Below are 56,034 nucleotides of genomic sequence, written 5' to 3' on the forward strand. Positions count from 1 at the left end.
CTCGAAGACCGCGCGGAAGCATTCTTGCTACGTTTTGGCTCTCCAGAAAACATCCTTGTGGTCGACGCGACTAAGTTCGACTTTGCCGGTGTTGATGAGATGTTTCGTGGCGCGCTGGCACCCTTAGTGTTCTTCGATACGCTGTGGCGTTTTGCTTACCGTCTGGCGGACCTGCGTAAACATGAGATGATGGAAGCGCGGCGCTATATGAAAAAGCTCAATGACTATTGAGGAGAGCCGAATGCGCTTTGCCGATGCCGAAACGGTTCACCATAATTTGGACTACACTTATTTGATGGATGCCTTGCAAGCGGCTCATAGAGATGCACCGCCCACAGCAGAGCATATGGTCTGCGACGAGCCTGGGGAGGAGAAAATCTCTTTGTGACGCTGGTGGGGTGGAGGCGCGCCGGAGGTATTGCAGTTAAAATGGTCGGGGTGTTTCCGGAAAACCTGTCCCTTGAGCCGCCACAAGCTTCTGTTCAGGGGCTTGTAGCATTGTTTGATCCTTTCACAGGTGCCCCACAGCTGGTGGCTGATGGGGAAGCGATGACCTTCCGCAAGACTGCAGCTGATTCCGGTTTGGGCGCGCGGCTTTTGTCACGTGAAGACAGTGAGACATTGCTTGTGGTGGGGGCAGGGGGCTCGCGCCACGTTGTGAAAGCGCATCTTGCTGCACGTCCTCGCTGCGGAAAATCCGGGTCTGGAACCGAACCCAAGAGCGCGCGGAAGCGCTGATAGAACAGCTTAATATGCCAGATTTGGATCTGAGGGTGGCGCATGATTTAGACAGCGCTGTGTCAGATGCTGATATCATCTCTTGTGTGACTATGGCTCAAGAGCCTCTGGTGAAGGGCGAGCTTTTGAAGCCCGGTACGCATCTTGATCTTGTTGGCGCCTATCGACCCGACATGCGGGAAGCCAATGATGCTGCCATGGCGAGAGGCACTCTCTTTGTCGATTGTCGCGATGGGATGAAAGGGTGGTGAGCTTTCCCGGCCTGTAGATGGAGGCGTGATCACTTGGGAGGATATCAAAGCTGATCTCTACGAATTGGTTCAAGGTCACCACCCTGGTCGGCAAACTGAAGAAGAGATCACCGTGTTCAAGAATGTCGGTGGGGGCACCTTGACCTGTTTACCGCGATCGCTTTGAAGCACCGCTTAGAGTGAGATGTAGACAATGCGTGTGCATGTCCGTCAACTTAGATTAGCTAGACGGTATCGTTTGCGAGCAAGGATTATATGAAGGCCCGAAAAGTCACCATAGTTGAGGTCGCGAAAGGGGCGGGCGTCAGCACTGCAACAGCTAGTCGTGTGCTCGGCAAGTATGGCTATGCCGGGGGGACCAAAGAACGGGTGCTTGCTGTTGCGACGAAGCTTGGCTACCAGCCAAACAAAATCGCCCGGGGCTGATCACAGGTCGGACCCGGACAATTGGGGTCATTGCGGGTGACATTTCTAGCCCCTTTTATGCTGCTGTCCTGCGCGGAATTTCGGATGTCGTGGAAGGCCATGGTCTTGGTATGTTGATCACCAACAGCGACGAGACGCTTGATCGTGAAGTTGCAGCGACCAAACTGCTTCGAGAAAATCAGGTCGATGGGCTGATCGTTTCGCCCTGTGACGTTGCTGACTCCCCGCATCTGCGTGAAGCCGTGAAAGCAGGTATGCCAATGGCTCTGATCGACCGAAAGGTAAGGGGACTGCTCGTAGACACAGTGGCCGTGGAAAACGTTCAAAGTTCGCGAGATGCTGTAAGGCGTCTTTTGATGGCAGGCCATCGCCGGGTGGGAATTATCGCAGAATTAGCAACCGATGAAACCCGGCTGAAGGACTTCTTAGCAGCTGCTAAAAATCAGCCTCCCGAGGGGCTGCAGCTGCTCTCTACGAGCTGGCAGCGCCTCGCAGGATATTTAGAGGCGCATCGCGCATTTGGGTTGGAGGTTGACCCTAACTTAATCTTGGCAGTGAATGGGCACTCTGCGCTCGCGGCACAAAACGCAGCGTTGGTGGCATTAACTAAAAACCCGCGGCCGACTGCATTGTTTTGTGCAGATGGCTTGATGTCGGTGGGGACTATGGCCACGATTTCCGCCAAAGGGCTTCAGGTTCCAAGTGACCTTTCGATGATTTGCTTCGATGATCTCGACTGGATGACATTTGTTGGTCCTGGCATTGATGCGATCGCGCAGCCAAGGCGCAGGCTTGGACGAGCAGCGGCGCGTCTTTTGCTCGCGCGAATTGGTGAGGCACAAGGTGCGCCGCGCGACATTCGGCTTTCGCCTCGGATGATCGAACGGGGATCACTAAGGTCAATTCGCTAAATGATGTCGTAGTGTTGATTGTCACTGATAACCCCGGGAGCGCGGACGAAAAGTTGGGATTTTTTGGAGATAGTCCATGTATCGCTACGAAGAGCGAATGCGCGCGGTTAAGCTTTAGGGATGAATGTCGGCGACTTTAGCTATTCCGCGGATGGCCTTTTGGAAACGATCTTTACAAAGACGGTACTGTTTAAATGCGGCTTGTGCCGCCCATGAAAGGGTTTGGTCGGCACCTGCCTCACGCCCGTCAGGCGGTCATTTCGAGCGTGTAGTCATTCCAAAGGTCGAAAGCAAAGGATCCGGCTTGGCGGTACGATGTGGCTAAGAGACGATAGCGGCGGGCACGAAAGATTGTGCTGATCTGGTCAAGAGCCGCCAGAAATCTCTGCTCCTGCCTAGGTGACTTAAACCGCCCCATAAGTTTCTCTCGCTTTCGGGTCGATCGATGCGATCCTCCCATCGGGTTGTTAAAGCGCTTGTGCGCGCGATGCTCCGCGTCTGTTGCCAGATCACAGATCGGTTAGAAATAGCTGCGCAATTTGTCCGTGATCACGGCACGAGGTTCACCGAACCGGGCGATTAGCCTTGCAAGGAAACGCCTTGTAGCTTTGGCATTCCGCTGTGGCCGAACGAGAATATCAAGCACGCTGCCGTTCACGCCGACAGCGCGCCAGAGCCAGTATTTTCTGGCGATGACCGTGACCTCGGAGAGAACCATGACTCCGGACGGACATATCGCACCCCCCTTGACATGGCATCGTCAACTTATCGGATCTTGCTGAAAAGGAGCCACACCGCCCTGGTCAAGCGGCCATCAACACATATGTGATGTCGTCCCAAATGCTGTGAGCATCTGAGCGAGATTGTCGATAGGCAGGGGCGGACAGTTTGTGGCGGCGAGGGCGAAATACGGTTTGGACCTGATCGTGGACAGACAAAAAGAGCTGTGCTTGGCCGGGCGATTTGAAGCGGGCCATAATCTTTTCTCGGCGCCGCGTCGGTCGATGTGAGCCTTCTGATCTGTTGTTTAAGCCCTTATGCCTGCGGTGGTCGATGCTAGGCGCGAGGTTTTTCAAAGCCGCACTATAGCTGCCGAGCTTGTCCGTGATCACAACGCGCGGTCGCCCATATTGCTTGAATAGCTTGCGGAAAAAGCGTTTCGCTGCGCGCGTGTTACGCCGAGATTGAACCAGAATATCAAGAGCGTCACCATTGCTGTCGATCGCCCGCCAAAGCCAGAATTTGCGCCCGCGGACAGGAATGACCACTTCATCAAGGTGCCATTTATCAGACGGCGCAGGCCGATCCCGCCGGATGGACGCGGCATACTTTGTACCAAATTTGCCAACCCACTTCCGGATCGTCTCATAGCTCACGATGATGCCGCGCGCCGCAAGTAGATCCTCGACATCGCGCAGGCTCAAGGAAAACCGAAAATAAGACCAAACCGCATATGCAATGATCTCAGGCGGGAAACGGTGGCCTTTGAAGGCACCGGAATGTTTGGCTTTTGTCATGTCGGTCGGTACGATTTCAGGTCACGCCCCGCAAGTTGACGATGCCTTCCGCTGACCTGCTCCCCGATGAGTCGGCTAATTTAGGTTAGCTCTGTTCAGGTTTTGGCCCTCTTCTGACCGGTTAGCATATTCTGCTGGCGTCAGGCTAGCGAGGCTTGTGTGTGGGCGGTTATGGTTGAAGTCGGTGCGCCATGCCGCGATCAACTGGCGGGCATGGCGGAGATTGTCGAACCGCTCGTTCATAACCCGCCAAGTTCAGCCGCGAAACGGGCGCAGACCGATACGGCCAATAGGCTCTGACAGCCATGGATGGTGCATGCAAGGTCGCGGGCGTGGCTCGTATAGCTGATACAGTCATGAACCACGAGATCGGGTGCATGTCCGGCCATCTCGCGCGCTGCTGCGGCGATAGTGTTGTCGTCTGCGTCCGGCGCCAGAGCCACGGTAACGCATTCTCGACCCGGCCGCTCCCAGCGATTGCGGCATTCCGCGGCCTGCGCGGCCATCGGAATGAAAACGCCGAGCCGTCCTTTTCCTGGCAGGCAGCCATCGACCGCCCCGGCCATTAGGTCCGAGGCAAAATGCACGCCCGGCGTCGCCAATGTGGGGAACTTGCCGGTGCAGCAAACCACCGAGACCGCGGCGCCGATCTCGTTTAAGTCGGCAAGGCGCTGTGCCATGCCTTCGGTGACAGCGGCCTTGCTGATCAAGACCGACCGACCGTCGGGCAGCGTGGTGTAAAGCGTATCCGCGTCCCCAATCGGAGGGACGGCAGCGATGCCTGCCTCGTTCAGATGGTCCAGCGCACCCATGACGCACAGCTTGGCCCGATCGCCGATCACCTGAGCGAACTGCGCCTGCAGGTCGGGGCGCGGCGACTGCCCTATTACCAGCAAGCCGACCAGCGAGCGAGTCATGCCGACACCGTGCCTTTCAGTGCGGCGGCATCTCCGACGACCCTCACCCGGGTGCGGATCGCCCGGCCTGGCAGGTAGGAAAGCGGCAGGTCCTCGACCTCGATTACCTTGATCGATCCTTGTCGGCCCCGGCCTCGATCGCCGCGGCAATTGCATCGGCGCGCGCGGCGGCAATAGCATCGTCCCGCTCCATGTCGCGATAGATGCGATCGGTTTCGCCCGAAATCTGCGCCATCGCGGCACCGACCGCATTTGCGACGCCGTTGTGCTCGACATGCACGACCTTCGATATGCCGGGCATGGTTTCGGGAATTAACATCGCACCGCCCCCGGCGGCCAGCAGTGGAATCTCGGTGGCGTCTGTCTTCATCCGGTCAACCGCCTCGGCGATCCGGTCGTGCATCACCGCCAATGCCCTGCTGACGAAATCTGCGGACAAGCCTGCGACGCGCGACTTGTCACCGATGTCGATCAGCCCCGCCGCGACGGCGATGTCGGTCGCGGTCACCTGCTCGCCGCCAAAGACCAGTGCCTCTTGCCCCAGCCGGTAGCCGACCGATTCCGGGCCCACGCTCAGCGGATCTCGCGTCACCTTTGTGCCACCGCCAAGTGCGACGGACAGAAGATCCGGCATTCGGAACAGCGTACGCACGCCGCCGACCTCGACCACGTTGTTCGCTTCGCGCGGGAAGCCGTTAACGAGGCAACCGACATCCGCGGTCGTGCCACCTACGTCGCAGACCACCGCGTCCTCAATCCCCGCCAACAACGCTGCGCCGCGCATCGAGTTAGTGGGACCGGACGCAAATGAGAACACAGGATATTCGCGCGCCGCGTCGGCTTTAACCACGGTGCCGTCGTTCTGGGTGATGAACAGCTGCGCCTCGATCCCGCTGTCTCTAACCGCATCGACAAAGGCGCGGGTCGTCTCGCGAGCCAGCCCGATCAACGACGCGTTCATCAAAGCTACGTTCTCGCGTTCCAGCAGGCCGATCCGGCCAAGTGTCGAGGACATGGTGACATGTACATCGGGCGCCTCGTTCCTGACGATTTCGGCGGCGCGTTCCTCGCATTCCGCGGTCAGCGGCGAGAATGTAGCTGAGATTGCGACCGCCGGAATGCCATCCGCAGCGATCTTGCGTGCGGCCTCGGCGACGGCGCGTTCATTCATTGGCACGAGCGGGCGGCCATCGTATTCGTGCCCGCCCTCGACCAAATAGACACCGCCATTGACCTTGGCGGCCAGATCGCGCGGCCAATCGCAGAATGGCACTAGGCTGGCCGAAGCCGGCAGCGCTATGCGGATCGCTGCGGCGCGGCCTGATTGCGCCGCTCGACGACCGCATTGGTGAAATGGGTCGTCCCAATCATTACGGCGATGGTGTCCTGCGCCGCATCGCCCGCCTGCGCCAGCAGGTCGTTCAGCGCGGTGCGTACGCCCGATGTCACATCGGCGGTGGTGAACGTCTTAACCGATGCCAGCACCCGGTCGCCATCCAGAAGGGCCGCATCCGTGTTCGTGCCGCCGACATCGATACCGATACGCTTCATGTCCATGACTCCTCAAAAACCGATTTGAAATCCAGATCGAACCCAAAGGCTCGAGGACCGACAGCCGCAATTCCCTGGTCGGTTAGGAACACGGCAGGTGCCGGCAGAGCCAGCACGCTGACCCGCTGGCCAAAGCGCAGGACATCGGTGCCGATCCCCTCCCCTGAAACGCTGTCGAGCAGACAGATCAGATCAGGTGTCATCACCACCGGTTCGCCATTCAGATAGGCGACCGAAAACTCATTCTGGAAATGCACGACCATCTCGTGACCTGCGAAATCGTGCAGTCCCTCGATCACCGCCTTGCCGCGCAGGAACCCTTCGGTGGCGCGCCTATCGACATCGACGACCTTTCCCTGGAACATCCTCTTGCCGCTGGCAGCCGACAGAACCGCCTCGATCGGGTCGGTATGGGCGGCACGGGCCTCAATCACCCTGCTGCCAAGTGCGATGGCGTTTGACACGGAATATAGAACTCCGTGCTGCTTAATCTCGGCTCCGGTGCGGGGCGCCTTGCAAGTAGCGGCGACCGATCCGATTTCGGTGCAGGCCTTACGGCTGATCCGCTCCATCCAGCGCCAGGATGCGGCGCGCGGGATTATGATTTCGTTATCTCGGATATCGGCCATCGTCAGCGGATAGCAACGCAGGCCCGCCACCGCCACCGACGTCATCTGCGCCTCCGGATAGGCGCGGCCCATGGTGTCGGCATCAACGACTGGATAGCCCGTCAGCGCCGCTATCTGCATTGGATGCATGCCGTTGCCGCCGCCAATCTCGAGCGACATAATCGCGTCGAATTTGCGGCCCATGTGCTCTTCCATCATTCGCACGGGTTTCAGCGCGAATTCCGGGTCTGCCAGCCGTTCCTGCCCGACCAGAGGGGCGCCCATGTTCGACACGACGGCGATCACCGCGTCATCGTTCAACGTCATCGGATCGATCAACGTGACCTCGCGGCCCGCCTCGTAGAGGATACGCATGTTCAGCAGCTTGTGATACGGATCGCCGCCGCCGCCGGTGCCGAGGATCCAGGCACCGACTGCAAGCGCCTCGATGTCATCGGCTGACAGAATCCGGCTTGTCTGGCTGGGTGCCCTTTGGGTCTGAGTGGTCATCACGTGTCCTTTCGCACCGGGCCGCCCCGCGCGGACGCGCAAGGAGGTGCCGGCCTTCGGTTGGCCTTTGGCACTGATTACCTTCGTCCACCGGGTGGTTCGCAAATAGCAATTGCGTATGGATCCTATGCGCCGCGCCTATCCCGCAGTCCGGTCGCGACGACGGATCGGGCTGGGATGCCATCGCAGGCATCGAATCCACCCCGCAAGCCTAAATTTCCCGGCACGCGCATAGTTTTCACAAATGTCCGCTATCAGGAATCACTCTTTTCCTCTGCTCCCGCATCTGAATTGATGGAAAGGCACAAAGCCTGTCCGTCAGAAGGATGGAGGCATTGCCACCGCCCGTTCCGGGCGGGGCGACAGCGGGGAGATGAACTATGAAATTCTGGAAGATAACTTCGGCACTGGCCCTATCGCTCGGAGTCGCATTGAGCGCCCCGGCCGGGGCTGTGGAGAAACGCGATGGCAAGTTCTGGATGGTTCTCGGCGGCCGCCAGCCTGTATCGCACGTAGATCCGGGTCAGGCCTATGACTACGCCGTCCGGATGATGACCCAGGCGTTGTATGACGGCCTGGTCAAGTACTCGGGCGACCCGCCGAAGGTGGAACCGTGGCTTGCGACTGACTGGACCACGTCCGATGATGGGCTTGTCTGGACCTTCAACCTCGCCCCAGAGGCGAGGTTCAACAACGGTGATCCGGTAACGGCAGATGCGGTCGTCTACTCCTACCAGAGGGTGCTTAAGTTGAACGAAGGCGCTGCCTGGATGCTGTCTGACGTGCTAAGCGCGGAAAACATCAAGGCCTTGGACGAACATACCGTCGAATTCACGCTGGACCGGCCTTATGCCCCGTTCCTGTCCTTTCTGCCATGGTGGTTTATCGTCAACCCGGCCGAGGTCGAGACGCATGTGACTGATGAAGATTACGGCAAGGCATGGCTTTCGGAAAATGCGGCTGGCTCCGGTCCTTACACGCTCGAGAAATTCGACCAAGGAACGGCCTACTGGCTCAAGCGGAACCCCAACTACTGGAAGGGCTTTCCCTATGATGACGAAAAAATGGGCGGGGTTATCTATCGGCTGATCCGCGAAACCTCGTCGCAGCGCGCGGCGCTGCTTTCGGGCGAGGCGGACATGGTGACCGACCTGACGCCGGAAGAGCTCGATATCGTCGGCCAGCGGCCCGACATCAATGTGTCATCAACTCCTGCGCTGACGTCCTTTGGGATCAAGATGAATACCCAAGGGCAATACATGTCGGACATCAATCTGCGCAAGGCCGTCGCCTACGCGTTTGACTACGAAACGTTCGTGCAGGTTTATAACGGTAACGCGACGCTGCAGACATCGGCATTCACCGACGCGATCAAGGGCAAGGTCGAGATCGATATGCCGCGCAAGGATATGGAAAAGGCCCGCGAATACCTGTCGAAATCGCAGTGGCCGGATGGTGGGATCACGCTGGAATACGTTTATGTCCAGGGTCTGGAACAACAGCGCCAGATGGGGCTCGCCCTACTGAACAGCCTGCGCGAGCTGAACATCGAGCTCGAGATGACACCGCTGACTTGGCCGAATATGGTTGCACGCGCGGCTGACGCGGGCGAAAGCCCTGATCTGATGAGTATTTTCACCACGCCGGTGTCGACCGACCCGGATGCGGTCGCGGTCCAGTATCATCCGTCCTCGCAGGGCAAATACTATGGCTCGCACTTCCTTGAGGACGACGAACTGATCGAGATGATCGAAAAAGCCCGCAAACTGTCCGATTGGGACGAACGCGCGCCGATCTATGCAGAGATCCAGCAACGGATTGTGGACCTGCAGCCGGAGATTTTCGGTATGATGCGTCAGCGCATGTTCGCCTACAAAACCTACGTCAAGGGATACGAGGACAGCCCAATCCGCATGACCAGCGAGGTGGATATCTACCCTCTCTATATCCAACCCTGACCCTTTCGGGGTGGGCAGAAAGGGCGCTGCTGAGTCGGCGGCGCCCTTAATCACACGACAACCGGTAGTGCCAATGCAACGATTGATCCTTAAACGACTAGGCCTGATGGTAGTCATGCTTCTGGGGCTGGCGGTTATTACGTTTACCGTCGCGAACATCGCGCCGGGCGATCCAGCGCGGCTGGCCGCGGGGCCTGATGCGTCACCGGATATGGTCGAGAAAATCCGCGTCGAGCGCGGTTTTGACCGCGCATTGCCGGTGCGCTTCGGGCTTTATCTTGGGCAACTCGCACAGGGCGATCTGGGCACATCCGTCTATACCGGACGTCCGGTTGCGCAGGATATCGCTGTATTCCTGCCCGCAACGATCGAACTGGTCCTCTTCTCGATTTTGATCGCCGTGGTCCTTGGTGTGCCATTTGGTGTGCTAGCAGCGGTTTGGCAGAACCGCCTGCCCGACCACGCAATACGGTTCCTTTCCGTTTCGGGTGTCGCCCTGCCGATGTTCTGGCTTGGGCTGATGCTGCAATGGTATCTATCGCTCGAACTGGGGTTGTTCCCGCTTGGCGGGCGGCTCGGAATCTTCGACGATGTGCCGACTACGATTACCGGAATGATATCGATCGACGCGCTACTAGTCGGCGATCCGGCGACTGCCGGAACGGCGCTGATGCACATGGTCCTACCTGCGACCGCGCTCAGCTTTCCGGCGTTGGCAGCGATTATCCGGGTCAATCGCGCCGAGATGCTGGAGGTGTTGGGCCGCGACTACGTTGTGAATGCCCGGGCGCAAGGCATTGGGCCGTTCCGGATCATCGCGATCTATGCATTGAAAAACGCCATCCTGCCGACGCTGGCGATGATCGGGCTGCGGTTCGGATGGATGCTGGGTGGCACCGTGCTGGTCGAAAGCGTGTTCGACTTTCCGGGCATCGGGCTCTATGCCGCCAAGGCCGCCATTTCTTCCGATTTCGAGCCGATCATGGCCGTGACACTGATCCTCGGTGCCGCATTCATGCTGACCAACCTGCTGATCGATCTGATGTACGCGTTGCTCGATCCGCGCGTACGCAACCAGATATGAGGAGACGGCAATGACCGATGCATCGTTAGAATCCGGCCCCGTGGCGATCCGTGAGCCAATGCGTTTCCGCGAGACACGCCGGGCGATCCGCACCTATTCGAGAAGCTTCTCCTCGATGCTGGGCCTCGTGATCGTGATCGTTTTCCTATTCATTGCCGCCTTCGGGCCATGGCTTGCGCCCTATCCGCAGGACGCCTACGGCGCGGTCGATTTCGGGGCCAAGTTGCTACCGCCTTCAGCCGAACACTTGTTTGGCACCGACCAGGTGGGGTCCGACATCCTGTCGCGGGTGCTGATCGGCGCACGCACCACATTGCAGATCGGTGTAACTGTGACTGGTATCGCCATCCTGATCGGTGTGCCGCTCGGGCTGATCGCGGGAATGACGAGCGGCTGGATATCTGAAGGGATCATGCGGGTCACCGACATCTTCCTGTCCATTCCAGGGCTGATCCTCGCCATTGCCATCGTCGGTGCGCTCGGTCCGGGGATCATCAACGCGATGATCGCGCTGTCGCTGGTCTGGTGGCCGGGTTACGTGCGCCTCGTTCAAGCCAAGACACTCAGTCAGCGCAACGAAACCTACGTGGATGCCGCCCGCGCACTTGGAGCGGGCCCATTGCGGGTCGTGTTCGTGCATGTTCTGCCGAATTGCCTGTCACCGATCATCGTCAAGGCGTCGATGGATATGGGCATGGCAATCCTCGGAGCTGCATCACTCGGGTTCCTCGGTCTTGGCGCGCAGCCGCCCTATCCCGAATGGGGCGCTATGATCTCGACCGGGCGGGCCTATCTGCCGGACTGGTGGTGGGCCACATTCTTTCCAGGGCTAGCGATCTATTTGACGGTGCTGGGGTTCAACCTGATGGGCGACGGGTTGCGCGACGTCTTCGACCCACGACAGAGGTAAGCAGAGCATGACCGACCATCCGCTTCTCGACATCCGCGATTTCTCGCTGGTCTTCGACACATTCGACGGCACCTACCATGCCATCGACGGTGTGAACCTGTCACTGCAGCGGGGAGAGGCGCTAGGCCTCGTCGGCGAAACCGGCTGCGGCAAATCGGTACTAACACGCGCCGCCTTCGGCCTGGTCCCGTCGCCGCCCGCACGCATTACTGGCGGATCCGTGCAACTTCAGGGGCGTGAGCTTCTGGGCCTGTCGGATCGCGCTCTGCGACAGGTGCGCGGGCGTGAGGTAGCGATGATCTTTCAGGATCCGATGACCTATCTCAATCCGGTGTTTCGGGTCGGTACGCAACTGGTAGACGCGATCCGCGCACAGTCGGGCGGGCAGACTAAACGTGACGAGGCAAAAGCGATCGCGCTAGACATGCTGGAAAAGGTCCAACTGCCGAACCCCAATCGCCAATTCGCCGCCTATCCGCACGAATTGTCAGGCGGAATGCGCCAGCGGGTGCTGATCGCGATGGCGCTGGCGGCGAAACCGAAATTGTTGATCGCCGACGAACCCACGACCGCGCTAGACGTGACAATTCAGGCGCAGATACTCGATCTGATGGCGGAACTCGTCGCCGATATGGGACTGACAATGATCATGATCTCGCATGACCTGGGGGTCGTCGCTCAGGTCTGTTCTCGAATCGCTGTCATGTATGCTGGCAAGATCGTTGAGGATGCGCCGGTCGCGCGAATATTCGATGCACCAGCACATCCATATACCAAAGGCCTGCTGGCCGCCCTTCCGCATCCGTTCCGCCGGCAGGACCGATTGGAATCGATCCCCGGCACCCTCCCGGACCTCCTGCACCCACCGGCGGGCTGCCTGTTTGCAGCGCGATGCCCACATGCGGCACCGATCTGCGCCAAGCCTGTGCCGATGCGCGAAATCGACTATTCTCACCGGGTCGCCTGCACCCTCTACGACCCTGCCCGCGAGAAGGACCGCGCCGATGCTTGAGCCGATCACGACCCGCCCGCCCGACGGCCCCGCGATGCTGTCGATCCGCGATCTGGACGTTCATTTCCCGCTGGCCAACGGGCAACTCGTGCGCGCCGTTGAACAGCTTTCGCTGACCCTGCGCGCAGGCGAGACTGTGGGGCTTGTCGGCGAAAGCGGATCGGGAAAGACGACCGTGGGCAAGACCGCACTGCGGCTGGTTAAACCGACCGCCGGGCACATCGAGATCGGCGGAATGGACGTGATTGACGTCTCGGCCCGCGACCTAAGGAAACTTCGGCAAAAGGCGCAGATCATCTTTCAGGATCCGCATTCGTCGCTGAATCCGCGTATGACCATCCGCCGCGCTGTGTCCGAGGGGCTAATCCTAAACACCGACCTACGGGGTCGTACCCTGCGCGACCGAGTGTCGGAAACGTTAACTTCTCTCGGCCTGCCGGCGCAGTTTCATGATCGCTATCCACACGAATTGTCGGGCGGGCAGAAACAACGCGTCTGCATCGCCCGCGCACTGGTGCTAGATCCGGATCTTCTGGTGCTGGACGAACCGACATCGGCGCTGGATGTGTCGGTACAAGCGCAGATCCTTGGCATCCTCAAAGATCTGCGCGACACCCGGCCGTCGCTGACCCAGCTTTTCATCTCGCACAATCTGGCCGTGATCCGGTTCCTGTGCGAAAGGGTCGCGGTGATGTATCTGGGTCGCATCGTCGAGGAAGGACCGGTTGAGCAGGTGTTCGACGCGCCCGCTCACCCCTATACCCGTGCTCTGCTGTCAGCCGTGCCGGTGCCCGAAGCGGTCAAGCGACCTGATCGGATGCGCCTGAGCGGCGACATCCCCAGCCCTACTAATGTTCCGAAGGGCTGTGCCTTTCACACTCGTTGCCCGATCGCGGAAAAGGGGTTGTGCGACACGACGCCGCCGCCCGCCCTGACACCCGGGCCCGGGCGCATGGCACTTTGCCACTTCGCCGACAGAACGACGGAGCAAACATGAGTTTCCCCTTGATCGGCTGGCGCTGCAGCTCGACTGGAACCTGTTGCTGACATTCATGGTCATCGTCCAAGAACGATCGATCACCGGCGCTGCGCAGCGGTTGAACGTGTCGCAGCCTTCGGTGTCGTCAGCTCTGCGCCGGCTGGAGGAACGGCTGGACCAGCGGCTGATTGACCGTGGAGGCGGACAGGCATTCCGCGTAACCCGGGCGGGCGAGGCCGTCTATCGTGAAGTGCTGGAAATTTACGGCGGCGTCGTTCGGCTGAACGATCTGACTGCCGATGGTGGCAGAGCGCTGTCGGGAACGGTGGTGGTACACCGGTCTTCGCATTTGGAAATGGACGACATAACCCCCTGCTGGAAGAGTTTCGCCGCCAGCATCCCGACGTGACGCTATTGCTTCGCTCTACCCCCTGTCACGAGGTAGCACAGGCGTTGCAGCAGCGCGCGTCGTCAGTTGGGTTCTGCACGCGCGTGGATCCGACGATTCACCGGTTGCGCGCACAACCGCTGAAGCCGCTGGAATTCGGTGTCTATTGCGGCCCCGAACACCCGCTTTTCCGCCAGAAGGAGATCGACCCCGCGATTCTCGCTGCATCGGATGTGGTCGGCTATGAAGAGGACCGAATGGCGGGCGCGCTCTCCACGCTGACGGTATGGCGGGTGCGCCACGGGATCGGCGACCGCTTCATCGCTGCCGCCACCGGTATCGTCGACCTATCGGAACTAATCGAAAGCGGCACCGCCATCGGTTGCATGGCCCGGGGACACGCGATCCGCTATGGTGCGAGACTCTGGCAGATCCCGGTGCCGGTGTCGCCGCCGCTGGTGGACGTATTTTCGTTGGTGGATACGGAGCGGCACATGACCCCGGTGGAATATGAACTGCTGAAATTCCTCGAAACAGCCGGAATGGTGACGCTTCCGACACGCCGTTCTGATATCTGAGGCGGAGCTTATATCAGTCGCCCTGTATCAGCGCGGGTCTGGCGCTGTGCATGCTTCTGTCCGTGATCTGCGTATTGCACTCATATGATGCGGTTGGCTTTGGCTCGGGAAAGCCCATCTCCGTTGCGGCTTCAGGTTCAAGTTAGGATTTCTGTCGGCTTTTCCCTAACCACGTCCCTTCAGGGGCGCCTTCCTTGCGGAAGGATTGGTGTTCCTTGGCTGTCAGGCAGTTCTAAACTCTGTGCCGTCCATCCACTTCCGATGCATGATGACGGCCAATTTCCTCGCGAGGGCGATTTTGGCGCGCTTTGCGCCACGTCGAGCGGCAACGCGCATCACCCATGCCTTGAGCGGGATCCACCGGTTGGTTCTCACCAGCATCACATGCGCCGCTTCATAAAGCGCAGCCCGCACACTGGCATCGCCAGCCTTGGTGATCGACGTGACGCGATCCGTTTCGCCGGATTGATATCGTCGTGGCGTCAGGCCAAAATGGCTCGTCCGCATCCGGCGCGAGTAGCAACAGCTTTCCTTGTTCGGCCTGTCGGCGCCACGCCGATAGCTGGTTCGGAAGAATGCCATATCGCTCTGCGACAGCGTTCACCGTTGCACCTACCTCAAGCGTGTCCGCCACCGCCTGCGCCTTCGCGGTGTCCGACTATCGGCGGTGACCCGACGCATAAATCTCAACTCCCAGTGATTGGAGAAACGAATTTGTAGCGCACTTTGCGAAACGCACTACCCATCATAAGATGGGCTCGTTCTCGCAGCTCGGATCACACCCTACAACGCGCCCCTGGGCCACCGCTGACACATGTTCTCCGGCATGCAGCGCCTGACGGTGGGGTACGCTTCATTAGTAAACTTCTTCATAGGCGACACAGCGGGTGGCGGTGTCTTTACCCTCAATGCGGCTAGCTCGCCGCGTTTGTGGGCGGTATAGACAGCGGCGAAGTCGGCCGGGAACCATCCCCGCACGGTTGCATTGTCTTCAGATCTTTGCAGAGCTTCAGTCAGGGTTTCAGGCAGCCGTATATAGCCGCGCTCTGCTAAGGCATCGGCGGAGAGGGTGGACAGGTCTTCTTCTGTGACCTGCGGCGCGGGCAGGGCATCTTCGATGCCCTGCGCCCCGGCATGGATGATCGCCGCGAGGGCAAGATGCGGTGAGGCGGTGGCATCGGCGGCGCGGTATTCGAAGTTATATTGCCGCGCGACGCTGGAGCTGTCCTGCGCCGTCACCGGACAAATCCGCACTGAGGCTTCGCGGTCACGGAAGCCCAGGTTGTTGTAGGCGGCGGACCAACGGTGCGGCGTCAGCCGCAGGTAGGACACGTCCGAGGGCGCTGTCAGTGCGATGATGCTGTCGAGGTATTTTAGCACCCCAGCGATGAATGCGCCGGTAGCCTGCGACATTCCAGCGACGCCCTGGGCGTCATAGGTGGCCGGCTCGCCGGCGTCGTCGAGAAAGCTCAGATGGATGTGCACGCCGTTGCCAACGCCCGCAGGATTGCGGATCGGGGTGAAAGTCACATCTTCGCCCAACCGTTGTGCGGTCATCCGCGTGACTTCGCGCAGAATAACGGCCTGATCGGCGGAGCGGTGGTCCTGCGCCGGATCATTGGTAACTTCGAACTGGTTGGCACCGTATTCTTTCATGAAGGTGTCGGCCCCCAGTCCGCTTTGACCGAGCGCGGCCATTAGCGTTTCGCCGAAAACCCGGCGTTCGGAGAACACCGAATGGCCAAAGGCACCGCCGGGTTGATCGCCGCTCGTCTTGAACTGGAATTCGTGCTCAAACGCGGAGACGAGCCTGAGGCCGCTCGCATCTTTGAGCCTTTTTAGCGCGGTCTTGAGCAAAGAGCGCGTACAGAAATCCCAGGGCTTGCGGTCGAGATCCGTGATGTCGCCCAGCATGATCCGCTCAACCGGGCCGCCGTCTTCGAAATCAAGCTCGACGCCGGCCTCTTCGTCGGGGATCAGCAACAGATCGCCTAGCGAGCCGAAGGGGCTTTCCGCGATAGTATCGAAACAGGTGATCATCACGTTGGTCGGGGTCCAGCCGACGCCTCGTTTGGCGCGTTTGGCAAGGTCTGCCAATGGGAACGCCTTGCCGCGAGTTTTGCCGGCCAGGTCTGAGGTGGCGGCGAAAATCAGGGGGTCTTAATCATCTTTGATAACTCCAAAATCCAACCGGAAGGAATCCCATTCCTCGATCCGGCTTTTCGTGAGGTCCCAGTTGTCGCCCGCGATGCGCGTCAACAGGGCCTCGAGCAGTGCCAGGGCACCGGTGTAGCTGTCCCACAGGGTGCTGACGTCAATTGAGGCGGCGAGGACTTCGCTGGCCTGTGCTGAAATCGGTGAGAGCCATTCATCGGTCATCAACACGATCTGAATATTGCGTGCCTGAGTAGCCTTAAACGTCAGCGCGGCCAGATTGTGCTGGTAACGCCGGAAGTCGATCACGAAGAGCACGTCTTTAGCGCGCATTCGCAACAAGTATTCCGGCCAAACGTCGGGATCGGGAGGCAGATGGAACACCTTGGCGCGGATCTGGCGTAAGTGGCGCGAGAGATATTGCGCTAGCGGGTCGCTCATCCGTCCGCCGATCACAAAGATGCTGCGTTTCTCGTCTGCCAGCAATGCGGCAATGCGTGCGAACTGAGCTTCGGACACTGCTTTGTTTGCGCTTTTTACAAGGGTGCAAACCCGCTCGAGAAAATTTTCTAAAAACGCACCTTCAATCGGGGCGCTAGACGCCTGTAGGTCAACAGGGGAGCGCTGGCCCTGTTTCAGCTCGCCGATCAGATGGCGCTGGAAATCTTGATAGCCGTGAAATCCCAGCTTGCTGACAAAACGTGAGATCGTGGGCGGCGAGGTGTTGGTGGCGCGAGCGAGTTCCTGGATTGGTTCCAACCCGGCAAACGGATAGTCAAGCAAGAGTGCGGTCGAAAGCTTGCGCTCAGTCGCGGTTAGATCGCCCGACAATTTCTCTATGCGTTCGCGAACTTGCATCGACTCTCCTTTTTCAGAGAAGGAAGCATTTATGAAAAGGTCTTGTCAAGGATGGTAATATCGTTGACTTTGAAAAAATTCGGTCACTATGCTGGCCGAAATTGAACTGCGAGATTCGATATGATCACTGCACCACGCAAGCATATATTTGCCTCAGTTCTGGGGATTGTCGTGCTTGTTATCGCGGCAACTCTGATCGCGTCGTCGATTGGCGCGGCGAGTGAGCGGATGCTGACCGTATTCTACATTGCGCTGATTGCGGTTGCCGGCATGGGGGTCTACAGCGGCAATTCCGGCATCCTCAGTTTCGGGCATCTCTCGTTCATGGCGATCGGAGCCTACGCGGCCTCTTTGCTGACGCTTCCGACGCAACTTAAGATCGCGACGCTGCCGAAATTGCCTACCTGGCTCGCGACAACGGAGGTGGGGATTTTCTCTGCGACGATCGTCGCGATCTTGCTGACATGCGTGGTGGCGGCGGTCGTCGGTCTGGCGATCGGCAAGTTAGAAGGGTCGGCTGCGGTGATCGCGACGCTGGGGCTTTTGATCATCGTGCATGGGGTCGCCATTGGCTGGCGCGATGTCACCCGCGGATCGCAAACGTTCTTTGGCATCCCCGCAGTCACCACGCTTTGGGTCGCGGCTGGGGGCGTGGTGCTGGCGTTGATCGTAGCGCGGCTGTATCGCGATTCAGTGTCGGGACTGCGGCTACGGGCCGGACGGGAAAACGCCATTGCTGCCAGTGCGGTAGGAATTCGGATCCGGCGCGAGCGGCTGTTTGCCTTTGTGCTGAGTGCGGCCCTCATGGCCTTATCAGGCGCTTTGCTCGCGCATTTTCTGGGTGCGATCAGCCCCAAGAAATTCTATTTCACCGATACCTTCCTGTTGCTGGCGATGCTGATTGTCGGCGGCATGACGACCGTTACTGGGGCAATAACCGGTGCAGTGGCGATCACGCTGGTGACCGAGGTTCTTCGCCGGTTCGAGAGTGGGTTCTCCTTGGCCGGGCTTGAGGTTCCAGCGGTCTTTGGCACCACTCAGATTGGCATCGGCCTGATCATTCTTTTCGCGATGTTCCGCAAGCCTGACGGTTTGGCGGGCCTGAAGGAATGGGAGGAACGGCTGTTCCCACACCGCCCTATGCCTGAGGAAGAATCCAAGATTGCAAAGAACGCGAGCACCGAACCGTTGGTGGCCAAGGGCATGACCATGCAGTTCGGCGGGCTCACGGCGGTGAATAATGTGGATATAACGCTGACTCCCGGCGAGATTACCGGGCTGATCGGGCCGAACGGATCGGGCAAGACGACGCTGATGAACATGCTGTCAGGAGTGCTGGTGCCGACCAAGGGTGAGGTTCACCTTGGCTCTGAGGCGCTGACCGGGCTTGCGTCGCAAGACATCGCCGATCATGGCATCGCGCGGACCTTCCAGAATATCCGACTGTTCGAAACCTTGAGTGTGTTCCAGAACGTGCTGGTGGCGGCACTGTCGACACGTGGCGGGCACAACGCCGAGGCCCGCACACGCGCCGCGCTGGAACGGATGGGCGTGACCCGCCATGCGAACGCAGATGCGGGTACGCTGTCTTATGGCGATCAGCGACGGGTCGAGATTGCCCGCGCGCTGGCTTGTGAGCCGTCGTTGCTGTTTCTGGATGAGCCGGCGGCGGGGATGAACCGCGATGAAACCGATGACTTGATGGAAACCCTGCGCGGTCTGACCCGTGATCTCAGGCTGGGGATCTTGCTGGTCGATCACGATCTGAAACTAATCAACCAGCTTTGCGACCGGTTGGTGGTGCTGAACGAAGGGCACAAGATCGCCGAAGGGACCCCGGCAGAGATTCAGAACGATCCGGCCGTAATTGAGGCCTATCTCGGCCCAAAACAAGAAGACAACGGCAACCAACTGGAGGAAGTTCAATGAAAAAGACAATACTTGCATCAACCTTAGTGGCGGCGGCCCTTGCCGGACCGACCTTTGCTGAAACCCTGAAGATTGGGCTGGCAACCGCTCAGACTGGCGGATTGGCGGGCTATGACGGGCCGGTGATCGAGGGCGTGCATATTGCTGTGGACGAGATCAACGCCGAAGGCGGGATCAACGGCAACATCAAGATCGAACTGGTAGAGAAAGACGTGCGCTCGGATGCAGCGCAGACCGCCATCGCAGTGCAGGAACTGGCCGACGAGGGCGTGTCAGTGATCGTGCTGCCGTGTGACGCCGACCCGGCGCTGGCCTCGATTGGGACAGTGACTTCAGCGCAGATTCCAGCGATTTCGACCTGTGCTTCTTCGCCCACCCTGCCGATGATCGGCGGCGGCTTCATGTTTGCCAACTTCCCCGGCGACAACGTGCAAGCCACGGTGTCCGCCGAATGGGCGCGCGAGCAGGGCCATGAGACAGCCTATATTATCTATTCGCCAGACAGCCAGTATACCACCATGCCGCTATACTTCAGCGACGTGTTCGAGGCTTTGGGCGGCGAGGTTCTCGGCCAGGACACCCATTCCATCGGTCAGCAGGATTTTTCGGCGATTGCGACCCGGATCGCGGCGCTTGATCCGCAGCCCGATGTCATCATGACCTCATCTTACGAGCCCGACTTTCCGTCGATGCTCAAGGCACTGCGCGCGGCGGGCGTAACCAGTCAGATGATCGGTTCGGACGGCATCGACAGCCCGACGACCTTTTCGTTGGGCGATGTCGGCGAGGGGGTGGTGTTCACCACTGCCGGACATGCAACCGAGGGCAACCCGCTGGCTGAGTTTAACGCCAAATATGAGGCCGCGACCGGCAGCCCGTCGGAAACCGTGTTCAATGCCGTGGGCTATGATCTGGTGATCGTGGTCGCCGAGGCGGTCAAGGCGGCGGGGACAACCGATCCGATTGCCATCCGCGATGCCCTGGCCGAGCTGGAGAACGTGCGCGGCGCGACCAGTCTGATCACCTACAAAGGCACCAACGGCATGCCAGTGCGCGAGGTGACTCTGATCCGTGTCACCGATGGTGAACGTGAGCTTGTGGGCCAGCCGAGCCCGACCGCTGAGCTGATTCCAGCACCGCGGATGCAATAAGGGTCAATGGCCATGACATCGCTTCTATCTGTCCAGTCCCTTGCGGTCAGCTACGGCCCGATTGAAGCGGTGCGGGGGATCGACTTTGAGATCAAGGAAGGCGAGATCGTGGCCTTCCTTGGCGCCAACGGTGCGGGCAAATCCTCGACCTTGAATGCACTGGTGGGGCTGGTGCCCGTGGCCAGCGGCGCGGTTTATTTCAAGGGCAAAGACATCACCGATTGGGCGCCGGAATTGCTAGCGCCGGCGGGAATGACGCTGTCGCCTGAGGGGCGGCGGGTGTTTGGCTCCTTAAGCGTAGCGGAAAATTTGCGGATGGGGGCCTTTGCGATCACCGACAAGGCGGCGGTCAAGTCCGCATGGGATCGGGTCTACGACCTTTTTCCAATTCTGCACGAACGCCGCGACCAGTTCGCGGGTACCCTGTCGGGAGGGCAGCAACAGATGCTCGCCGTGGGGCGGGCGCTGATGAGTAATCCCAAACTGTTGTTGCTGGACGAGCCCTCGCTGGGGCTCGCGCCGAAGATCATCGGGCAGGTGTTCGAGCTGATAGAACGGCTGCGCGGGCAGGGCGTCACGCTCGCGGTGGTCGAACAGAACGTCGCAATGGCGCTTGAAGTGGCTGACCGCGGCTATGTCTTTGCCAATGGCCAGATCGTGGCCGCGGGCAGTGCCGCCGATCTGGCGCAGTCCGACACCTTAAAATCTGCCTATCTGGGAGGCGAATGATGGACTTGCTTTTGCAACAGACGGTCAATGCCTTCGCCTTGGGCGGCACCTATGCGCTGCTGGCGTTGGGGCTCGCGGTGGTCTTTTCGATCATGGGGCTGATTAACTTTGCCCACGGTGAATTGATGACGATTTCCGGCTATACGCTGATGTATTGTGGCATTGCCGGTGTATCGTTCCTGCTGGCTGTGCCGTTGGCGATTGCGGTGGCGATGATCGCCGCAGTGTTGATGGAGCGGATCGCCTTCCGCCCCGTTCGCAACAGTTCCGGCGCGACGATGCTGGTGACCAGCTTCGCGGTTTCGATGATCTTGCAAGTGCTGTTCCAGAACCTGATCTCGACCCGGTCGCAACCGGTGATCTTGCCGCAGGTGCTTTCGGATTCCATCACCCTTGGTGGGTTGGTGATCGGGGTGAACAAGATTGCGGCGATCGTGGCGACGATCGTGATGCTGATCTTTCTCGATATATTCATGAAGCGGCAAAAGACCGGCATCGCGATGCGGGCCGCGGCCGAGGATTTCAACGTTGCGCGGCTGATGGGCATCCGCGCCAATACGGTGATCGCGGGCGCCTTTGCCCTGTCGGGGCTGCTGGCCGGGGTGGCGGCGGTGCTTTGGGTTTCACAGCGATCTTCTGTGGCACCGCATATGGGCTTCCTGCCGGTGGTAAAAGCCTTTATCGCCGCGATCCTTGGCGGGCTCGGCAGCCTTCGTGGGGCTGTGGCAGGAGGGTTCTTGTTGGGGTTCATCGAGATCTATCTGGCCGCCTTCCTGCCGCCGGCGATGCAGGAATTCCGCGACCCCATTGGGCTGAGCATCGTCGTGCTTGTCCTGCTGTTCAGGCCTAACGGATTGATCCCGGCGGCTTCCCTTAAAAGTGTAAAGGTTTGACGATGACGCTGGACACGACACGGCCCCTGCTGGGGGCGGATGATCCCGCCCCGGTCACGGTGCTCAATCCCGATAGCAACCATCCGGTGCTGCTGGTGTGCGAACATGCCGGACGAGCGGTGCCGCAGGCGCTGAACGGGCTTGGTATGAAGGCGGACGACCGCGACAGTCACGTGGGCTGGGATATCGGTGCCGAAGCGGTGACACGGCTGATGGCCGAGACGCTCAACGCGCCGGCGGTGCTGCAATCCTACAGCCGCTTGGTGATCGACTGTAACCGCCCGCCCGAGGCCCCCGATGCGATCCCGGAAAGCAACCATGGGGTGTCGGTGCCGGGCAACCGTGCACTCGACAACGCAGCCCGCGTCGCTCGGGTGCGGGAGATTTTTGAGCCTTTCCAGGAAAAGGTTGCGGAATACCTGCGTCAGCCGTCGCGCCGGATGGTGCTGGCAATCCACAGTTTCACCCCGACATTGGGCAAGACCTCGCGTCCTTGGGAAATTGGTTTTCTGTTCCGACACGAGACCCATGCCTCGACCCATTTGGCGCGATTGGTTCAAGAGGCGCGACCCGAGTTAACCATCGGCATGAATGAGCCCTATCAGATTGACGACGAGTCCGACTGGTTCGTGCCCCAGCACGGCGAGGCCAGCGGTCTGCCGCATTCGCTAATTGAAATTCGCAATGACCAGATCAGGGATTCCCAAGGCCGGGCGGCTTGGGCAGAGACCCTAAGCACAGCCATTAACCGCTATCTCAAGGAAGTCTAACATGACGTTGACACGCAATGTTCCCCTCGTTCCGGCGCAATCGGCGCTTTTGTACGTGGATGTCCAGAATTTTTCGGCTCATCGAGACGGTGCTGAATTCGACGGCCTGACTGAGGAAGAATTTCAAGCCAAGCACGGCTGGCTGTTTGAACAGCTCGAAGAGGTGATTCCGCGGATGCAGGCGCTGCAAAAGGCCTTCCGCGAAAAGCAGATCGAAGTGATGTACACCACGATCGAAAGCCTGACGCTGGACGGGCGCGACCGCAGCCTTGATTACAAGATCACCGGCTTCAACGTGGCCAAGGGCTCATGGGATGGCAAAGTGATCGATCAGATTGCGCCGGGCGAGGACGAGATTGTGTTCCCGAAATCCTCCTCCTCTGTCTTTGTTTCGACCCATATCGACTATGTGCTGCGCAATCTGGGTGTAAAGCAACTGGTGATCTGCGGGTTGCTGACGGATCAATGCGTTGAAGGTGCGATCCGCGATGCCTGTGATCTGGGCTATCTGGTAACCCAAGTGACCGATGCCTGCGCCACCGAAAGCCAGGCCCGACAGGATAATTCGATTTCTACCATTAAGGGGTACTGCCGCCAGGTGGCCACGCAAGAACTACTCGAAGAGTTGAAGGCCCTATGACCGACGTCGCCCTGATCGCGCGGGATGGGGCCGCATTGTCGGCATTGCAAAAACTTCGGTTTTTTCCGCTGGCTGTCACGGGCGGTTCGGGCTGCACCCTGATTGAGGAGGGCGGCCGCGAGCTGCTTGATCTGTCGGCGTCCTGGGGGCTGTAAGTCTTGGTCATAGTCATCCGGCCCTGCGCGCGGCCGTGGATGGTGCGCTGTCGGATCAAGCGGGTGCGTCGATCCTGTCGGGAACCAACGAACCGGCGGTGGCGCTGGCTGAACGGCTATTGCAGCTGACCCCGGGGGCGGGGGAGCGACGGGTCTGGCTGGGGCATTCTGGCAGCGATGCCAATGAAACCGTGGCACGGGTGGTGCCGGCAGCAACCGGGCGGACGCGGATGATGGCGTTTTCCGGCGCCTACCACGGCGGAACGCAAGGCTCGATGGCGGTTTCCGGACATACCGCGCAAGAGGGGTCGCGAAATCAGGTGGCCTGACATTGGTGCCTTACCCCGATCCATTTCGGCCCCTTGAGGGTGATGCCAGCGGCGCCGCGTTGCTGGCGCATATCGAACATTTGCTTACCACCACTTGCCCCGGAGAGGACGTGGGTTGTTTCTTTATTGAACCGATACAGGCCGACGGCGGGTTGATCGTGCCGCCTCCAACTTTCCTGAAGCGTCTGGCAGAAATCTGCGAGCGCTACGGCATCCTGACCGTCTGCGACGAGGTCAAAGTTGGGCTGGCGCGAACCGGCAGGCTGCATTGTTTCGAGCATGAGGATTTTATGCCCGACATCGTGGTTCTGGGAAAAGGGCTGGGCGGCGGGCTGCCAATCTCGGCAGTGATCGGGCCGGCCGAAATTATGGATCACACAACAGCGTTTTCAATGCAGACGCTCCATGGCAATCCCGTCTGCGCTACAGCGGCGCTGGCGGTTTTATCCGCGATTGAAGATAACGGTCTTGCGGCTCGGGCGCAAAGCGTGGGCGATGTTCTGATGGCCGAGATCGCCAGCGCGACGGCGCATCTGCCGCAGGTTGGCGATATCCGGGGCCGCGGCTTGGCCATCGGCGTTGAGCTGATAGCTGCGGATAGCAACGCGGTTGATGCGGACTTGGCCCGAAAGACTGTGTTCCGGGCTTGGCAACTGGATGCGGTGTTCTACTACGTCGGGATGCATTCGAACGTGCTGGAACTGACGCCCCCTTTGATCTTGAGCGAGGCTGAGGCCAAGCGCGGCGCAGCGATCTTGGCGCAGGCGGTCGAAGACGCGTTGGCAGGACGGGTGAGCGATGCTGAAGTTGTTAGGTTCGCTGGCTGGTAACAACACAAACTTTGGCTTCCGTCGATTCGGTCGCCAAAAAATGCAGGCGCATCGGGTGGGCAAGAATCCACTTGGAAAACCGTCAAGAATGCAGCGTTTGCGACTGTGCTGAGGTGAGCTGGATGCAAGTGGCGGTATCCAAGGTTAGATGCATTGTACGTTTATCTTTCACTAAGCCATTTTATTGCAAGATTACCTTTCGTATGATTCTTATTTGGCCCGCCATTCGAGAAGGCGTGATCACCTTGAACCGCCCCTAATTCGAGGTTTTCATTGGATGCCGTCGCGTCATGGGAAAATTCCGCGAGGAGAGCGCCCTGGATGAAACAGCGCGCCAATCCATTCCCTATACGCATCAGAAAAATTATCATGCCCATTCATATCCTACTCATGCTTTGCCCGTGAAGACGCGGAGAGTGTGCGCTTCTTGACTGTCTCAGGTGTCACAAGGTCATAAACTGCCTGAGACTTCATATTTTTGTGCCTATAGTTATCATGCTGTGACAGCGTTAGGTTCACCATGATCTTAGGACGTTAAGAGGAGGGCGCCGATGACTAGAGATCAGTTGATTGAGATGGCGAAGCGCGTGCTGAAATCTGAAGATCGTGCACAAGAATGGCTGTCACGCCAGCATCCGTTATTGAACATGCATGCACCCCAAGATCTGCTGAGCAGCCATTTTGGTCGTGATCGCGTAGAGCATCTTCTGGTGAGGATTGAGGCCGGTTTTGCTGTCTGAGGTATCGGCTCCGCTATTTGGCAACCTAACATGTGTATGCGCCAAATGCCCTTGAAGGGCTGCTGTCGCGTAGCCCTTAATTGGGCTCTGCCTCAATCTGTGTGGCGGAACGGTAGCATTCTCGCCCGCAACAATTCTGGACCGGCTCGACCGTACATGGCGCGTTTGAGCGTCTTCAGGCGATTGATCTGACCTTCTGCTTGGCCGTTGCTCCATGGCATCTCGATGGCGTTTTTGACTGCATCGAAGTCCCGGTTCAATGTGCGGGCAAAGCGCACGATGGGCGCCAGATCGGTTTCGATCGCGTTGTCGATCCATGCTGGGAGCGGGTCTGCTTGGCGGCTGCGCAGGATACCGTTGAACCGCATGGCGAGACTTCGCATCGTTGCGAAGGCGGGAGAACCGGCCTTGAGCGCGTCGACTTTCCGCGCTTGATCCGGGGTGAGCTTTCCGCGGGGTTTGATGCACAGCGCGGCTGCGATGACCGGGGAAATCGCGTGCCCCGTTTCCGGGTCCCGGACTGGCTTAAGGATTTCGTGCTCTACCTTGGAGTCGCTCCCTTGCTGTTCTGCTTTTCGCCAGCCCGCCAACAGACGCTGCAAATGCGACTGACTCCCCTCGTAACCGCGCTCTCGGATCAGACGGAACAGGGCGCTGCCAGTTCGAATGCCCTCCTTCCAGCTTTGGCTCAGGAACTCTTCAAAGTACCACGGCGATGTCGGCTTCAAAGCGGCCCGCCTGCGGTCCGGTGGTGTCTCGAACTGCAGCCATTTCGCGATGCTGCGACGCGGGAACCCTGTTCGCCGCCCGATCTCGCTGCATGAAAGCCCCTGATTTCGGAGCGCATGAATGGTGGCGAAAATCTCTTCCCGAGACGTCCTATGCGCCAGGCGTGACTTCAGAAGGCTGCCGGCTGCGGTGATGTTGTCGGCGTCGGACAGCAGCGCCCTGCCGGTCGCACGGCCGTGAAGGTTCATTTGCTCCTCGATGGCCTGCCGCAGGTTTTGTACGATATGGAACCGGTCAGCGACCTGCTTCGCCTGCGGTGCCCCTTGCCGTGCTGCCTGGGCGTAGAGACCGCAGCGATCTCTGCTGATCACTTCCACCTCGGGGTGTCGCTTCAGCCAGTTGGTGCAGCTGACGACATCTCGATCCTCAAGAATGTCGATCACCACGCGACGCTCCAGATCCACAATGATCGTGCCGTAGGTTTGCGATTTCCGCCAACTCCAGTCGTCGATCCCGATGACTGTCGGCGACTCGCCACTGTCTTGGGCACGGTTCTTCAGCTGCCTAAGCACCGTGTCATCGCTGACTCCAAGGCCCAAACGATGCAACAACCGCTCGGCTGGCCGTCCGCCGCTCGCATGCCCAAGATGGGTGACAATCTCCCCGACACGCGAAGTACGACGTGCAAATGGACGCGCAATCGAGGCGATTTGGTCTGAGAATGTCCGGCGTGGGCAAGCGGGTGCCTGACATCGCCAACGGCAAATTGCGAGATCAACCGTTACCTCGTCTCCATGCGCGGGATAATCCTGCAGCCGCCGACGCCGCCAGCCGTGACGTCGGCGTGAATGCAATCCACAGTCTGGGCAAATGCCGTTGGGAGCCAAGACGCCAGATACAATCCACCCGCCTCTTTCACTTCGCTCAACGCTTTGAACGGCAACATCGCTCCCGGGCGACCAGTGCTTCTTCGAACTCACAACTATACCTCCTGAATTTTCCAGTTTCAGGATAGTTGCGCCACACAAAGTGAGGCAGAACCGATTAAAGGGCAACGCGACAGCTGCGCTCTTGAGCCCCTGTTTTTATATATTTCTAACCAAACTCTTATATCTTCAAGCTTCATTCCGAACCGACGACCTCGCAAGATCAGCTTGAACCGCGCGATCTGTTTGCGATCATAACTTCGTTCACGCCCTTGTAGCGTGGGTTTGAGAAGTTCGAGATATTCGTAATACCGCAGGGTTCGGGGGTGACGTCGAATTTCCCGACCATCTCTTTGAAGGTGAGCGTTTCGTCATCGGACTTGTTCATGGCGTCACTCCGTTCTGATATATGGTCGTGTTAGCGTCTCGTCGTCTAATCCTAACGTGAACTGGCGAATAACCCTTTGCTGGTTTTTCGATATGCGGACGGCGAATCCCCTGAAACCCGCCGGAAAAATCGCGACAGGCTGGCAGTTTCCGAAAAACCGAGGCGATCTGCAACTTCAGCCAGCGGTAACTCGGATGTATCAAGAAGCTCCCGTGCGCGGCGCAAGCGCACGCTATCGATAATCTGGCGATAGCTCATCGACTGACTGGCAAGTTTTCGATGTAAAGAGCGTTCTGACAAATGAAGCGTTTCGGCCACTTCCGGCGCATTGGGAAAAACGCCGCGCACCTGCATCAACACCTGATAAACCGAATTTGCTGTTCCGGTATGCTTGGGGCCGGTTTCAAGCATATTCTCGCACAAAACACGATAGTTTACCGCAAGAAGGGCATTCGCCAGCGGCAGTTTCAGCGCGCCTGTTCCAGGATGAAAGTGAATGCAACTGCGCGGTGCGCGATACACGATTTCGGTTTGCCAGCGCGCTTCTAGGTTCATCCAGCCTTTCGGGCGGTCCAACGGGCATTCGATCAGACGGATGGGCAGGTTTTCTTGACGCAGGTCCCGGAAGAAGGTCGGGCCGGACCCAAGCAGCCGTTCATGAACAAAATCCAGAAGATCGGGCGGTACATACTGGTCGTCGGCAACAAACCCTGTTGCAAAACCTTCATCGTCCTCTGTGATGTCATATGCCAGCAGTGCGTATCCCAGCCCCTGCATTTGCGTGAAAACCCTCAGCCCCGCTGTCACATTCTCTGAAACTAGCGTGGCAAGCCCGATAGGGCCATACGAGATCAGGCTGTAACGCAGACCGGTGACAAAAGCGACACCTTCAATATGCGCTGTACTCCGGCAAAAGGCACGCAGGAATGTGAGTTCCTGAATACCGTCCAGCGTGCCCCATGGATCCGAGAGAAGGCTGAGCTGCAAACCTGCTTCTTTGAGCAATGGGTCAGGATCAATGCCGTGTTCGATCAGCACGTCACACATGAACTGGATGCTATGTTTGGGAAGACGCAGGTTTTGGAGCAAGCCCACCTTCATGACGATGACCTCAAAATTCTACTGATGGGTAAATAATATCGATTTGGCAGAAAATGTCAAATTTGTGGCGTTTTCGGACATTCCCTGCCAGTCCTAACCCTGCGATGCTTGATGCAAGAGATGGGGGAGGGTTAGGGACACGGTCGCGATCAGATGCACTTTTGCGCCATTTGCAAATCCATGATTTGTTACCGCCCGATTGCTGATCCGACGTATGATAAAACCCGCCAAACTTGCTGATAGTATTCTGCTTTTCCGGGAACGATTTATCCCGGGCAGCGCATCATTCGCCTTGCAGGAGAAACTTCTTGGGGCGTGAAACCGGGAGGAAAACTATGAAACGTCGGAATTTTCTACGCAGCGCCGGGGCGCTAACTTTGGCCAGTACCTTGCCTGCGCCAATGGTTCTGCGGGCCGCAACGCCCGAAGATTATCACATTGCGGGCATTCTGTCTTTCTCGGGCGCATACGGCTTGATCGGCAATGACATGCGCAAAGGCGCGGAACTTGCCGTGGCCATGCGGGGTGGCGAATTGTTGGGCAAAAAAGTCCGCTTCAGCTGGGAAGACGATGAAACCAAACCCCAGCCCGCCGTACAAAAAGCAAGCCGGCTGTTGGCGGAAGGCACGCAATTGATGTTTGGCGCGGTCAGCTCAGCGTCGACTCTGGCACTGCAAAGCCTGTCCACACAGCGCAAGGTGCCGCATCTGGTCACGATTTCCGCAGACGACAGCATTACCAAGATGGACGGTGCGCGTTACTCATTCCGTACGTCCAACACGTTGGCCATGGAAATGAACATGTGTGTTGAATTCGTAAAGAAACGCGGGATCAAGAGAGTATACGCGGTCACGGCTGATTATCAGGCCACGCGCAGCGCCTTTGACGACTTTGCCGCAAAAGCAAAAGCCGCCGGTGTCGAGATCGTCGGGAATGACTTTGCCCCGCTTGGCAACCGCGACTTTTCGGTCATCATCGACAAGATGGCGCGTTCGGACGCCGATGGTATTCTGGTTGTGGCAACGGGCAATGACGGCGTCACCTTCTGCAAGCAGGCAGGTCAGGTTGGGATGGGTCAGAACAAAGTGCTGTTCGGCCCCGTGCTTCAGGATGAAATCTTTGCAGCCGCGACAGGCGAGGCCGCATTGGGCGTGAACTCCGGCGTGCGTTATCACTTCTCGCTCGACAATCCGGCAAACGCCGAATTCGTGACGGCCTACCGTGACGCAAACGGTGACTACCCTTCGGCCTTCGCGGGCGAGGCATTTGACGGTCTTCGCTGGTGGATGGATGTCATCGAAGCGACTGACAGCTGGGATGTGGAAACCTGGGTCGATGCATTTGAAACATCGGTCTATGAAAATTCGGTCGAAGGGCGCAAGGAAATGCGCGCTTGTGACCATCAGGCCAAACAGGTCGGTCTTTGGGGTGAAGTTGTGAAGGGCGAGGCACCATTGCCGGACCTCACCATGAAAATCACCGAAGAGTTTTCGGCAAATAGCCTGTTTAGCGACTGTTAATCGATCCTCCCTGAACTGGGCGGCGCTGTTCCCTCGCGACATGCGTCGCCCGCTTTTTTGGGGTGAAACTGAGGAACCCTGAATATGTCCATTATCGTGATCGGGCTGAGTCTCAGCTTTCTGCTGTTTCTGCTGGCAGCGGGCTTGACCCTTATTTTTGGCATGTTGGGGGTGATCAACTTTGCCCATGGCGCGCTTTATATGCTTGGCGCGTTTGTCGGGTATCAAATTGTTCATATGACCGGATCGTTCTGGTTGGGACTGCTGTTTGCGCCGCTGATCGTCGCCTGTGTTGGTGCGCTGATCGAAATTTTGGCGCTGAAACAGGTCTATGACCGCGACCACATTTTTCAGCTTTTACTCACTTTCGGATTCATTCTGGTCATCGACGACGCGACAAAGATGATCTGGGGATTTGACTATAAGCAAGTGCCGACACCAGAAATCTTCATGGCACCGATTTCCATGTTTGGCAGTCAAATACCGTCATACCGGCTTTTTGTAATCGGTTTTGGTGCAGCGGTTTCTCTGGCACTGTTCTTGCTGCTGGACCGTAGCAAATGGGGCATGATTATTCGCGCCGCCAGTTCCGATCCGGAAATGGCTCAGACACTCGGTGTAAATGTAAACCAGGTTCGCACCGGCGTCTTTGCGCTTGGTGCGTATCTTGCGGCTCTTGGTGGCGTGGTTAGCGCACCGTTGGTGCCGATCGAACTGGGCATGGGATTCAGCGTTATCATCGACTGTTTTGTCGTGGTGATCATCGGCGGGCTTGGGAACATTCGCGGCGCAATCCTTGCGTCGTTGCTGTTGGGCATGACGCGGGCGGCCGGATATACCTACGCAACTGAATGGGTCGAACTACTTACCTTTGCCCTGTTGATCGGAACGCTGATGTTCCGGCCTGCGGGCTTGTTTAGCACAAAGGGGCGTTCGGCATGACACGCAGGATTATCGGTCAGGCCCTGATGGGCATTATTATCGCAGTTATGATTATCGTTCCGTTTTTTGTGCAGGATGAGCAATGGGTGAACCTTGTCAGCCTGATCCTGATCTGGGCCTTGTTCGCAATCGGCTTTGATCTGGTCTTCGGGGTGACAGGTATGCTGTCATTCGGCCATGCGGCGTTGTTCGGGGCAGGGGGTTATGCGCTCACAATCCTCACCCTCAGCTATGGCGTCGGTTTTATACCGGGCCTTTTTGCAGCGGCGATTGTCGGAGCGGTGCTGGCTTACCTGATGGGGCTTTTTGCGCTTCGGGTTTCGGGGCTTTTTTTGCACTGCTGACACTGGCCCTGGCGCAGATGATGTACATCCTTGCGTCCAACAAGCTGCGCGCAATCACCGGCGGATTGGACGGTATTCCAGGCGTGCCGCGGCCTGACTTGTTCGGGATCAATTTCTACGACAACCACAACTATTATGGGTTTATCGTGGCGGTTTTCCTGATCGGACTGGCGCTGATGGCATTGCTGCGTGGGTCGCCATTCGGGCGGGCATTGCGCGCGGTACAGGCGAACGACGTGCGCGCCGCGCAACTCGGATACAACGTCCATAGCTTGCGCCAATCGGCGTTTATCGTTTCGGGTGCGTATGCAGGTGTTGCAGGAGCCCTGCTGGCATCGTTGATCTTCTACATCTCTCCGCAAATGCTGCATTGGTCCACATCGGGCGACGTTTTGATCATGACCGTGCTGGGCGGCAAAGGCACATTGCTAGGTCCGATTCTTGGCGTGGCCTTGTTTGAATTACTGAAAGAAGAACTGAGCCAAATCACCCAATATTGGTACGGCATCCTTGGTCTGGTGTTCATTTTTGCCACCATCTTCCTACGCAACGGTATTGCCGGAATGTTCCAAGGTGATCAGGACGAAGGAGACATGCAATGACTGCCGGATCATTGAGTTGCAACGATATTCAGGTCTCCTTCAGCGGGTTGAAAGCTGTCAACGGTGTGACGTTCGACTTCCAGCCGGGTCAGCTTTACGGGATTATCGGACCTAACGGTGCGGGCAAGACCACGTTGATGAATGCGCTTTCGGGTCATGCCAAGCTAAGCGGTGGTCAAGTGATGCTGGACGGGCGCGATGTAACGGGCCTGTCGGTGCATAAACGGACCCGCATCGGTCTGGGCCGCAGTTTCCAGATCACCAAGATCTTCGCCGGCATGTCGGTGCTTGAGAACCTTCAACTTGCTGCTTTTGCGCATCTGTACAGGTTGCAGCCCTTCTGGCTTCCGGCGGGCCGCTTTCCTGCAGTCAGGGAACGGGCCGAAAGCGTTCTCGAAGAGATCGGCCTGACGGTGATGGCGCACCGCCCCGCCGAAACCTTGTCTCACGGCGATCAACGCGCATTGGAAGTCGGGCTGGCATTGCTGAGCAACCCATCGGTCCTGTTGCTCGATGAACCATTGGCCGGTGTTGGACATGACCAGATCGGGCCTGCGATGGAGCTGATAAAACGGATCGTCAAGGGCCGCACCGTGCTGCTGATCGAACACAACATGGACGTTGTAATGCGGGTCTCCAGTGCTTTGGTCGTGATGGTTCAAGGGCAAATTCTGGCGTCTGGCAGCCCTGAAGAAATCCGCGCAAACGCCGAGGTGCGAGCGGCTTATCTGGGAGAAGAGGAATGAAGCTGCTTGCGTTGGAAAGCTGCAATGTCACTTATGGCAAGGCGCAGGCGTTGCATAGCGTGTCGATCGAAGTCGCACAGGGCGAAGTTGTTTCGCTGATCGGGCGCAATGGCGCAGGCAAAAGCACCATTCTCAAGACGATCATCGGTTTAAAGCAACCGGTTTCAGGGCGCAGAGTCTGGAAAGGGGACGACGTTACCGCGCGACTCCCGAACCAACTGGGCCGTCTGGGCATTGGGTATGTCCCCGAAGACAGGCGCATTTTTGACAATCTGACAGTGCATGAAAACCTGCGCATCGCAACCGTCATGGGACGCACTGGCGCATGGACCGAAACCCGGATTTTTGAAATGTTTCCGGTGCTGCTTGATCGCGCGTCACAGGCGGGAAACACGCTTTCGGGCGGCGAACAGCAAATGCTGGCGATTTCGCGCGCGCTTTTGACTAATCCGGAACTGTTGCTGCTGGACGAACCGACTGAAGGCCTTGCCCCGCTGATCGTTGATGAATTGGTCGATTCGATGCGGCGGATCAACGAAGAAGGTATGACGCTTTTGCTGGTTGAACAGAACCTGCGCGTGCCGATGAAATTGGCCCATCGACAGTACGTTGTCGACAACGGGACCGTCCAGTGGAGCGGCACGACAGCAGATTTGCTGGCCAACCGCGAAGAGATCGAAAAGCTCATCAGTGTATGAGTTCAGACTGGCAAGGCGGGAAAATCCCGGAAACCAAGATAGGAAACCGTTATGCGTGTGATCGATTTCTTCGACAGGGGTGTCGCAATCAACCCTAACGTGATCGCTTTGGAAGATGCTAAAATCGGCCGGAGTTACGGCGAAGTTCAGGAACGCACATATCGTTTCGCCAATGCCATCACTGCCGAAGGGTACGGACGCGACAAGATGGCCGGCGTTTACAGCCCCAACTGCGTGAGCGGCCTTGAAGTTATGCTGGGCTTGTTTCGTGCCGGCACGATCTGGGTTCCCGTCAATGCCAAGAACGGCGTAGAAGAAAACGCGTATATCCTGGATCATAATGATGTGGAGATTCTGTTTTATCACAGCGATCTTGCACCGGCGCTGGAACAATTGCGTGAACTTTGCCCAAAGATACAAAAATTCATCTGTCTGGATAAACAAGACGGCGCGGCACCATGGCTGGAAGACTGGATGGCCGCGGCCCCTTCAACCGATCCCGATGTGCCGCTTGGCCCTGATGATCTTGTCGGAATTTTATCCTCTGGTGGGACAACGGGGCGGCCCAAGGGGATCATGCTGACGCAGTTGAACTGGACCACGCTAATCGCGAACTATTATGCCAGTTTTGATGCCGGACCTGACCCTGTGCATTTGCTGATCACGCCTATGACCCACGCGTCAGGGGTGCTTGCCATTGCGTTGATGGCCGCTGGTGCGCGCAGCGTCATCCTGCCGGGATTTGATGCCGCCAACGTTCTAGACACAATTGAAAGCGAGGGAGTGACCCATCTGTTCCTGCCGCCGACCGCCGTTTACATGCTGTTGTCGCAACCGGAAGTTGCGCAACGTAGCTTTCCGTCATTGCGGTTCTTTCTTTATGCCGCCGCACCTATGGCCATTGACAAGCTGCGCCAATGCCTGAAGATTTTTGGGCCGGTCATGGCGCAGTGTTTCGGACAAGCAGAATCGCCGATGTTCTGCGCGCTGCTGACGGCAGAGGATCACAATGTTATCGGAGATCCGGCCCGCGAACACCGGCTTGCAAGTTGCGGCAGGCCCGCACTTTTGACACCGATGGCGATCATGGATGATGACGGTAACATTATGCCGCGTGGTGAGCATGGTGAAATTGTTGTGCGCGGAAATCTGGTGATGAAGGGGTATTACAAAAACCCCGAAGCAACCGCAGAGGTTTCCCAGTTCGGTTGGCACCATACCGGCGACATCGGGTATCTGGATGACGAGGGTTACCTTTATATCGTGGACCGCAAGAAAGACATGATCATTTCGGGCGGCTTCAACGTTTATCCCTCGGAAGTCGAGCAGGTGATCTGGTCGCATCCTGCCGTGCAGGATTGCGCGGTGATCGGTGTGCCTGACGAAAAATGGGGTGAAGCGATCAAGGCGGTGATCGAACTCAAACCCGATGCAACGGTGGAACCCGAAGCAATCATTGCATTGTGCAAGGAAAACCTTGGCAGCGTAAAGGCCCCCAAAACGGTTGACTTCTGGGATGAACTGCCGCGCAGCCCCGTTGGGAAAGTGCGCAAAAAGGACATCAGGGATACGTTCTGGCAGGGGCAAGCGCGCAGAATTTAGGGAGCAGAATTATGAACATCGCGTACATTTTGACACAGTCCGCGCGCGCCTATTGCGATCGACCTGCCGTCTGCTTGGGGTTGTCGACGTTCAGCACCTACACCCAATTACAGGACCGCAGCGCGGCGTGGCCGCTGCGCTGAAACAGCGCAATCTGGTAAAAGGTGACCGTGTTCTGATCTTCATGGGCAACCGGCCCGAATATATCGAGATCCTGTTTGCCATCTGGACTGCCGGATGTGTTGCCGTTCCGTTGAATGCCAAACTGCACCCTAACGAAGTGACCTATATCCATGCTAACTGTGATGCCGCACTTGCCTTTACCGACCGGCCGGAAGACGTCGAAGGGTTTTCAGCAGTCATTGCGGTCGGTGGACCGGAATATAATGCGGCGTTACAAGCGTCAGCGGATTTGCAGCCTGCACACGCTGCGCAAACCGATCCAGCATGGATTTTTTATACCAGCGGCACGACGGGCCGCCCGAAAGGGGCGATACTGACCCACCGCAACCTCTGGACCATGACCACGAGTTTTCTGGCCGATATGTGTCCGGTTACGGAAATGTCGGCGGCGCTGCATCCGGCACCGCTGTCTCATGCGGCAGGGCTGTTTATGCTACCGTTTGCGCAGCGGGGCGCGGCGAATGTTGTGCCGCAAAGCGGTGGATTCGATCCGCATGAAATCGTGACGTTGCTGCATGAATATCCCCATTCATCTTTTTTTGTCGCACCCACGATGCTGACGCGTCTGACGGCCTGTCCTGCGCTTGACACGGCGGCCATCGAAAACCTTGATCTGTTGTTCTGCGGCGGTGCGCCGATTTATGTCGCAGACCTGCGCCGGGCGATGGCGCTGTTGGGCAACCGCATCTGGATCGGATACGGACAAGGCGAGGCACCATGTACGATCACTTATCTACCACCGCATATATTGAGCTGGGAAATTCCGGATAGTTGGCTGGGATCCGTCGGCATTCCACGCACCGGCGTCACGGTCTGTGTGGTGGATGAAACAGGCACACAATGCCCCCCAGATGTCGCGGGCGAAGTGATCGTCAGTGGCGATGTGGTGATGGCGGGATACTGGGGCAATGAAACGGCAACGGCGTCAGCCTTGCGGGACGGCTGGCTCCATACCGGCGACATTGGCAGCGTGGACGCCCACGGTTTCCTGACGCTCAAGGACCGGTCCAAGGACGTGATCATTTCTGGCGGGTCAAATATTTATCCGCGCGAGGTCGAAGAGGTGCTGCTGCGTCATTCCGGCGTGGTCGAAACTAATGTTGTTGGCCGCGAGGAGGCCGAATGGGGCGAGGAAGTCATCGCGTTTGTCGTGGCAGAGCCGGGCGTGACCGCACAGGCGCTGGACCGTTTTTGTCTGGATAACATAGCGCGGTTCAAGCGACCCAAGGCCTATTGCTTTGTTCTCGAACTGCCCAAAAGCAGCTACGGCAAAATACTTAAGACAGAGTTGCGCCAGATGCTGACCGACCCCGATACACAATTCGAAAAACCATAAAAAAGGAGACCCAAAATGACTGCCATTATTGCCGGTGTCGGCATGATCCCTTTTGCAAAACCGGGCGCATCGGCACCTTACGACGAGATGGGCGAGGTGGCGATCCGTCTTGCACTGGATGACGCCGGTATCGCGTTCGAAGACGTGCAACAGGCCTATGCCAGCTATGTTTACGGCGACAGCACAAGCGGGCAGCGTGTGATTTACCGCGTGGGCATGACGGGCATCCCGATTATCAACGTGAACAACAATTGTTCGAGCGGTTCAACAGCGCTTTTCCTCGCACGGCAGGCTGTCGAAAGCGGTGTGGCAGAATGTGTGCTGGCGGTGGGTTTTGAACAGATGGCCCCCGGTGCGTTGGGTGTTGTCTTTCCCGATCGCCCGTCACCGCTGGCGGAATTTGATGCCGCCACGGACCGGCTGATAGGGGACGTCGATCTGCCGATGACGCTTCGGTATTTCGGCGGTGCGGGCAAGGCGCATATGGAACGATTTGGTACGAAGATGGAGACATTCGCCAAAATTCGGGCCAAGGCTAGCCGCCATGCCGCGAACAACCCACTCTCGGTTTTCCGCAAGGAGATGACCACGCAGGATGTAATGGGTGCGCAGGTGATCTGGCCCGGTGTAATGACACGGCCAATGGCTTGTCCGCCCACCTGCGGCGCTGCGGCGGCGCTTGTGGTGTCCAAAGGGTTCGCTGAAAAAATGGGCCTTGATACAACTGTACAAATCCGCGCGCAGGCAATGACAACGGATAAACTGCTGGACCCTGAAACCGGCGACATGATCGAAGTGGTTGGCGCCAGGCTGAGCCGTGATGCCGCGCGCATGGTCTATGAAAAGGCGGGCGTGGGTCCTGACGATATCGACGTGATCGAATTGCATGACTGTTTCGCGCAGAACGAATTGATTTCCTACGAGGCCCTGGGGCTATGTGCCGAAAGTGATGGCGAAAAGTTGGTCGATGATGGCGACAACACCTTTGGCGGGAAATACGTCACGAACCCGTCTGGTGGTCTGCTGTCAAAGGGGCATCCACTGGGTGCTACGGGGCTGGCACAGTGTTTTGAGTTGACCAACCAACTGCGTGGAAAGGCAGAGAACCGGCAGGTCGATAATGCGCGGCTTGCCCTCCAGCATAACGTTGGGCTGGGCAGTGCGGCGGTTGTTACACTTTATGAAAGGATTACAGCATGACAAAACCACCAATGAGAGATCGTGACGATTTCGGCGTGGCACTTGTCACCGGTGCAGGTTCTGGCATCGGACAGGGGATTGCTTTGCGGCTGGCGGAGTTGGGCGCGAGGGTTGTTGTCACTGATATTGCCGAAACAGGCATAGCCGATACGGTCAAGCAGATCGAAGCGGCAGGTGGTACAGCGCTTGGGCAAAAGCTTGATGTGTCGGATCCGGCATCGGTGAATGCGGCATTTGACGAGACGGAACGCTGGGACAAATGCGTGGATGTGCTGGTGAACAATGCGGGTATCGTCGGGATTAATCCGTTCCTCGATTTTCCTTTGGAAGACTGGAACCGCGTTATGGCTATCAACCTGACAGGCAGCATGTTGTGCGCGCAACTTGCTGCGCGTGAAATGGTTCGTCAGCGATATGGCAGGATCATCAATATCACGTCGGTCAGCGGCATCCGCGCAGGGGTCGGGCGCACGGCTTACGGCACGTCCAAGGCGGCCTTGGTGGGGCTGACACGCCAGATTGCGCTTGAAGTTGCGGCGCATGGCGTCACGGCAAACGCGATTGCACCGGGCGCCATTACAACTCCGCTCACCGAAAGCACCTATACCGAAGAAACGGTTGCGCGCCTGTTGCCGATGATTCCGGCGGGTTACATGGCCGACCCTGCGGATATCGCGGCGGCAGTTGCCTATCTGGGCTCGCCTGATGCGCGATATGTGAACGGTGAAACACTGGTCGTTGATGGTGGATATGTCTGTGGCGGCATGATGCAGACTGGCTCGCTGGATCTGGGCACAAAAAGTTCGTCCTGAACACAAGGTGTCGCGCGGCGAGGCATTTTTTCATGTCGCGCGCATCATCGGGGAACGCACTATCTTGATGTCGCCGGATTGCTGATTCTCCGATCAAATCGGACGGGAGAAACCGACAACCTACAAGCCTATGTAACCTAACGTAAATTAGTTCTTGATTTGATTATATATTTTTGATTACTTATTGGTAAGTAAATAGAAAGACGCACGCATGACTCAAGCGAATGTACTGGTCGAATACCGTGGTCCGGTTGCGTGGCTGACGTTGAACAGGGCCAACAGTCTTAATGCACTTTCTGTCGACCTCATTGGGGAACTGCGCGCCGCGATAAGAGAGATCGCTGTGGCAAAACAGGTGCGCGCAATTGTGCTGACGGCTGCGGGGCGTGCGTTTTGCGCCGGTGCCAATCTGAAGGAAGTCCTCGCTGGTCTGGATGATGCCGATACGCAAAAGGGTGATTTTCTTGACGCTATCGGCGCGACGTTTCAAGCGCTGCGTGATTTGCCGAAACCGGTGATCGGCGGGCTGAATGGCATTACCGTTGCGGGCGGGCTGGAACTCGCGATGTGTTGCGATGTGCTGATTGCGGGCGAGAGCGCCAGAATTGGCGATGCTCATTCGAATTTTGGTGTGTTCCCTGGCGCAGGCGGCGCTGCTGTCTTGCCGTGCCGGATCGGACTCGCAAACGCGAAATACCTCTTGTTTTCGGGCCAAAGTCTACCAGCGCGCGAATTGATGCGCATGGGGCTGGTGCAGGAAGTGGTTGGTGATGACGCGCTTGAAGCGCGGCTGCACGAGTTCAGCCAGTTGCTGGCGACCAAAAGCCCGCTGGTCCTGTCGCAGATGAAGCGGGTAGCCAATGCATCCATCGAAATGACGCAGGTGGAGGCGCTGAAACAGGAACTTGCCGTGCTGCGCGAACATCTGAAATCCAACGATGCGGCCGAAGGACTTGCCGCATTCGGTGAAAAACGAAAGCCGGTTTTCACCGGCACATGAGCGGAGATTGAAATGACAAAAATTTACATTGCCGGGGTCGCGATGACCAAAATGGGACGCCTCGACGGGGCAACGGTAAAGTCGCTGACCTGCGAGGCTGTCGATGGCGCGATGGCGGACGCCGGCATTGGCAAGGATGACATTCAGGCTGCCTACTACGCGAACACAACACAGCGACATCTTGAGGCGCAGTTGATGATCCCGGGCCAGATCACCCTGCGCGAGATGGGATTTGAGGGCATCCCGATGGTAAACGTCGAAAATGCATGTGCCAGCGGGTCAACCGCGTTGAACCTTGCGGCTCAATTTCTCAAAGCAGGCGAGGGTGACGTGGCTTTGGCCGTTGGGGCCGAAAAAATGTGGACAGGTGACAAAGCTAAGATGTTCAGCTTTTTCGATGGCGCGTGGGATGTGTCCACCGTTGAGGAAAATACCGAAAAACTGATGGCGCTGGGCAAAGGCATCGACGTGCCGAATGACACCACTTCGGACAAGCCGTTTTCAGTCTTTATGGCGATTTACGGAGCGTTCGGGCTGGCGCATATGCGCACGTTCGGCACGACCCAAAAACAGATTGCTGCGATTGCAGCAAAGAACCACATGCATTCGGTTGAAAATGAAAAGGCGCAATTCCGCGCGCCTTATACCGTTGACGAAATATTAAGCGCACCACCGATCACTTATCCTTTGACCCTGCCAATGTGCGCCCCGATGAGCGATGGCGGTGCCGCTGCGGTTCTGATGACCGAGGCCGGATTGAAAAAGTTCGGGATCAGCCGGGATCGTGCCATCGAAGTGCGCGCCAGCGTGATCCAGACCGGATCAAACCGCGCGCCGGAGGATTATGAGAACCACCTGACCGCGATTGCGGCACGGCGGGCATATGAAATCGCCGGTATCGGTCCCCAAGACGTATCAGTTGCCGAAGTGCATGACGCAACAGCGGTGGGTGAGTTGATCCAGATCGAAAACCTTGGGCTGTTCCCATTTGGCGAAGGGGGTGCTGCATCCGAGCGCGGTGACACCTCCATCGGCGGGCGGGTGCCGGTGAACCCGTCGGGCGGGCTGGAATGCAAAGGCCACCCGATTGGCGCGACTGGGTTGGGCCAGGTTTACGAACTGGTATCGCAACTGCGCGGTGAATGTGGACCTAGACAGGTCGAAGGTGCGCGGATCGCCATCGCGGAAAATGGCGGCGGTTTGATCGGTATCGAAGAGGCCGTGGCCTCCATCCTTATTCTCGGGCGCTAGGAGCGAAAGATGTTCAAAACCGAAGAGCAGATAATGGCTTGCGATTCCTTGCGCCGGTTTCTGGATGACCAGATCGAACCGGAATACCTGAAGGTTAAGGATGCGCCGTTCGAAAAAGAAGTCATTCAGGGTTTCATGACGCGACTTGCCGAGTTCGGTCTGACATCGGCCCCGCATCCCGAAGAAGCGGGCGGTATGGGGCTGGATTGGACCACCCACCTGATGCTGTTCGAAGAGGTTGGTGTTACGGCAATAGATATCGCGCTGCCCATTCTGATCAACGTGGTGGCAGGTGAGATTCTGCTGAAGCTCGGGTCTGATGAGATTCGCAAAAAATATATCGGTCCGTTGCTTGCCGGTGAAATTACCGCGTCGATGGGCATATCGGAACCAAATGTCGGGTCCGATGTGGCCGCTGTCAAAACCCGAGCGCGGCGGGACGGCGATGACTGGGTGATCAATGGCGAAAAGACCTGGATCACCAATGGTCGCTTTTCGGATTTCCTGATATGCACCTGCGCCACCGATGAGGGCCTGACCCATATTCTAGTGGATCGCAAAGAGCATGGCTATGAAACCCGCGACATCAAAAAAATGGGTCTGAACGCACAATCCACGGCACAGATCTTTCTTGATGACGTGCGTGTGCCGATTGCAAACACGATAGGCGAGGTCGGCCGCGGCTTGCAGCAAACGCTTGTGGTGTTTGAACGGGCGCGCGTTCACATGGCCATGTGGGGAATCTCCCTGGCACGGCGCGCGTTGGAAGAGTCGATCAGATATGCGCAGGAACGCAACCAGCACGGCAAGCAGATAGCGGGTCACCAGCTCATCGCAGACAAGATCGCCGTAATGGCCACAGAGATTGATGCTGCGCGGCTTTTGACCCTCCGTGCCGCTGGCATGATCGACCGCGGCGAACGCTGCGACAAGGAATGTGCCATGGCCAAATGGTACGGCACGGAAATCGCAGTGAACGCAACGCGCCAAGCAGTGCAGATCCACGGTGGCAATGGTGTCACCACCGATTTTATCGTCGAACGGCTGGCGCGCGAGGCCATTATCGGGCCGATCCCGGACGGGACTACAGAAATACAAAAATTGCTGATCGCACGGACGCTTACCGGCGTGCAGGCATTCAAATAGGAGCGGTCATGGAAATCGAAGGCAAGACAATCATCGTCACCGGCGGGGCATCGGGTCTTGGCGCGGCGACGGCGAAATATCTGCGAGCACGCGGTGCCAAGATTGGTATTTTCGATATGTCGCAGGGCGCTGGCGATGCGCTGGTCAAGGAACTGGGTGCTTCAAACGCAATGTTCTGCAACGTCGATGTGACCGACGATGAAGGCGTGGACGCGGCAGTTGACGCCGTGGTTTCAAAATTCGGTGCGCTGCATGGGTGCATCAACTGCGCCGGGGTCGTCAGCCCGATGAAAGTGATCGACCGTGACGGCAAGGCCGCGTCGCTCGACACATTCCGCCGCACGGTTGATATCAATCTTGTAGGCACATTCAACGTAATGAGCAAAGCTGTTCAGCGGATGTTGTTGAATGAACCCGAAAACGGCGAAGAGCGCGGTGTTGTTGTCAACGTCTCCTCTGGTGCTGCGATGGAAGGGCAAATCGGCCAGCCGGCTTATTCGTCGTCAAAGGCGGGGGTGATGGGCCTTAACCTGCCTGCCGCGCGCGAACTGGGTGCCAAGGGCATTCGCGTCAACGCGATTGCACCCGGCCTGTTCGGCACGCCGATGGTCATGTCGCTGCCCGACAACGTGATCGCAAACCTCGAAGCCTCTGTCGAAGCGCCCAAGCGTGTCGGCCGGATGGAAGAATTCGCTCATTGCTGTGCCTTTCTGATCGAGAATTCATATATGAACGGCGAAACCGTGCGGCTTGATGCTGCCACGCGCCTGCAGGCGAGATAGGGCGATGCTGCAACGCTCAGGTCCCCTCAAAGGTGTACGCATTGTTGAAATGGCAGGTCTTGGCCCTGCGCCGTTTGCTGCGATGCATCTGGCTGATCTGGGCGCTGAAGTGGTGCGCATCGCGCGGCCCGGTCAGAAATTTCCGTTGCCGATTGATGCGAAATACAATCTGTTCAACCGCTCGCGCCGCAGCCTGACACTTGACCTGACAAAGGCCAGAGATGTCGACCGGCTCTGGCAGTTGATCGAACGTGCCGAGGTGCTGATCGAAGGGTTCAGGCCGGGCAAAATGGAAAAGCTGGGATTTGGTCCGGAACAGGTGCAGGCGCGCAATCCGGCCTTGGTCTATGGCCGATTGACCGGATGGGGACAGGAAGGGCCGCTGGCACATGCAGCGGGCCACGACATGAATTATGCCGCCATAACCGGTGCGGTTTGGGGTTTGGGCGATGCGGACCGCCCGCCACCTGCACCGATGAACCTGATCGCGGATCAGGGCGGCGGCGCGATGATGCTGAACGTTGGTATCCTTGCAGCCCTGACTCATGCGCGCGCCACGGGGCAGGGGCAGGTGGTCGATACGGCCATGACGGACGGGGTTAACCTGCTGATGACCATGCAGCACGGGTTGGTCGCATGTGGCGCTTGGTCTGATAAACGGTCTGGCGATTTTATCAACGGCGGCGTTGCGTGGTATCGTTGTTACGAAACGGGCGATGGCAAATATGTGTCCGTTGGATGTCTCGAACCGCAATTTTTTGCCGAACTTCTGGCACTTCTGGGCCTCACAGACGATCCGCGCTTTGCCGATCAATACGCACCCACCGCGCAGGCCAGTATGATGGACGCGCTTACGGAGATTTTCCTGACTGCGACCCAACAGGAATGGTGCGATATTCTGGAAGGCAGCGACGCGTGTTTCGCACCTGTGGTTTCTCTGGCTGACGCATCGGATCATGCGCATAATCGCGCCCGGGGCAGCTTTGTCACAGTAGGTGGCATCGAGATGCCGACGCCCGCACCGCGATTCTCGCGAACACAACCCGACACACCGACGACCGGAGATGCGGGAGAAATCAGCCTTGATGAAATCCTTGAACACTGGGGGAACAACGCATGACTGCCTTGTCTTTTGCCGATGCGATGCAGCTTTTTGTGGTCGGCCTGTCACAAGGGTGCCTTTATAGCCTGATCGCGATTGGTCTGGTGCTTGTGTATAAGGCGACTGAGCAGGTGAATTTTGCCCAAGGCGAATTCATGATGCTGGGGGCATTTGTCGGGTATCAGTTCATCGTGCTGATGGGGATGCCCTACTGGCTGGGTGCGATGTTGACATTGGTCTTCATGGGCGCATTCGGCTACGGCGTCGAAGCGCTTGTGGTGCGGCGCCTGACGGGCCAGCCGGTGTTCACTGTCTTTATCCTGACGCTGGCATTGGGTATCGCGCTCAGGGCGGTTGCAGGGATAATTTGGGGGTTTGGCAACTATTCGTTGCCTGCTCCGGTTGATGGCAATCTTACACTGGGCCCAGTGATCATTTCTTGGACCAGCGTGTTGTCGATTGTTGTCACCGCGGTTGTCGCCAGCGCGCTGTACCTGTTTTTCCGTTACGCTCGGCAGGGTGTCGCCATGCAGGCGTTGTCCCTGAACCAGTTAGCAGCGTTCTACATGGGTATTCCTGTGAAACGGCTGACATCCTCGATCTGGGCAATGTCCGCGATCTTTGGCGGGATTGCCGGACTGCTCCTGGGGCCAATGACGTTGGTTTCGACGCAGATGGGTTTTATCGGGTTCAAGGCATTTGCAGGGGCAATTGTCGGTGGTTTCGGCTCCATCCCCGGTGCGGTGATCGGTTGCTTGCTGATCGGTGTGACGGAACCGTTTTTCGATATCATGTTCCCGACCCTCAAAGGAATTGGTGCCTACTTGATCATGTTCCTTGTGCTGTTGATCCGTCCGCAAGGCCTGCTGGCCCAAATTTATGCAAAGAAGGTCTAAGCCATGCGCGTAATTTTTCGCAAATCCTATGTTCAGGACATCCAGCTTTTCCGCGACCGTGGACAGGCATTCTGGTATCTGCTGTTTGCCGCGATCGCACTGGCCGCGCCGCTGTTTCTGGACGGCTATTTTCTGGATGAACTCTCATTCGTATTCATCTATGCTATCGCGGGTCTCGGGCTAATGGTGCTGACCGGATTTTCCGGGCAGGTGAGTTTCGGACAGGCGGCGTTTGTCGCAATCGGTGCCTACACTCACACGATCCTGCTGACCCGTTACAGCGTGCCGTGGCTTTTGTCGCTGCCGATAGCGGCGTTGGTGGCTGGGCTGGTCGGGTTGGCCGTCGGACGGATCTGCGGAAAGATGCACGGGCTGTATCTGGCGATTGCCACGCTTTCGATTGCGATTGTGACCGAACGGCTCATCGGTGGTGCGGGCGATTTCACAGGCGGTCATCGTGGCCTTTCGGTGCCGGAAATCAATATTCTCGGGCTGGCCATCGACGAAAGCTGGAAAGTTTATCTGCTGAATTTTGTCATCTTCGTGGGTTGTATCCTGATCGTTCGCAACCTGACACGCACAAGGTCGGGTCGCGCCATGATTGCGATCCGCGACTCCGAAGTGTCGGCGCGGGCGTTGGGAACCAATGTGGCCTTCTTCAAGGCATATGCGTTCTTCATCTCGGCAGTTTTTGCGGGCCTCGCGGGCGGGCTGCTGGCGCACGCCTTCTTCTACATCACGCCGGAAACCTTCGGAATGGGGGAATCCATCCGTCTGCTGTTGATGATCGTCGTCGGCGGGATCGGAACCATCCACGGCGCGGTTTTTGGGGCGTTCTTTATCGTGCTGCTGCCAACCGTGTTGAGCTGGGTCAAGATCGTGCTGCCCAGTGCAGTCGCCACGTCCGGCGGTTTCGATAGTCTTGCATTCGGTCTGATCCTGCTGGGGTTCATCCTGTTCGAACCTGACGGACTTTATGGACGCTGGACCAAGATCCATCACTATTTCAACGTGTTCCCGATGTACAAGAAGCGCAGTTTCCAGCGTCAGAAGACATTCCTCAAAACGGAGCGTTTAAGATGAACGGGTTGGAGATAGATAACGTATCGCTTTCCTTTGGTGGTTTGAAAGCGGTGGATGGCTTGAGCTTTTCAGTTGAACCGGGGTCGGTGTTCACCATCATTGGCCCCAATGGCGCGGGCAAAAGCACGGTGTTCAACCTCATCTGCCGGATTTACGATCCGTCGCAAGGCGACATCCGGTTCAACGGCAAAAGCCTGCGAAAAGCGAAATCCCATGAGGTAATCAACCACGGCATTGCGCGGACGTTCCAGAATATCGAACTGTTCGAACATGCGTCATTGCTTGATAACTTGCTGATCGGGCGCATCCGTCACGGCAAATTCGGGCCTCTGAGTGAGCTGTTTTTTACCCGTTCGCAGATGCGTCAGGAACTGGCCCACCGCCGCAAAGCCGAAGAAATAATCGAGTTTCTTGATCTCGAAGGCTACCGTCATGCACGGGTTGCGGATTTGCCGTATGGCGTGCGCAAAAAGACCGAAATGGCCCGCGCGTTGGTGTCGGAGCCAAAGATCCTGTTGCTGGACGAACCGTCAAGCGGACTGACCAGCGAGGAAACCGACGATACTGCTTTTGTGATTGAAGATATCCGCGAGGTCCTGGGTGTCACCGTTGTTATGATCGAACACGACATGAAACTGGTGAACAAAGTTTCGGACATGGTGCTGGCCATCAACGAAGGCCGGTTTCTTGCAAGCGGCAGCGCATCCGAAGTTCAAAGCGATCCCGATGTTCAGGCGGCATATCTGGGAGGGCAGGCAGCATGACCGAGGTACTGCGCGCCAGCAACGTCGAAACGATGTATGGCAGGGTGATGGCCATTCGCGGCATCAGCCTGACGGTCAAGGAAGGGTCGGTCGTTACGGTCATGGGCTCCAATGGGGCGGGCAAAACGACGATTTTGAAAACCATCTCCGGCGCGCTTGATCCGTTCAAGGGGCAGGTGGAATTTGAAGGGCGCGATATCACCGCGCTTGACCCAGATGTCATCGCGCGCGCCGGCATCGCCCATTCACCCGAAGGGCGCGAAGTGTTTTCCCTCTTGTCGGTCAAGGACAACCTGATGATGGGTGCCTATTGCCGCAAGGATCGCGATGAAGTGGCGCGTGACTTGGAAAAGGTGCTGGGCTGGTTTCCCGTGCTGCGCACCTTTCTGGAAAAGCAGGCGATCTATCTATCTGGCGGGCAACAACAGATGTTGGCTTTGGGTCGCGCGTTTATGCAGCGTCCGCGCGTGATGTTGCTGGACGAGCCGTCGCTGGGCCTGTCACCGCTCCTGATTTCCGAGATTTTCCAGATCATCAAACGGATCAACGTCGAAGAAGGCGTGACCATGTTGCTGGTTGAACAGAACGCCAGTGTTGCGCTGCCGGCCGCCGATTTCGGGTACGTCCTTGAAACCGGCCGGATCGTTATGGAAGGTGAACGCGACGTTCTCATGAAAAGTGCTGACATTCGCGAATTCTACCTTGGCATCAAAGCAGAAAGTGCGCGCGGCGACCGCCGCTGGAAAGCAAGAAAGACGTGGCGATGAACACAATGCAAGACCAATCCACCGCAGGATGGACGCCGCCGCCGGTCCAGATTGACGGCTGTGACACGTTCTCCAAACTGTTCCGGCAGAACTGCAAGAAGTTCGGCAACAAAATCGCAATCCGCGAAAAGGATTTCGGCATCTGGAAAGAATTCAGCTGGCTGGACTATTACGCATCCGCGCGCAGGGTCGGGTGTTCACTTATGGCGTTGGGCTACCGTGAAGGTGACGTGGCCGCGATCATTAGTGAAGACAACAAGGAGTGGGTGTTTGCCGACCTTGGCATCCAGTGCATCGGGGCCACGACTCACGGGCTATATCCTACTTTGCAGGAAAAGCAAGTTGCCTATCAGTTGAACGATAGCGGAGCGAAGGTGCTATTCGTTGAGGATGAAGAGCAGCTAGATAAGTATCTGGGTGTGGAGGACCAGCTTGATCATCTCGAAAAAGTTATCGTATTTGATATGGAAGGGTTGCGCAGTTTCCAGCATGACAAAGTCATAGGCTGGGAAGAATTTCTCGCACTGTCGGACGCTAAAATCGAAGAACTGAGCGTTGAATTTGAGCGCCGCGTTGATGCGGGCGATCCCGAAGATATCGCAACGCTGATCTATACGTCCGGCACAACCGGTGCTCCCAAAGGTGCCGCGATGTCGCACCGCTTCTTTCTAGCGCAATCGGATAATTACCCCGAATTGCCGCTCGGACCGGGCGATGAAGTTTTGACGTTCCTGCCGCTGTGTCACGCGGCCGAACGGATCCTGTCTGTCTGCGTGCCGATCCGTCACGGCATAACCATCAACATCGCGGAAAGCGGCGATACATTTGCCGCTGACATTCAGGAAGTCGCGCCAACATTCATCTTTGCGGTGCCGCGCGTGTGGGAAAAATTCTATTCCCGTATCAATTTTGTGATGAATGATGCCACCGCATTTGGCCGGTTTGCCTATGACCAAGCCCTGAAAACGGCTGGACGCAGGGAGGCATTGATTGCTGCGGGAAAATCTGTGCCGACGATGCTTAGGCTTAGGCATAAGGTGCTGGACTTTCTGGTGCTTCGAAATATCAGGGTCGAACTGGGACTGGCGCGCGCGCATACGATCGTATCGGGTGCGGCACCGATTTCAGCCCGACTGCTCAGCTGGTTCAATGCCCTTGGGGTGACAGTACAAGAGGCATATGGCCAGACCGAAACCGGCATTGTGACTGCAACCATACCGGGCAGATCACCGATCGGTTCCATCGGCCGGGCAATGCGCAATGTCGAAGCGAAACTGGCCGATGACGGTGAAATCCTCATTCGCTCATCCAGCAATTTTTCGGGTTATCTGAACCAGCCTGAAAAGACGGCGGAAACCGTGGTCGATGGCTGGGTCTATACGGGTGATGTTGGGACGATGGATGCCAATGGTGACCTAACTATTCTGGACCGCAAGAAGGACATCATCATCACCGCAGGCGGCAAGAACATTACGCCTTCGCAGTTGGAAAACGAGCTCAAATTCTCGCCCTATATTTCTGATGCGGTGATCATCGGGGACAAGCGCAAATACCTGAGCGTGCTGATCATGATCGACCACGAAAACGTTGAAAAATACGCGCAGGAAAAGCGTATCCCGTTTTCCAACTACAAATCCCTGTGCGCAAACACCCAAATCCAGGACTTGATCGAAGGCGAGGTGGAACAGGCGAACAGCGGTTTCGCGCCGGTCGAGCAGGTAAAGAAATTCCGGCTGATCGACGTACTTTTGACAGCCGAAGACGACGAGCTGACTCCGACGATGAAGCTTAAGCGCAACGAGATCGAGCGCAAATACAAAGACCTGATCGAAACGATGTATTGAAACACCAAAGGGAGAGACCAATGAAGAAACTAGCAACAGCACTTGCGTTTACCGCAATGACAGCCACCGGCGCGATGGCCGAGGGGCTGCAGGGCGTGACCGACGACATGATCACGCTTGGCACCTATACGGACCTAAGCGGGCCGTTGGCAGTCTGGGGTGTGCCCGAGGCGAATGGCCTGCGCATGCGCGTGGACGAGATCAATGCGGCGGGCGGCATTCACGGTCGCCAGCTTGAGATTATAATCGAGGACACGCAATATCAGGTGCCCCGCGCGATTCAGGTTGCAAACAAACTGATGCGCCGCGACCAGATTTTTGCGATGGTTGGCGCGCTTGGCACACCGATGAACCTAGCGATCATGCCGCAACAAATTGAAGCGGGAATTCCCAACATGTTCCCGATGTCGGCCGAGGTCGAGATGTATGAACCATTGGATCCGATGAAATACGCATTTTTTCGCAGCTATACAGACCAGTTTCGCGCGGGCGTTGCATACTTCAAGGAAAATGGTGATTTCTCAACACCCTGCATTGCGCAACTCGCAAATGAAGCTGGTGAATCAATGGCGCTTGGCGTCACGCAGCAATTGGCAGAGTATGACATGAAAGTCGCGGCCAAAACGGAGCATTCGGCAACCGAATCCGATATGCTCTCGTCTGTAACCACATTGAAAAACGCCGGTTGCGATATCGTGTTTCTGGCGGGTGGGGTGCGCGATACAATTCTAGTTGTTGCAACATCTAAAAAGCTTGGTTTTGAACCGACTTTCGTGACTGGAATGGTGTCCTATATGGATGCAGTTGCGACTGCCGCTGATGGCGCGATGGATGGTCTATATCTGGTATCGCCTTTTGTTTTTGCGAACGCAGGAGACTCCGAAGGGGAAGCAAAACGTATCCTGGAGAGTTACAGCGAAATTTACGGTGAAAAGATGGCCCCACAAGCGCAGCTTGGTTACGTTTTCATCGACCTGATTGCCGTGGCGCTCGAAGCTGCTGGTCGCGATCTGACGACCGAAGGATTTCTGGCCGCAACCGACGCGATCACTAGCTATGTTGATCCGATCGGCGGCCAGTCGGTCAGCTTTGGCCCGGAAGACCATCAGGGCATCGAAAGTCTGATTATGGCAAAAGTCGAAGACGGTAAATGGACTATTGCGGCCCGCGGGCTCGACTACTAATCTGTCAGTGATAAATGCGGGCGGTGCTTCGGTTCCGCCCGTTGGTTTTGAAAGAGTAGCTTTGACTAGAATCCATTGGCACAAAAAAACCAAAGATGCCAAAGGCCAGCAAAAGCTGAAACGGCGGGCCATGCTCAATCTGGCCGCGCATTCGTTTTCAACAGTCGGATACAAACAGACATCGATGGATGACATCGCAGCGGCACTCGCAGTCACCAAGCCCGCGCTTTATTATTACGCCAAAAACAAAGAAGATATCCTGATGCAATGCGCCCGCATCTCGCTGGAGCGGGTCGAGCTATGCTTCACATCGGCACAGGAAGTTCAGGGTAACGGGCTTGATCGTATCCGCGTATTCTTTAGAGTCTATGCGAACATGGTTGTGAGCGAATTCGGCTCTGCCTTGATGCGCGAAGCGCGGCGCAATCTGACCGGAGAAAATCAGAAGAATTTGCGTCAGACACTGATACACGGTCAGAATTTTCTTGAAAGTATTATCGCAGAAGGGATCAAAGACGGTTCTATCCGCGATTGCGACTCAAAGCGCCTCGCACATGTGCTTTTTTCGGCCTTCAACCAGATGCCGATCTGGTATAATCCGAAAGGGCCGCTTAACCCAGAGAGTATTGCAGATGAAATGCTGGAACTAATCATCCATGGCGTGGGTGCGAAGAATACTTGATTCTAAATTTGTTGCCTATTCAAACAGCGCCGATTTTATTAAAGATTTAACATAAGATGGACTCTCGGATTTTTGAAGGAGCACTTTCATAATTAACATAAACTTCATTATGCGCCTTTATATTTTGTTTCGGGCACATTCTAAACTGGGTTGCGACAAATCCCCTATCTTGCTGGAAAGCAAGGAGAACGGACATGGCCCACACAGAGTTAGGATTGCGTGAAAGACGCGCGATTGAAGACATGTTGAACGCGAAGATGTCAGTGGACAAGATTGCAGCTGAGATTGGGAGACATCGTTCGACCGTGTTTCGCGAGATCAAGCGAAACAGATACATTGATAATGAGCTCCCCAATCTTAGCGGTTACTACGGTGTGACTGCACAGAGGTCCGCCGTCGACCGGCGCGCGCGTCGACGCAAGCTGGTACGGTTTATTGAATTGCGAGATGCCGTGATCAAACAGCTCAAAGTTGGCTGGTCTCCGGAACAGATCGCGGGTCGACTTCAGTTGGACGGCCAGGAACTTCGTGTCAGCCACGAGACGATCTATGCCTACATTTACGGTCCCGATGGCCAGTCCGAAGAATTGGCGCGGTATCTACCGCATCGCCGTAAGAAGCGGCAACCAAGACGCAGGCGAACACCTCGAGGCCTTGCTTTCCCACCAGATCGGTCGATTCACCAGCGGCCTGACTATGTTAAAACCCGCGAAACATTTGGTGAATGGGAAGGCGACCTCATGATTTTTGAGAGAGCGCACGGTAAAACCAATGTTGCTTCTCTGGTGGAACGCAAAACGCGCTTTGCCGTTCTGTTCCGCAACAACGACCGCAGTACGACGCACCTGATGAACAAGCTGATGAGTGTGATGGAACCCCTGCCCCAGCCGGCGCGAAAATCGATCACCTTTGATCGAGGGATCGAATTCCGCGACTGGCGCAAGCTGAAGCCCGGTATCGGAACCGAGGCGTGGTTCTGCGATCCGCAGGCTCCGTGGCAAAAGGGTGCAGTCGAGAATCTGAATAAGCGCGCACGGCGGTATCTACCACGCGATGCACCCGTGGCCGCGCTCTCAAATCGAGACATGAAATCGATTTGCGATCGCTTGAACGGCACGCCAAGAAAGTGCCTGGGCTGGCGCACGCCAACGGAAGCCTTCAGAGAAGAACTGATGAAAATGAGATAGAGGAACGCGTCGCAACGTGTCTTGAGATTCCATCGATGGTATATTGTTGGATGTTTGCTCGCCTTCCGGCGCTCTTCGCAGTTTTGCCTAGGCCGATCACGGGGTGTCTCCATCGCTCTCTGCCTCGAAGATGCGTGACCGGACGTCTGCGTTCAATTTCTGCAGTGGCTCACGAAAAGCTTTTTCGATGCGCACCATCGCATCTGTCATGAACTCGATCATGGAAGGCCAGTCATTGCGTTCGAACATATCGGCCTCGGTCTCACACTTGATACGGCATGCCCGCCGATGATCGAGGCGCTCCCATACCAGCGAACCCTCAAATGCCTCCTCCAGTGATTTACGCTGCGCAAGAAGCTGATCGAAGACATACTTGTTCTCTGCGTGATCCCCCGGTCGATATAGATCTCCGCACGGCCGTATTTGCCAGACGCAGAGAAATTAAATCCCACGCCACGCATGCCTGACCCAGCACCGATCCAGTTAGCAACACCGGCGGAAATATTGTCGTAGAGGCGCGATTTGGTCTGCATTACGCGGATTACCTCGCTCCAGATGTCGCGTAGCCCTTAATTGTGAGATGGGAAATCCAACGAAATCAACGGCTGAGCTTTGCCCTTAAATATGAGATTTTGCCTTTAATTCTGATATTTTTGCCCTTAAACCTGAGACAGGGTTCACAGACATTTGCGGCAAATATCGATGAATGATGATGGCGAAGACTCCGTTGCCGTTGGTGCTGAAGAGGCGCGCAGGGCCGCGGTGCTGCGCCCTCTTGTTCAGGCATATCTCAATGGGACTGGCAGCCTGGAACGTGGCATCAATGACGCCGTTTGGGAGCTTGGTGTCAGCAGGGCGACGGTCTGGCGTTGGATAAAACGGTTGGCGGAAGAGGGTGGGCGCACCAGCGCTCTGGCTCCGCGGAAACGGGGCCGCCCGACCGGGACGATGTTAATATCCAGCAAAGTCGAAGCGGTAATCGAGGAGCACCTTCGCCGCTATTTCTTGCGCCGGGAGCGTTCGAGCTTGTCGCGCGTCGTGACAGAAATCCGCAGCGCTTGCTGGCAGGAGGGCTTGCAACCGCCGACACGGCGAACGGTTCAGCGTCGTCTGGATGCGATGGATGCCCGCGAAGTTGCGAAGGCACGAGAGGGCGCAAAGGCGGCCCGCCAGAAATTTGCGCCGGTCACAGGTGAGAACAAGGCCAGTATGCCACTGGAGATCGTCCAAATTGATCATACACCGGCGGACATCATTCTTGTCGACGGCTTGGAACGCAAACCAATTGGGCCTTGGGTCACGCTGGCGATCGACGTCGCAACGCGGATGGTGACCGGATATTACACCTCTCTCGAGGCACCTTCGCGTCTGTCAGTGGCGCTTTGCCTGACACAGGCGGTGGCCCTCAAGGAGGAACTTCTTGCGGAATTGGCGTGCGATGTTCCTTGGCCGGCACAGGGCAAACCGCACAGCATCCACGTCGATAACGGTCGCGATTTCCGGTCGCGCGCCTTTCGGTCGGCCTGTGCGGATTGGGGGATCGATCTGGTCTATCGACCGCCAGCAAGTCCTCACTTCGGTGGTCACATCGAACGGTTGATCGGCACCATGATGGGGGCCGTTCACCTGTTGCCGGGAACAACGCAATCCTCGATCGCGGCAAAGGGCGACTATGACGCCGAAAGCAAGGCCACGATGACGTTGAGCGAATTCGATCGCTGGTTTGCTCTGGAAATCTGCCGTTACAACAACAGCATTCATTCAAGTCTTGGCTGCACGCCCGTTGCCAAATGGGAGGCGCTCTCAGAGCAAATGACAGGCGACATCCCCTTCGAGATGGAAGCCTTTCAGGTGAGCTTCCTGCCGAGTGAACTGCGCAAGATCAGGCGTGACGGCATCCATCTGTTCCAGATAAGGTACTGGTCCGATGCCCTTGCAGGCCACATTGGGCGCGGGGATGGAAAGGTGGTCGTTCGCTACGATCCTCGCGATATCTCAATGATCTGGGTCGAACTGGACGATGGCCGGTATGTTGAGGCGCGGTACAGAAACCTGGAAATTCCGCCCGTCTCGCTCTGGGAATATCGCGAAGCGATGAGGAAGGCCCGTGCCCTTGGCAAGTCCGGGTCTAATGAGCTGGTGCTGGCTGAGCTGATCCGACAGCAACGCCAGATCGAAGCTGAAAGCCGGGGCCTGACGAAGGCCGAACGCAGAACCCGTGAAAGAAAAGGGACATTGAAGGGCACGAACTCGGCCGTCTCGACAACCGAAGGGCTGCGCCCGATCGATACGGGTGATACATCGCGCCCATTGTTCAAGGTGGAGAGATGGTGAATTGAGGGCAGGGACAACTGAAGAAGACGGCCGGATCGCCCTCATTCAATCGGATATCTGGATCGGCTTTCCTCGGGCGGAACAGGTGTTGGACCGCTTGCAGGGCATGATCGAAGCGCCACGACAAACCCGTATGCCTGGGCTTCTTGTGCATGGCGCCTCCGGGATCGGAAAGACGATGATTGCCCGAAACCTGTCGCGCAAGTACGCACCAGAATACGATCCGGCGTCGGGCATCACCCGCACACCGCTTCTGCTGTTGCAAGCGCCGCCCGCACCTGATGAACGGCGGTTTTACCTGCACATCCTGGCCGCCGTCGGCGCCCCGGCGACGGCTCTTAGCGCCCGCGCTCAAAATGTGGCTTCCCTCGAAGTCCGTGTCATCGCGCTCTTACGCGACCTTGGCCTGCGGATGATCATGATCGACGAGGTCCACAATCTCTTGGCCGGGACCCACCGCGAACAGCGCCGATTTCTCAATGTCCTGCGGTATCTCAGCAATGAACTCGAGGTGTCACTGGTCTGCCTTGGGGTCAGCGAGGCCGTCGATGCTATTCGCGGTGATATCCAGCTTGCCCGACGGCTGGACGAACATCATCTGCCAAACTGGCGCGACGATGCCGAGTTCTCGGACATGATCCAGACCCTTATTGCTGCCATGCCACTGGAAAAGAAGTCCAACCTGAAGGTCAAATCTCTCAAGCAGGTCTTGGCACTGACCGGTGGGGTGACCTCGCGCATCTTCGCTCTGGTCAAGGATCTTTCCATCGACGCCATTATCACAGGCGAGGAATGCATCACCGATGACGCAATCGCAAAATGGACGCCGGTTTGGTCGCGCCATGCGAACCCCCATCGGCGGCTCCAGAAGTCCCGGGTGTGAAGCCGCACCCGCTGCCCAAGACTGTCGTGCCGCTGCCAGACGAGTTGTTGTCAGGTTGGTTGTCTCGGCTGGCGGCGGCCAACTACTGTGATGATGCGGAACTACTGGCTCATCTCAGAATCGATACCGCGCATGGCACCGCCTTGGACTTCAACGTCGACGCGGCTGCGGCGGCGAAGATTGCCAACGCCGCACGGGTTAACCCAGATGTTGTTCGATCTTTGACCTTTCCGGCAATGACGCCACGAGAAGCCTCGCTGACGGCTCAGATGCCATTCCAGCATTGCATGCAATGCGCCAGAGAGGGTCTTTCGCTCAGGCATTGGAGGCGGGCCTGGGCATTTGACTGCCAAGTTTGCGGGACGAGACTTGTGCAGACCCTTGGCAAACTCCGTGAGGAACAAATATCTGGAAAACTGATATACCGAGCGCGCCGCGGGGCAGAGATGCTTGAGTGCGCCGCGCGCTCGCGCGGCCCCAAGCA

At 57.5% G+C, this 56,034-nt stretch carries 60 protein-coding genes and 4 pseudogenes (1 of these 64 only partly in view); 49 read left to right on the plus strand and 15 right to left on the minus strand.

Annotated features, from left to right (window positions below):
- From ACFQAU_RS18245 to ACFQAU_RS18270, 6 genes and pseudogenes are all read left to right on the plus strand, one after another.
- A pseudogene (locus tag ACFQAU_RS18245) lies at window positions 1-231 on the plus strand (SIS domain-containing protein); the annotation flags it as partial.
- A 10-nt stretch (window positions 232-241) separates the two neighbouring features.
- A complete protein-coding gene (locus ACFQAU_RS18250) occupies window positions 242-388 on the plus strand; it encodes a hypothetical protein (protein ID WP_386284237.1) in 147 nt (48 codons plus the stop codon).
- Window positions 389-429: 41 nt separating this feature from the next.
- Complete coding sequence (locus ACFQAU_RS18255) at window positions 430-738, plus strand: hypothetical protein (protein ID WP_386284711.1); 309 nt, start codon at window positions 430-432, stop codon at window positions 736-738.
- Complete coding sequence (locus ACFQAU_RS18260; protein ID WP_386284718.1) at window positions 738-989, plus strand: hypothetical protein; 252 nt, start codon at window positions 738-740, stop codon at window positions 987-989. The genes ACFQAU_RS18255 and ACFQAU_RS18260 overlap by 1 nt, the downstream gene beginning before the upstream one ends.
- A gap of 255 nt (window positions 990-1,244) precedes the next feature.
- Window positions 1,245-1,415 (plus strand): LacI family DNA-binding transcriptional regulator, encoded by a 171-nt coding sequence (locus ACFQAU_RS18265; protein WP_386284240.1) that lies wholly within the window; start codon window positions 1,245-1,247, stop codon window positions 1,413-1,415.
- A 68-nt stretch (window positions 1,416-1,483) separates the two neighbouring features.
- On the plus strand, window positions 1,484-2,326 hold the full coding sequence (locus ACFQAU_RS18270) for a substrate-binding domain-containing protein (RefSeq protein ID WP_386284725.1): 843 nt from the start codon (window positions 1,484-1,486) through the stop codon (window positions 2,324-2,326).
- 247 nt (window positions 2,327-2,573) lie between these two features.
- On the opposite strand, the pseudogene ACFQAU_RS18275 reads toward ACFQAU_RS18270, so the two are convergent.
- The 7 genes and pseudogenes from ACFQAU_RS18275 to ACFQAU_RS18305 form a co-directional block, all read right to left on the minus strand.
- Window positions 2,574-3,044: pseudogene (locus tag ACFQAU_RS18275) on the minus strand (DDE-type integrase/transposase/recombinase).
- 85 nt (window positions 3,045-3,129) lie between these two features.
- Window positions 3,130-3,843 carry an IS6 family transposase gene (locus ACFQAU_RS18280; protein ID WP_132445909.1) on the minus strand — a complete coding sequence of 238 codons (714 nt, stop codon included), beginning with the start codon at window positions 3,841-3,843 and terminating at the stop codon, window positions 3,130-3,132.
- Window positions 3,844-3,918: 75 nt separating this feature from the next.
- Window positions 3,919-4,086: pseudogene (locus tag ACFQAU_RS18285) on the minus strand (integrase core domain-containing protein); the annotation flags it as partial.
- A complete protein-coding gene (locus ACFQAU_RS18290; protein WP_386284244.1) occupies window positions 4,083-4,940 on the minus strand; it encodes an AroM family protein in 858 nt (285 codons plus the stop codon). The gene ACFQAU_RS18290 and the pseudogene ACFQAU_RS18285, both read right to left, overlap by 4 nt.
- Entirely contained in the window at window positions 4,864-6,033 is a 1,170-nt protein-coding gene (locus ACFQAU_RS18295; protein ID WP_386284247.1) for a hydantoinase/oxoprolinase family protein, read from the minus strand. The genes ACFQAU_RS18290 and ACFQAU_RS18295 overlap by 77 nt, the downstream gene beginning before the upstream one ends.
- 23 nt (window positions 6,034-6,056) lie before the next feature.
- Window positions 6,057-6,311: an ROK family protein gene (locus tag ACFQAU_RS18300; protein ID WP_386284250.1), complete on the minus strand. Its 255-nt coding sequence runs from the start codon at window positions 6,309-6,311 to the stop codon at window positions 6,057-6,059.
- Entirely contained in the window at window positions 6,308-7,429 is a 1,122-nt protein-coding gene (locus ACFQAU_RS18305) for a DUF917 domain-containing protein (RefSeq protein WP_132445900.1), read from the minus strand. The genes ACFQAU_RS18300 and ACFQAU_RS18305 overlap by 4 nt, the downstream gene beginning before the upstream one ends.
- Before the next feature lie 380 nt (window positions 7,430-7,809).
- Here ACFQAU_RS18305 and ACFQAU_RS18310 point away from each other — a divergent pair, with 380 nt between their 5' ends.
- From ACFQAU_RS18310 to ACFQAU_RS18340, 7 genes are all read left to right on the plus strand, one after another.
- Entirely contained in the window at window positions 7,810-9,387 is a 1,578-nt protein-coding gene (locus ACFQAU_RS18310) for an ABC transporter substrate-binding protein (protein WP_132445897.1), read from the plus strand.
- Window positions 9,388-9,460: 73 nt separating this feature from the next.
- Entirely contained in the window at window positions 9,461-10,471 is a 1,011-nt protein-coding gene (locus ACFQAU_RS18315; protein ID WP_132445894.1) for an ABC transporter permease subunit, read from the plus strand.
- A gap of 10 nt (window positions 10,472-10,481) precedes the next feature.
- On the plus strand, window positions 10,482-11,381 hold the full coding sequence (locus ACFQAU_RS18320; protein ID WP_165935594.1) for an ABC transporter permease: 900 nt from the start codon (window positions 10,482-10,484) through the stop codon (window positions 11,379-11,381).
- Window positions 11,382-11,388: 7 nt separating this feature from the next.
- The gene (locus tag ACFQAU_RS18325) at window positions 11,389-12,393 is read left to right on the plus strand and encodes an ABC transporter ATP-binding protein (protein ID WP_132445891.1); all 1,005 of its coding nucleotides are present in this window, start codon (window positions 11,389-11,391) and stop codon (window positions 12,391-12,393) included.
- Window positions 12,386-13,390, plus strand: a complete 1,005-nt coding sequence (locus ACFQAU_RS18330) for an ABC transporter ATP-binding protein (RefSeq protein WP_240791638.1) — start codon at window positions 12,386-12,388, stop codon at window positions 13,388-13,390. Before ACFQAU_RS18325 ends, ACFQAU_RS18330 begins: the two co-directional genes overlap by 8 nt.
- A 43-nt stretch (window positions 13,391-13,433) precedes the next feature.
- Window positions 13,434-13,781 (plus strand): LysR family transcriptional regulator, encoded by a 348-nt coding sequence (locus ACFQAU_RS18335; RefSeq protein WP_386284259.1) that lies wholly within the window; start codon window positions 13,434-13,436, stop codon window positions 13,779-13,781.
- On the plus strand, window positions 13,778-14,338 hold the full coding sequence (locus tag ACFQAU_RS18340) for a LysR substrate-binding domain-containing protein (RefSeq protein WP_386284263.1): 561 nt from the start codon (window positions 13,778-13,780) through the stop codon (window positions 14,336-14,338). The genes ACFQAU_RS18335 and ACFQAU_RS18340 overlap by 4 nt, the downstream gene beginning before the upstream one ends.
- 222 nt (window positions 14,339-14,560) lie before the next feature.
- On the opposite strand, the pseudogene ACFQAU_RS18345 reads toward ACFQAU_RS18340, so the two are convergent.
- From ACFQAU_RS18345 to ACFQAU_RS18360, 4 genes and pseudogenes are all read right to left on the minus strand, one after another.
- Window positions 14,561-14,827, minus strand: a pseudogene (locus ACFQAU_RS18345) (transposase); the annotation flags it as partial.
- A complete protein-coding gene (locus ACFQAU_RS18350; protein WP_132445885.1) occupies window positions 14,733-14,972 on the minus strand; it encodes a transposase in 240 nt (79 codons plus the stop codon). The gene ACFQAU_RS18350 and the pseudogene ACFQAU_RS18345, both read right to left, overlap by 95 nt.
- A 149-nt stretch (window positions 14,973-15,121) precedes the next feature.
- Window positions 15,122-16,435 (minus strand): type I glutamate--ammonia ligase, encoded by a 1,314-nt coding sequence (locus tag ACFQAU_RS18355; RefSeq protein WP_386284268.1) that lies wholly within the window; start codon window positions 16,433-16,435, stop codon window positions 15,122-15,124.
- 63 nt (window positions 16,436-16,498) lie between these two features.
- Complete coding sequence (locus ACFQAU_RS18360) at window positions 16,499-17,350, minus strand: MurR/RpiR family transcriptional regulator (RefSeq protein WP_132445882.1); 852 nt, start codon at window positions 17,348-17,350, stop codon at window positions 16,499-16,501.
- Window positions 17,351-17,521: 171 nt separating this feature from the next.
- On the opposite strand from ACFQAU_RS18360, the gene ACFQAU_RS18365 reads away from it, so the two are divergent.
- The 10 genes from ACFQAU_RS18365 (at window position 17,522) to ACFQAU_RS18410 (ending at window position 25,516) form a co-directional block, all read left to right on the plus strand.
- Window positions 17,522-19,279 (plus strand): branched-chain amino acid ABC transporter ATP-binding protein/permease, encoded by a 1,758-nt coding sequence (locus ACFQAU_RS18365; RefSeq protein ID WP_240791637.1) that lies wholly within the window; start codon window positions 17,522-17,524, stop codon window positions 19,277-19,279.
- Window positions 19,276-20,430 (plus strand): ABC transporter substrate-binding protein, encoded by a 1,155-nt coding sequence (locus ACFQAU_RS18370; RefSeq protein WP_132445876.1) that lies wholly within the window; start codon window positions 19,276-19,278, stop codon window positions 20,428-20,430. Before ACFQAU_RS18365 ends, ACFQAU_RS18370 begins: the two co-directional genes overlap by 4 nt.
- Window positions 20,431-20,442: 12 nt before the next feature.
- Window positions 20,443-21,159, plus strand: a complete 717-nt coding sequence (locus ACFQAU_RS18375; RefSeq protein WP_120352517.1) for an ABC transporter ATP-binding protein — start codon at window positions 20,443-20,445, stop codon at window positions 21,157-21,159.
- The gene (locus tag ACFQAU_RS18380; protein ID WP_240791636.1) at window positions 21,156-22,052 is read left to right on the plus strand and encodes a branched-chain amino acid ABC transporter permease; all 897 of its coding nucleotides are present in this window, start codon (window positions 21,156-21,158) and stop codon (window positions 22,050-22,052) included. The genes ACFQAU_RS18375 and ACFQAU_RS18380 overlap by 4 nt, the downstream gene beginning before the upstream one ends.
- Before the next feature lie 2 nt (window positions 22,053-22,054).
- The gene (locus ACFQAU_RS18385; protein ID WP_120352515.1) at window positions 22,055-22,822 is read left to right on the plus strand and encodes an N-formylglutamate amidohydrolase; all 768 of its coding nucleotides are present in this window, start codon (window positions 22,055-22,057) and stop codon (window positions 22,820-22,822) included.
- 1 nt (window position 22,823) lies between these two features.
- Window positions 22,824-23,462, plus strand: a complete 639-nt coding sequence (locus tag ACFQAU_RS18390) for a cysteine hydrolase family protein (RefSeq protein ID WP_120352514.1) — start codon at window positions 22,824-22,826, stop codon at window positions 23,460-23,462.
- Window positions 23,459-23,617: a hypothetical protein gene (locus ACFQAU_RS18395; RefSeq protein WP_206054320.1), complete on the plus strand. Its 159-nt coding sequence runs from the start codon at window positions 23,459-23,461 to the stop codon at window positions 23,615-23,617. The genes ACFQAU_RS18390 and ACFQAU_RS18395 overlap by 4 nt, the downstream gene beginning before the upstream one ends.
- A 35-nt stretch (window positions 23,618-23,652) precedes the next feature.
- Complete coding sequence (locus tag ACFQAU_RS18400) at window positions 23,653-23,946, plus strand: aminotransferase class III-fold pyridoxal phosphate-dependent enzyme (protein WP_386284289.1); 294 nt, start codon at window positions 23,653-23,655, stop codon at window positions 23,944-23,946.
- Window positions 23,947-23,951: 5 nt separating this feature from the next.
- Window positions 23,952-24,776 (plus strand): aminotransferase class III-fold pyridoxal phosphate-dependent enzyme, encoded by an 825-nt coding sequence (locus tag ACFQAU_RS18405; protein WP_386284292.1) that lies wholly within the window; start codon window positions 23,952-23,954, stop codon window positions 24,774-24,776.
- 551 nt (window positions 24,777-25,327) lie between these two features.
- Window positions 25,328-25,516 carry an MbcA/ParS/Xre antitoxin family protein gene (locus tag ACFQAU_RS18410; RefSeq protein ID WP_120352513.1) on the plus strand — a complete coding sequence of 63 codons (189 nt, stop codon included), beginning with the start codon at window positions 25,328-25,330 and terminating at the stop codon, window positions 25,514-25,516.
- 92 nt (window positions 25,517-25,608) lie between these two features.
- On the opposite strand, the gene ACFQAU_RS18415 is transcribed toward ACFQAU_RS18410, so the two are convergent.
- The 3 genes from ACFQAU_RS18415 to ACFQAU_RS18425 form a co-directional block, all read right to left on the minus strand.
- The gene (locus ACFQAU_RS18415; protein WP_417807596.1) at window positions 25,609-27,225 is read right to left on the minus strand and encodes an ISL3 family transposase; all 1,617 of its coding nucleotides are present in this window, start codon (window positions 27,223-27,225) and stop codon (window positions 25,609-25,611) included.
- 26 nt (window positions 27,226-27,251) lie between these two features.
- On the minus strand, window positions 27,252-27,509 hold the full coding sequence (locus ACFQAU_RS18420) for a MerR family transcriptional regulator (protein WP_386284738.1): 258 nt from the start codon (window positions 27,507-27,509) through the stop codon (window positions 27,252-27,254).
- A 101-nt stretch (window positions 27,510-27,610) separates the two neighbouring features.
- On the minus strand, window positions 27,611-28,660 hold the full coding sequence (locus tag ACFQAU_RS18425) for an AraC family transcriptional regulator (protein WP_064223623.1): 1,050 nt from the start codon (window positions 28,658-28,660) through the stop codon (window positions 27,611-27,613).
- A gap of 335 nt (window positions 28,661-28,995) precedes the next feature.
- Between ACFQAU_RS18425 and ACFQAU_RS18430 the strand changes: the two genes are divergently transcribed.
- The 23 genes from ACFQAU_RS18430 to ACFQAU_RS18540 all read left to right on the plus strand — a co-directional run bounded on the left by ACFQAU_RS18430 (window position 28,996) and on the right by ACFQAU_RS18540 (window position 52,333).
- Entirely contained in the window at window positions 28,996-30,180 is a 1,185-nt protein-coding gene (locus ACFQAU_RS18430; RefSeq protein WP_067296557.1) for an ABC transporter substrate-binding protein, read from the plus strand.
- Window positions 30,181-30,264: 84 nt separating this feature from the next.
- Window positions 30,265-31,122 carry a branched-chain amino acid ABC transporter permease gene (locus tag ACFQAU_RS18435; protein ID WP_120352510.1) on the plus strand — a complete coding sequence of 286 codons (858 nt, stop codon included), beginning with the start codon at window positions 30,265-30,267 and terminating at the stop codon, window positions 31,120-31,122.
- Window positions 31,119-31,466: an ABC transporter permease subunit gene (locus tag ACFQAU_RS18440; RefSeq protein WP_386259461.1), complete on the plus strand. Its 348-nt coding sequence runs from the start codon at window positions 31,119-31,121 to the stop codon at window positions 31,464-31,466. Before ACFQAU_RS18435 ends, ACFQAU_RS18440 begins: the two co-directional genes overlap by 4 nt.
- A 17-nt stretch (window positions 31,467-31,483) precedes the next feature.
- A complete protein-coding gene (locus ACFQAU_RS18445; RefSeq protein WP_386284301.1) occupies window positions 31,484-32,068 on the plus strand; it encodes a branched-chain amino acid ABC transporter permease in 585 nt (194 codons plus the stop codon).
- Complete coding sequence (locus tag ACFQAU_RS18450; protein ID WP_064223626.1) at window positions 32,065-32,814, plus strand: ABC transporter ATP-binding protein; 750 nt, start codon at window positions 32,065-32,067, stop codon at window positions 32,812-32,814. Before ACFQAU_RS18445 ends, ACFQAU_RS18450 begins: the two co-directional genes overlap by 4 nt.
- Window positions 32,811-33,512, plus strand: a complete 702-nt coding sequence (locus tag ACFQAU_RS18455) for an ABC transporter ATP-binding protein (protein ID WP_176832926.1) — start codon at window positions 32,811-32,813, stop codon at window positions 33,510-33,512. The genes ACFQAU_RS18450 and ACFQAU_RS18455 overlap by 4 nt, the downstream gene beginning before the upstream one ends.
- Window positions 33,513-33,563: 51 nt before the next feature.
- Window positions 33,564-35,114 carry an AMP-binding protein gene (locus tag ACFQAU_RS18460; protein WP_067296559.1) on the plus strand — a complete coding sequence of 517 codons (1,551 nt, stop codon included), beginning with the start codon at window positions 33,564-33,566 and terminating at the stop codon, window positions 35,112-35,114.
- A gap of 127 nt (window positions 35,115-35,241) precedes the next feature.
- Window positions 35,242-36,633: a class I adenylate-forming enzyme family protein gene (locus tag ACFQAU_RS18465; RefSeq protein WP_386259464.1), complete on the plus strand. Its 1,392-nt coding sequence runs from the start codon at window positions 35,242-35,244 to the stop codon at window positions 36,631-36,633.
- A 15-nt stretch (window positions 36,634-36,648) separates the two neighbouring features.
- Window positions 36,649-37,833 carry a lipid-transfer protein gene (locus ACFQAU_RS18470; RefSeq protein WP_132445873.1) on the plus strand — a complete coding sequence of 395 codons (1,185 nt, stop codon included), beginning with the start codon at window positions 36,649-36,651 and terminating at the stop codon, window positions 37,831-37,833.
- A 35-nt stretch (window positions 37,834-37,868) separates the two neighbouring features.
- Entirely contained in the window at window positions 37,869-38,645 is a 777-nt protein-coding gene (locus ACFQAU_RS18475) for an SDR family NAD(P)-dependent oxidoreductase (protein ID WP_269347655.1), read from the plus strand.
- Window positions 38,646-38,856: 211 nt separating this feature from the next.
- Complete coding sequence (locus tag ACFQAU_RS18480) at window positions 38,857-39,645, plus strand: enoyl-CoA hydratase/isomerase family protein (protein WP_009808030.1); 789 nt, start codon at window positions 38,857-38,859, stop codon at window positions 39,643-39,645.
- A 12-nt stretch (window positions 39,646-39,657) separates the two neighbouring features.
- Window positions 39,658-40,896, plus strand: coding sequence for a thiolase family protein (locus ACFQAU_RS18485; protein WP_009808031.1), 1,239 nt, complete (start codon window positions 39,658-39,660; stop codon window positions 40,894-40,896).
- 9 nt (window positions 40,897-40,905) lie between these two features.
- Window positions 40,906-42,042, plus strand: coding sequence for an acyl-CoA dehydrogenase family protein (locus ACFQAU_RS18490; protein WP_009808032.1), 1,137 nt, complete (start codon window positions 40,906-40,908; stop codon window positions 42,040-42,042).
- Window positions 42,043-42,050: 8 nt separating this feature from the next.
- Window positions 42,051-42,824, plus strand: coding sequence for an SDR family NAD(P)-dependent oxidoreductase (locus ACFQAU_RS18495; RefSeq protein WP_009808033.1), 774 nt, complete (start codon window positions 42,051-42,053; stop codon window positions 42,822-42,824).
- A 4-nt stretch (window positions 42,825-42,828) separates the two neighbouring features.
- Window positions 42,829-43,944: a CaiB/BaiF CoA transferase family protein gene (locus ACFQAU_RS18500; RefSeq protein ID WP_009808034.1), complete on the plus strand. Its 1,116-nt coding sequence runs from the start codon at window positions 42,829-42,831 to the stop codon at window positions 43,942-43,944.
- On the plus strand, window positions 43,941-44,822 hold the full coding sequence (locus ACFQAU_RS18505; RefSeq protein WP_120352508.1) for a branched-chain amino acid ABC transporter permease: 882 nt from the start codon (window positions 43,941-43,943) through the stop codon (window positions 44,820-44,822). The genes ACFQAU_RS18500 and ACFQAU_RS18505 overlap by 4 nt, the downstream gene beginning before the upstream one ends.
- Before the next feature lie 3 nt (window positions 44,823-44,825).
- Complete coding sequence (locus ACFQAU_RS18510) at window positions 44,826-45,905, plus strand: branched-chain amino acid ABC transporter permease (protein WP_009808036.1); 1,080 nt, start codon at window positions 44,826-44,828, stop codon at window positions 45,903-45,905.
- The gene (locus tag ACFQAU_RS18515; RefSeq protein WP_009808037.1) at window positions 45,902-46,669 is read left to right on the plus strand and encodes an ABC transporter ATP-binding protein; all 768 of its coding nucleotides are present in this window, start codon (window positions 45,902-45,904) and stop codon (window positions 46,667-46,669) included. Before ACFQAU_RS18510 ends, ACFQAU_RS18515 begins: the two co-directional genes overlap by 4 nt.
- Window positions 46,666-47,436 (plus strand): ABC transporter ATP-binding protein, encoded by a 771-nt coding sequence (locus ACFQAU_RS18520; RefSeq protein WP_064223630.1) that lies wholly within the window; start codon window positions 46,666-46,668, stop codon window positions 47,434-47,436. Before ACFQAU_RS18515 ends, ACFQAU_RS18520 begins: the two co-directional genes overlap by 4 nt.
- A complete protein-coding gene (locus ACFQAU_RS18525; RefSeq protein WP_009808039.1) occupies window positions 47,433-49,280 on the plus strand; it encodes an AMP-dependent synthetase/ligase in 1,848 nt (615 codons plus the stop codon). The genes ACFQAU_RS18520 and ACFQAU_RS18525 overlap by 4 nt, the downstream gene beginning before the upstream one ends.
- Before the next feature lie 20 nt (window positions 49,281-49,300).
- Window positions 49,301-50,464: an ABC transporter substrate-binding protein gene (locus ACFQAU_RS18530; protein ID WP_120352507.1), complete on the plus strand. Its 1,164-nt coding sequence runs from the start codon at window positions 49,301-49,303 to the stop codon at window positions 50,462-50,464.
- Window positions 50,465-50,525: 61 nt separating this feature from the next.
- Entirely contained in the window at window positions 50,526-51,146 is a 621-nt protein-coding gene (locus ACFQAU_RS18535) for a TetR/AcrR family transcriptional regulator (RefSeq protein ID WP_132445870.1), read from the plus strand.
- Window positions 51,147-51,340: 194 nt separating this feature from the next.
- A complete protein-coding gene (locus ACFQAU_RS18540) occupies window positions 51,341-52,333 on the plus strand; it encodes an IS30 family transposase (RefSeq protein ID WP_132447155.1) in 993 nt (330 codons plus the stop codon).
- Between the two features lie 96 nt (window positions 52,334-52,429).
- Here ACFQAU_RS18540 and ACFQAU_RS18545 read toward each other — a convergent pair whose 3' ends face one another.
- Window positions 52,430-52,756: a DUF4268 domain-containing protein gene (locus ACFQAU_RS18545; protein WP_386284746.1), complete on the minus strand. Its 327-nt coding sequence runs from the start codon at window positions 52,754-52,756 to the stop codon at window positions 52,430-52,432.
- Between the two features lie 279 nt (window positions 52,757-53,035).
- Here ACFQAU_RS18545 and ACFQAU_RS18550 point away from each other — a divergent pair, with 279 nt between their 5' ends.
- The 3 genes in view from ACFQAU_RS18550 to ACFQAU_RS18560 are tightly spaced (each overlapping or abutting the next) and all read left to right on the plus strand, a layout consistent with a single transcriptional unit that may run on beyond the window.
- Window positions 53,036-54,667, plus strand: coding sequence for a Mu transposase C-terminal domain-containing protein (locus ACFQAU_RS18550; RefSeq protein ID WP_165935614.1), 1,632 nt, complete (start codon window positions 53,036-53,038; stop codon window positions 54,665-54,667).
- Window positions 54,627-55,550 (plus strand): TniB family NTP-binding protein, encoded by a 924-nt coding sequence (locus tag ACFQAU_RS18555; RefSeq protein WP_245897677.1) that lies wholly within the window; start codon window positions 54,627-54,629, stop codon window positions 55,548-55,550. The genes ACFQAU_RS18550 and ACFQAU_RS18555 overlap by 41 nt, the downstream gene beginning before the upstream one ends.
- Window positions 55,547-56,034, plus strand: the 5' portion of a protein-coding gene (locus ACFQAU_RS18560) for a TniQ family protein (protein ID WP_132446489.1). It continues 304 nt past the right edge of the window; only the first 488 of its 792 coding nucleotides appear in the window; the start codon lies at window positions 55,547-55,549; its stop codon lies off the right edge, out of view. The genes ACFQAU_RS18555 and ACFQAU_RS18560 overlap by 4 nt, the downstream gene beginning before the upstream one ends.

Origin of the sequence: Sulfitobacter profundi (assembly GCF_042661425.1) — a bacterium.
GTDB lineage: Bacteria > Pseudomonadota > Alphaproteobacteria > Rhodobacterales > Rhodobacteraceae > Sulfitobacter > Sulfitobacter profundi.

Excerpts from the sequence above, each read along its gene's own strand:
- ACFQAU_RS18250 (WP_386284237.1), top strand. The coding sequence starts at position 242 with ATGCGCTTTGCCGATGCCGAAACGGTTCACCATAATTTGGACTACACT.
- ACFQAU_RS18255 (WP_386284711.1), top strand. The coding sequence starts at position 430 with ATGGTCGGGGTGTTTCCGGAAAACCTGTCCCTTGAGCCGCCACAAGCT.
- ACFQAU_RS18265 (WP_386284240.1), top strand. The coding sequence starts at position 1,245 with ATGAAGGCCCGAAAAGTCACCATAGTTGAGGTCGCGAAAGGGGCGGGC.
- ACFQAU_RS18280 (WP_132445909.1), bottom strand. The coding sequence starts at position 3,843 with ATGACAAAAGCCAAACATTCCGGTGCCTTCAAAGGCCACCGTTTCCCG.
- ACFQAU_RS18290 (WP_386284244.1), bottom strand. The coding sequence starts at position 4,940 with ATGCTATTGCCGCCGCGCGCGCCGATGCAATTGCCGCGGCGATCGAGG.
- ACFQAU_RS18300 (WP_386284250.1), bottom strand. The coding sequence starts at position 6,311 with ATGAAGCGTATCGGTATCGATGTCGGCGGCACGAACACGGATGCGGCC.
- ACFQAU_RS18305 (WP_132445900.1), bottom strand. The coding sequence starts at position 7,429 with ATGACCACTCAGACCCAAAGGGCACCCAGCCAGACAAGCCGGATTCTG.
- ACFQAU_RS18310 (WP_132445897.1), top strand. The coding sequence starts at position 7,810 with ATGAAATTCTGGAAGATAACTTCGGCACTGGCCCTATCGCTCGGAGTC.
- ACFQAU_RS18315 (WP_132445894.1), top strand. The coding sequence starts at position 9,461 with ATGCAACGATTGATCCTTAAACGACTAGGCCTGATGGTAGTCATGCTT.
- ACFQAU_RS18320 (WP_165935594.1), top strand. The coding sequence starts at position 10,482 with ATGACCGATGCATCGTTAGAATCCGGCCCCGTGGCGATCCGTGAGCCA.
- ACFQAU_RS18325 (WP_132445891.1), top strand. The coding sequence starts at position 11,389 with ATGACCGACCATCCGCTTCTCGACATCCGCGATTTCTCGCTGGTCTTC.
- ACFQAU_RS18330 (WP_240791638.1), top strand. The coding sequence starts at position 12,386 with ATGCTTGAGCCGATCACGACCCGCCCGCCCGACGGCCCCGCGATGCTG.
- ACFQAU_RS18360 (WP_132445882.1), bottom strand. The coding sequence starts at position 17,350 with ATGCAAGTTCGCGAACGCATAGAGAAATTGTCGGGCGATCTAACCGCG.
- ACFQAU_RS18370 (WP_132445876.1), top strand. The coding sequence starts at position 19,276 with ATGAAAAAGACAATACTTGCATCAACCTTAGTGGCGGCGGCCCTTGCC.
- ACFQAU_RS18375 (WP_120352517.1), top strand. The coding sequence starts at position 20,443 with ATGACATCGCTTCTATCTGTCCAGTCCCTTGCGGTCAGCTACGGCCCG.
- ACFQAU_RS18380 (WP_240791636.1), top strand. The coding sequence starts at position 21,156 with ATGATGGACTTGCTTTTGCAACAGACGGTCAATGCCTTCGCCTTGGGC.
- ACFQAU_RS18385 (WP_120352515.1), top strand. The coding sequence starts at position 22,055 with ATGACGCTGGACACGACACGGCCCCTGCTGGGGGCGGATGATCCCGCC.
- ACFQAU_RS18390 (WP_120352514.1), top strand. The coding sequence starts at position 22,824 with ATGACGTTGACACGCAATGTTCCCCTCGTTCCGGCGCAATCGGCGCTT.
- ACFQAU_RS18395 (WP_206054320.1), top strand. The coding sequence starts at position 23,459 with ATGACCGACGTCGCCCTGATCGCGCGGGATGGGGCCGCATTGTCGGCA.
- ACFQAU_RS18410 (WP_120352513.1), top strand. The coding sequence starts at position 25,328 with ATGACTAGAGATCAGTTGATTGAGATGGCGAAGCGCGTGCTGAAATCT.
- ACFQAU_RS18425 (WP_064223623.1), bottom strand. The coding sequence starts at position 28,660 with ATGAAGGTGGGCTTGCTCCAAAACCTGCGTCTTCCCAAACATAGCATC.
- ACFQAU_RS18430 (WP_067296557.1), top strand. The coding sequence starts at position 28,996 with ATGAAACGTCGGAATTTTCTACGCAGCGCCGGGGCGCTAACTTTGGCC.
- ACFQAU_RS18435 (WP_120352510.1), top strand. The coding sequence starts at position 30,265 with ATGTCCATTATCGTGATCGGGCTGAGTCTCAGCTTTCTGCTGTTTCTG.
- ACFQAU_RS18440 (WP_386259461.1), top strand. The coding sequence starts at position 31,119 with ATGACACGCAGGATTATCGGTCAGGCCCTGATGGGCATTATTATCGCA.
- ACFQAU_RS18445 (WP_386284301.1), top strand. The coding sequence starts at position 31,484 with ATGATGTACATCCTTGCGTCCAACAAGCTGCGCGCAATCACCGGCGGA.
- ACFQAU_RS18450 (WP_064223626.1), top strand. The coding sequence starts at position 32,065 with ATGACTGCCGGATCATTGAGTTGCAACGATATTCAGGTCTCCTTCAGC.
- ACFQAU_RS18455 (WP_176832926.1), top strand. The coding sequence starts at position 32,811 with ATGAAGCTGCTTGCGTTGGAAAGCTGCAATGTCACTTATGGCAAGGCG.
- ACFQAU_RS18460 (WP_067296559.1), top strand. The coding sequence starts at position 33,564 with ATGCGTGTGATCGATTTCTTCGACAGGGGTGTCGCAATCAACCCTAAC.
- ACFQAU_RS18470 (WP_132445873.1), top strand. The coding sequence starts at position 36,649 with ATGACTGCCATTATTGCCGGTGTCGGCATGATCCCTTTTGCAAAACCG.
- ACFQAU_RS18480 (WP_009808030.1), top strand. The coding sequence starts at position 38,857 with ATGACTCAAGCGAATGTACTGGTCGAATACCGTGGTCCGGTTGCGTGG.
- ACFQAU_RS18485 (WP_009808031.1), top strand. The coding sequence starts at position 39,658 with ATGACAAAAATTTACATTGCCGGGGTCGCGATGACCAAAATGGGACGC.
- ACFQAU_RS18490 (WP_009808032.1), top strand. The coding sequence starts at position 40,906 with ATGTTCAAAACCGAAGAGCAGATAATGGCTTGCGATTCCTTGCGCCGG.
- ACFQAU_RS18495 (WP_009808033.1), top strand. The coding sequence starts at position 42,051 with ATGGAAATCGAAGGCAAGACAATCATCGTCACCGGCGGGGCATCGGGT.
- ACFQAU_RS18500 (WP_009808034.1), top strand. The coding sequence starts at position 42,829 with ATGCTGCAACGCTCAGGTCCCCTCAAAGGTGTACGCATTGTTGAAATG.
- ACFQAU_RS18505 (WP_120352508.1), top strand. The coding sequence starts at position 43,941 with ATGACTGCCTTGTCTTTTGCCGATGCGATGCAGCTTTTTGTGGTCGGC.
- ACFQAU_RS18510 (WP_009808036.1), top strand. The coding sequence starts at position 44,826 with ATGCGCGTAATTTTTCGCAAATCCTATGTTCAGGACATCCAGCTTTTC.
- ACFQAU_RS18515 (WP_009808037.1), top strand. The coding sequence starts at position 45,902 with ATGAACGGGTTGGAGATAGATAACGTATCGCTTTCCTTTGGTGGTTTG.
- ACFQAU_RS18520 (WP_064223630.1), top strand. The coding sequence starts at position 46,666 with ATGACCGAGGTACTGCGCGCCAGCAACGTCGAAACGATGTATGGCAGG.
- ACFQAU_RS18525 (WP_009808039.1), top strand. The coding sequence starts at position 47,433 with ATGAACACAATGCAAGACCAATCCACCGCAGGATGGACGCCGCCGCCG.
- ACFQAU_RS18530 (WP_120352507.1), top strand. The coding sequence starts at position 49,301 with ATGAAGAAACTAGCAACAGCACTTGCGTTTACCGCAATGACAGCCACC.
- ACFQAU_RS18540 (WP_132447155.1), top strand. The coding sequence starts at position 51,341 with ATGGCCCACACAGAGTTAGGATTGCGTGAAAGACGCGCGATTGAAGAC.
- ACFQAU_RS18550 (WP_165935614.1), top strand. The coding sequence starts at position 53,036 with ATGAATGATGATGGCGAAGACTCCGTTGCCGTTGGTGCTGAAGAGGCG.